This is a genomic window from Streptomyces sp. NPDC001348, assembly GCF_053597535.1.
This window is the reverse complement of the sequence record NZ_JBSFIK010000024.1, coordinates 75,412-130,381: the sequence shown is the minus strand read 5'-3', so window position 1 is coordinate 130,381 and position 54,970 is coordinate 75,412. Positions and strand designations below refer to the sequence as shown.

At 70.8% G+C, this 54,970-nt stretch carries 48 protein-coding genes, 3 tRNA genes and 2 pseudogenes; 30 read left to right on the top strand and 23 right to left on the bottom strand.

Features of this window, described 5'->3' with window-relative positions:
• The first annotated feature begins 218 nt into the window (after positions 1-218).
• The 5 genes from ACWC21_RS24705 to ACWC21_RS24685 all read left to right on the top strand — a co-directional run bounded on the left by ACWC21_RS24705 (position 219) and on the right by ACWC21_RS24685 (position 7,070).
• A complete protein-coding gene (locus ACWC21_RS24705; protein WP_450884983.1) occupies positions 219-1,553 on the top strand; it encodes a deoxyguanosinetriphosphate triphosphohydrolase in 1,335 nt (444 codons plus the stop codon).
• Positions 1,554-1,657: 104 nt separating this feature from the next.
• Positions 1,658-2,923, top strand: a complete 1,266-nt coding sequence (locus ACWC21_RS24700; protein ID WP_450884982.1) for an NAD(P)/FAD-dependent oxidoreductase — start codon at positions 1,658-1,660, stop codon at positions 2,921-2,923.
• 48 nt (positions 2,924-2,971) lie between these two features.
• Positions 2,972-4,876, top strand: a complete 1,905-nt coding sequence (dnaG, locus tag ACWC21_RS24695) for a DNA primase (RefSeq protein ID WP_450884981.1) — start codon at positions 2,972-2,974, stop codon at positions 4,874-4,876.
• A 171-nt stretch (positions 4,877-5,047) separates the two neighbouring features.
• Positions 5,048-5,626, top strand: coding sequence for a hypothetical protein (locus ACWC21_RS24690; RefSeq protein WP_450884980.1), 579 nt, complete (start codon positions 5,048-5,050; stop codon positions 5,624-5,626).
• A gap of 166 nt (positions 5,627-5,792) precedes the next feature.
• Positions 5,793-7,070, top strand: a complete 1,278-nt coding sequence (locus ACWC21_RS24685) for an RNA polymerase sigma factor (RefSeq protein ID WP_450884979.1) — start codon at positions 5,793-5,795, stop codon at positions 7,068-7,070.
• A gap of 36 nt (positions 7,071-7,106) precedes the next feature.
• Here ACWC21_RS24685 and ACWC21_RS24680 read toward each other — a convergent pair whose 3' ends face one another.
• The 4 genes from ACWC21_RS24680 to ACWC21_RS24665 form a co-directional block, all read right to left on the bottom strand.
• The gene (locus ACWC21_RS24680; protein ID WP_450884978.1) at positions 7,107-9,035 is read right to left on the bottom strand and encodes an ABC transporter ATP-binding protein; all 1,929 of its coding nucleotides are present in this window, start codon (positions 9,033-9,035) and stop codon (positions 7,107-7,109) included.
• Complete coding sequence (locus ACWC21_RS24675; RefSeq protein WP_450884977.1) at positions 9,035-10,768, bottom strand: ABC transporter ATP-binding protein; 1,734 nt, start codon at positions 10,766-10,768, stop codon at positions 9,035-9,037. The genes ACWC21_RS24680 and ACWC21_RS24675 overlap by 1 nt, the downstream gene beginning before the upstream one ends.
• Positions 10,769-10,909: 141 nt before the next feature.
• Positions 10,910-12,364 (bottom strand): xylulokinase, encoded by a 1,455-nt coding sequence (locus ACWC21_RS24670; protein WP_450884976.1) that lies wholly within the window; start codon positions 12,362-12,364, stop codon positions 10,910-10,912.
• Positions 12,365-12,451: 87 nt separating this feature from the next.
• Entirely contained in the window at positions 12,452-12,757 is a 306-nt protein-coding gene (locus ACWC21_RS24665) for a YtxH domain-containing protein (RefSeq protein WP_450884987.1), read from the bottom strand.
• 157 nt (positions 12,758-12,914) lie between these two features.
• Between ACWC21_RS24665 and ACWC21_RS24660 the strand changes: the two genes are divergently transcribed.
• From ACWC21_RS24660 to ACWC21_RS24650, 3 genes are all read left to right on the top strand, one after another.
• Positions 12,915-12,987, top strand: a tRNA-Asn gene (locus tag ACWC21_RS24660).
• 5 nt (positions 12,988-12,992) lie between these two features.
• Positions 12,993-13,065, top strand: a tRNA-Asn gene (locus tag ACWC21_RS24655).
• A 178-nt stretch (positions 13,066-13,243) separates the two neighbouring features.
• A tRNA-Ile gene (locus tag ACWC21_RS24650) sits at positions 13,244-13,320 on the top strand.
• Positions 13,321-13,551: 231 nt separating this feature from the next.
• On the opposite strand, the gene ACWC21_RS24645 is transcribed toward ACWC21_RS24650, so the two are convergent.
• Entirely contained in the window at positions 13,552-14,085 is a 534-nt protein-coding gene (locus tag ACWC21_RS24645) for a hypothetical protein (RefSeq protein WP_450884975.1), read from the bottom strand.
• Between the two features lie 310 nt (positions 14,086-14,395).
• On the bottom strand, positions 14,396-14,725 hold the full coding sequence (locus ACWC21_RS24640; protein ID WP_450884974.1) for a hypothetical protein: 330 nt from the start codon (positions 14,723-14,725) through the stop codon (positions 14,396-14,398).
• A gap of 20 nt (positions 14,726-14,745) precedes the next feature.
• On the opposite strand from ACWC21_RS24640, the gene ACWC21_RS24635 reads away from it, so the two are divergent.
• The 3 genes from ACWC21_RS24635 to ACWC21_RS24625 all read left to right on the top strand — a co-directional run bounded on the left by ACWC21_RS24635 (position 14,746) and on the right by ACWC21_RS24625 (position 15,986).
• Positions 14,746-15,594 (top strand): hypothetical protein, encoded by an 849-nt coding sequence (locus ACWC21_RS24635; RefSeq protein WP_450884973.1) that lies wholly within the window; start codon positions 14,746-14,748, stop codon positions 15,592-15,594.
• A 3-nt stretch (positions 15,595-15,597) separates the two neighbouring features.
• Positions 15,598-15,756 carry a hypothetical protein gene (locus ACWC21_RS24630; protein ID WP_450884972.1) on the top strand — a complete coding sequence of 53 codons (159 nt, stop codon included), beginning with the start codon at positions 15,598-15,600 and terminating at the stop codon, positions 15,754-15,756.
• A gap of 71 nt (positions 15,757-15,827) precedes the next feature.
• Positions 15,828-15,986 carry a hypothetical protein gene (locus tag ACWC21_RS24625; RefSeq protein WP_450884971.1) on the top strand — a complete coding sequence of 53 codons (159 nt, stop codon included), beginning with the start codon at positions 15,828-15,830 and terminating at the stop codon, positions 15,984-15,986.
• Between the two features lie 205 nt (positions 15,987-16,191).
• Here ACWC21_RS24625 and ACWC21_RS24620 read toward each other — a convergent pair whose 3' ends face one another.
• Positions 16,192-16,560 carry a beta/gamma crystallin domain-containing protein gene (locus ACWC21_RS24620; RefSeq protein ID WP_450884970.1) on the bottom strand — a complete coding sequence of 123 codons (369 nt, stop codon included), beginning with the start codon at positions 16,558-16,560 and terminating at the stop codon, positions 16,192-16,194.
• Positions 16,561-17,277: 717 nt separating this feature from the next.
• On the opposite strand from ACWC21_RS24620, the gene ACWC21_RS24615 reads away from it, so the two are divergent.
• The 10 genes and pseudogenes from ACWC21_RS24615 (at position 17,278) to ACWC21_RS24570 (ending at position 26,694) form a co-directional block, all read left to right on the top strand.
• Positions 17,278-18,687 carry a glycosyltransferase family 4 protein gene (locus tag ACWC21_RS24615; RefSeq protein ID WP_450884969.1) on the top strand — a complete coding sequence of 470 codons (1,410 nt, stop codon included), beginning with the start codon at positions 17,278-17,280 and terminating at the stop codon, positions 18,685-18,687.
• Between the two features lie 471 nt (positions 18,688-19,158).
• Positions 19,159-20,031, top strand: a complete 873-nt coding sequence (locus tag ACWC21_RS24610) for a pentapeptide repeat-containing protein (protein WP_450884968.1) — start codon at positions 19,159-19,161, stop codon at positions 20,029-20,031.
• A 168-nt stretch (positions 20,032-20,199) separates the two neighbouring features.
• Positions 20,200-20,892, top strand: a complete 693-nt coding sequence (locus tag ACWC21_RS24605; RefSeq protein ID WP_450884967.1) for a hypothetical protein — start codon at positions 20,200-20,202, stop codon at positions 20,890-20,892.
• On the top strand, positions 20,892-21,599 hold the full coding sequence (locus ACWC21_RS24600; protein WP_450884986.1) for a hypothetical protein: 708 nt from the start codon (positions 20,892-20,894) through the stop codon (positions 21,597-21,599). The genes ACWC21_RS24605 and ACWC21_RS24600 overlap by 1 nt, the downstream gene beginning before the upstream one ends.
• A 338-nt stretch (positions 21,600-21,937) precedes the next feature.
• Positions 21,938-22,405, top strand: a complete 468-nt coding sequence (locus tag ACWC21_RS24595) for a hypothetical protein (RefSeq protein WP_450884966.1) — start codon at positions 21,938-21,940, stop codon at positions 22,403-22,405.
• Positions 22,406-22,415: 10 nt separating this feature from the next.
• Complete coding sequence (locus ACWC21_RS24590) at positions 22,416-23,009, top strand: hypothetical protein (protein WP_450884965.1); 594 nt, start codon at positions 22,416-22,418, stop codon at positions 23,007-23,009.
• On the top strand, positions 23,006-23,386 hold the full coding sequence (locus tag ACWC21_RS24585) for a hypothetical protein (RefSeq protein WP_450884964.1): 381 nt from the start codon (positions 23,006-23,008) through the stop codon (positions 23,384-23,386). Before ACWC21_RS24590 ends, ACWC21_RS24585 begins: the two co-directional genes overlap by 4 nt.
• A gap of 231 nt (positions 23,387-23,617) precedes the next feature.
• Positions 23,618-24,127: a hypothetical protein gene (locus ACWC21_RS24580; protein ID WP_450884963.1), complete on the top strand. Its 510-nt coding sequence runs from the start codon at positions 23,618-23,620 to the stop codon at positions 24,125-24,127.
• 97 nt (positions 24,128-24,224) lie between these two features.
• Positions 24,225-24,533 (top strand): annotated as a pseudogene (locus ACWC21_RS24575) (site-specific integrase); the annotation flags it as partial.
• Between the two features lie 478 nt (positions 24,534-25,011).
• Positions 25,012-26,694, top strand: coding sequence for an SWIM zinc finger family protein (locus ACWC21_RS24570; RefSeq protein WP_450884962.1), 1,683 nt, complete (start codon positions 25,012-25,014; stop codon positions 26,692-26,694).
• 42 nt (positions 26,695-26,736) lie between these two features.
• Here the strand turns inward: ACWC21_RS24570 and ACWC21_RS24565 are convergent, their stop codons facing one another.
• Positions 26,737-27,150 carry a PIN domain-containing protein gene (locus tag ACWC21_RS24565; RefSeq protein ID WP_450884961.1) on the bottom strand — a complete coding sequence of 138 codons (414 nt, stop codon included), beginning with the start codon at positions 27,148-27,150 and terminating at the stop codon, positions 26,737-26,739.
• Positions 27,147-27,404: a type II toxin-antitoxin system VapB family antitoxin gene (locus tag ACWC21_RS24560; protein ID WP_345056183.1), complete on the bottom strand. Its 258-nt coding sequence runs from the start codon at positions 27,402-27,404 to the stop codon at positions 27,147-27,149. Before ACWC21_RS24560 ends, ACWC21_RS24565 begins: the two co-directional genes overlap by 4 nt.
• Positions 27,405-27,561: 157 nt before the next feature.
• Between ACWC21_RS24560 and ACWC21_RS24555 the strand changes: the two genes are divergently transcribed.
• The 4 genes from ACWC21_RS24555 to ACWC21_RS24540 are packed head-to-tail and all read left to right on the top strand — an operon-like array spanning position 27,562 to position 35,760.
• Positions 27,562-29,181 carry a TIGR02677 family protein gene (locus ACWC21_RS24555; RefSeq protein ID WP_450884960.1) on the top strand — a complete coding sequence of 540 codons (1,620 nt, stop codon included), beginning with the start codon at positions 27,562-27,564 and terminating at the stop codon, positions 29,179-29,181.
• Positions 29,178-30,416: a TIGR02678 family protein gene (locus ACWC21_RS24550; protein WP_450884959.1), complete on the top strand. Its 1,239-nt coding sequence runs from the start codon at positions 29,178-29,180 to the stop codon at positions 30,414-30,416. The genes ACWC21_RS24555 and ACWC21_RS24550 overlap by 4 nt, the downstream gene beginning before the upstream one ends.
• Positions 30,413-34,516, top strand: a complete 4,104-nt coding sequence (locus ACWC21_RS24545) for a TIGR02680 family protein (RefSeq protein WP_450884958.1) — start codon at positions 30,413-30,415, stop codon at positions 34,514-34,516. The genes ACWC21_RS24550 and ACWC21_RS24545 overlap by 4 nt, the downstream gene beginning before the upstream one ends.
• Positions 34,507-35,760, top strand: a complete 1,254-nt coding sequence (locus tag ACWC21_RS24540; protein WP_450884957.1) for a TIGR02679 family protein — start codon at positions 34,507-34,509, stop codon at positions 35,758-35,760. The genes ACWC21_RS24545 and ACWC21_RS24540 overlap by 10 nt, the downstream gene beginning before the upstream one ends.
• Before the next feature lie 158 nt (positions 35,761-35,918).
• Here ACWC21_RS24540 and ACWC21_RS24535 read toward each other — a convergent pair.
• The 12 genes and pseudogenes from ACWC21_RS24535 to ACWC21_RS24480 all read right to left on the bottom strand — a co-directional run.
• Positions 35,919-36,263 (bottom strand): annotated as a pseudogene (locus tag ACWC21_RS24535) ((2Fe-2S)-binding protein); the annotation flags it as partial.
• Positions 36,264-36,370: 107 nt separating this feature from the next.
• On the bottom strand, positions 36,371-37,069 hold the full coding sequence (locus tag ACWC21_RS24530) for an SDR family oxidoreductase (protein ID WP_450884956.1): 699 nt from the start codon (positions 37,067-37,069) through the stop codon (positions 36,371-36,373).
• 33 nt (positions 37,070-37,102) lie between these two features.
• On the bottom strand, positions 37,103-37,663 hold the full coding sequence (locus tag ACWC21_RS24525; RefSeq protein ID WP_450884955.1) for a PaaI family thioesterase: 561 nt from the start codon (positions 37,661-37,663) through the stop codon (positions 37,103-37,105).
• On the bottom strand, positions 37,660-39,303 hold the full coding sequence (locus ACWC21_RS24520) for an MFS transporter (protein WP_450884954.1): 1,644 nt from the start codon (positions 39,301-39,303) through the stop codon (positions 37,660-37,662). The genes ACWC21_RS24525 and ACWC21_RS24520 overlap by 4 nt, the downstream gene beginning before the upstream one ends.
• Before the next feature lie 271 nt (positions 39,304-39,574).
• The gene (locus ACWC21_RS24515; RefSeq protein ID WP_450884953.1) at positions 39,575-39,988 is read right to left on the bottom strand and encodes a nuclear transport factor 2 family protein; all 414 of its coding nucleotides are present in this window, start codon (positions 39,986-39,988) and stop codon (positions 39,575-39,577) included.
• A gap of 83 nt (positions 39,989-40,071) precedes the next feature.
• On the bottom strand, positions 40,072-40,905 hold the full coding sequence (locus ACWC21_RS24510; RefSeq protein ID WP_450884952.1) for an enoyl-CoA hydratase/isomerase family protein: 834 nt from the start codon (positions 40,903-40,905) through the stop codon (positions 40,072-40,074).
• Between the two features lie 68 nt (positions 40,906-40,973).
• Positions 40,974-41,591: a class I SAM-dependent methyltransferase gene (locus ACWC21_RS24505; protein ID WP_450884951.1), complete on the bottom strand. Its 618-nt coding sequence runs from the start codon at positions 41,589-41,591 to the stop codon at positions 40,974-40,976.
• A gap of 57 nt (positions 41,592-41,648) precedes the next feature.
• Positions 41,649-42,308 (bottom strand): response regulator, encoded by a 660-nt coding sequence (locus ACWC21_RS24500; protein WP_450884950.1) that lies wholly within the window; start codon positions 42,306-42,308, stop codon positions 41,649-41,651.
• Positions 42,309-42,616: 308 nt separating this feature from the next.
• Positions 42,617-43,789 (bottom strand): low temperature requirement protein A, encoded by a 1,173-nt coding sequence (locus ACWC21_RS24495; protein WP_450884949.1) that lies wholly within the window; start codon positions 43,787-43,789, stop codon positions 42,617-42,619.
• A 30-nt stretch (positions 43,790-43,819) separates the two neighbouring features.
• Positions 43,820-44,671, bottom strand: coding sequence for an alpha/beta fold hydrolase (locus ACWC21_RS24490; protein WP_450884948.1), 852 nt, complete (start codon positions 44,669-44,671; stop codon positions 43,820-43,822).
• A 50-nt stretch (positions 44,672-44,721) separates the two neighbouring features.
• The gene (locus ACWC21_RS24485) at positions 44,722-45,540 is read right to left on the bottom strand and encodes an oxidoreductase (RefSeq protein WP_450884947.1); all 819 of its coding nucleotides are present in this window, start codon (positions 45,538-45,540) and stop codon (positions 44,722-44,724) included.
• A 356-nt stretch (positions 45,541-45,896) separates the two neighbouring features.
• Entirely contained in the window at positions 45,897-46,907 is a 1,011-nt protein-coding gene (locus ACWC21_RS24480; RefSeq protein ID WP_450884946.1) for an alpha/beta fold hydrolase, read from the bottom strand.
• A 235-nt stretch (positions 46,908-47,142) separates the two neighbouring features.
• Between ACWC21_RS24480 and ACWC21_RS24475 the strand changes: the two genes are divergently transcribed.
• Positions 47,143-47,721: a TetR/AcrR family transcriptional regulator gene (locus tag ACWC21_RS24475; protein WP_450884945.1), complete on the top strand. Its 579-nt coding sequence runs from the start codon at positions 47,143-47,145 to the stop codon at positions 47,719-47,721.
• A gap of 1,242 nt (positions 47,722-48,963) precedes the next feature.
• Here the strand turns inward: ACWC21_RS24475 and ACWC21_RS24470 are convergent.
• A complete protein-coding gene (locus ACWC21_RS24470; protein ID WP_450884944.1) occupies positions 48,964-49,959 on the bottom strand; it encodes an Lrp/AsnC family transcriptional regulator in 996 nt (331 codons plus the stop codon).
• A gap of 123 nt (positions 49,960-50,082) precedes the next feature.
• Here ACWC21_RS24470 and ACWC21_RS24465 point away from each other — a divergent pair, with 123 nt between their 5' ends.
• From ACWC21_RS24465 to ACWC21_RS24455, 3 genes are all read left to right on the top strand, one after another.
• Positions 50,083-50,337, top strand: coding sequence for a hypothetical protein (locus ACWC21_RS24465; RefSeq protein ID WP_450884943.1), 255 nt, complete (start codon positions 50,083-50,085; stop codon positions 50,335-50,337).
• Positions 50,338-50,467: 130 nt separating this feature from the next.
• The gene (locus ACWC21_RS24460; RefSeq protein ID WP_450884942.1) at positions 50,468-51,787 is read left to right on the top strand and encodes a hypothetical protein; all 1,320 of its coding nucleotides are present in this window, start codon (positions 50,468-50,470) and stop codon (positions 51,785-51,787) included.
• Positions 51,788-51,947: 160 nt separating this feature from the next.
• Positions 51,948-53,627 (top strand): MFS transporter, encoded by a 1,680-nt coding sequence (locus tag ACWC21_RS24455; protein ID WP_450884941.1) that lies wholly within the window; start codon positions 51,948-51,950, stop codon positions 53,625-53,627.
• 191 nt (positions 53,628-53,818) lie between these two features.
• Here ACWC21_RS24455 and ACWC21_RS24450 read toward each other — a convergent pair whose 3' ends face one another.
• Complete coding sequence (locus ACWC21_RS24450) at positions 53,819-54,640, bottom strand: hypothetical protein (protein WP_450884940.1); 822 nt, start codon at positions 54,638-54,640, stop codon at positions 53,819-53,821.
• 18 nt (positions 54,641-54,658) lie between these two features.
• Between ACWC21_RS24450 and ACWC21_RS24445 the strand changes: the two genes are divergently transcribed.
• Positions 54,659-54,970: serine aminopeptidase domain-containing protein (locus tag ACWC21_RS24445; RefSeq protein WP_450884939.1), on the top strand; the 312-nt coding region annotated here is incomplete at its 3' end.

Here is a 54,970-nt window from a genome sequence, read left to right as displayed (position 1 = left end):
AGCGGGGGGACCCCCATCGAGGGCTCTCCGGCGCCTTGCGATGCACGGCACCGGACCACGCGACCTCATCGGGCGCTCATAGTGCAAGGACCCCTGAGGGGCGCGGGGAACTGCGCGACAAGCCACAAGACACCCGCACCCGCCATACAACGAAACTCGGCAGGCAAGTAGGCGCCCCGCAACCCCGGATTGTCACCGCCGCCCCGTACTGTCGAACCATGGAAGGCACCGCAGGTACCCGCACCGCAGGTAAAGGCACCGTACCCGGCTACGACCCGGCGTCAGTGGAACGATGGGCCCCCGAGCCCGACAAACGCCCCGGCCGCACAGCCTTCCAGCGAGACCGCGCCCGCATCCTGCACAGCGCGGCACTGCGTCGCCTGGCCGGCAAGACGCAGGTCGTCACCCCCGGCGAGCCCAACCAGGCCGCCTGGGACGCCAGTCCCCGCACCCGGCTGACCCACTCCCTGGAGTGCGCCCAGGTCGGCCGGGAACTCGGCGCCGCCCTCGGCTGCGACCCCGACCTCGTCGAGGCCGCCTGTCTCTCCCACGACCTCGGCCACCCGCCCTTCGGCCACAACGGCGAACAGGCCCTCAACGAGTTCGCCGAGGACTGCGGCGGTTTCGAGGGCAACGCACAGTCCCTCAGACTCCTCACCCGCATCGAGCCCAAGCGCTTCACCGCCGAGGGCTCCGTCGGCCTCAACCTCACCCGCGCCGCCCTGGACGCCGCCACCAAGTACCCCTGGCCGCGCGGCGCCCACCCCACCGATCCGCGGTCCGGCAAGTTCGGGGTGTACGAGGACGACCGGCCGGTCTTCGACTGGGTGCGGGGGGACGCCCCCGGCACGCGCACCTGCTTCGAGGCCCAGGTCATGGACTGGGCGGACGACGTGGCGTACTCGGTGCACGACGTCGAGGACGGATTGCACGCCGGGCACATCGACCCGGCCTGTCTGCACGCCGGACCGGAACGGCGGGCGGTCTTCGCGGTCGCCGTCGGCCGGTACGTTCCCGCCGGCACCGACCACGCCGAACTCGACGAGGCCCTCGACCGGCTGCTGGCCCAGGAGTGGTGGCCGCACGGATACGACGGCACGGCGGTCGCCCAGGCCCGGCTGAAGGACGCCACCAGCCAGCTCATCGGCCGGTTCTGCCTGGCCGCCGAGGGCGCCACCCGGGACGCATGGGGGTACCACCCAGGCCGTTCGGGCACTGGGGGAGGCGGTGGCCGCCTCACCCGGTACGACGCCGAACTCGTCGTACCGCGCGCCACCCGCATGGAGTGCGCGGTCCTCAAGGCGGTCGCCGACCAGTACGTGATGCGCCGGGCCGAACAGGAGCGCCTCCGCGCCGACCAGCGGATCGTCGTCGCCGAACTGGCCGAGGCGCTCACCGCCCGCGCGCCCGACGGTCTGGACCCGCAGTTCCGCTCGCTGTTCGACGCGGCAGGCGACGACCGTGCCCGCAAGCGGGTGATCGTCGACCAGATCGCATCGCTCACCGACGCCTCCGCCCGCTCGTTGCACGCGAGACTGAAGGGGCAGGGGTGAGAAAAATGTGACCCTCCGTGGCCTGATCGGGTCACTCCCCCTTCCCGCATCACGCTCAGTGCGGGACGCTCCCCTGTGGCGGCATCTTTACGAGGAGGCATCAAGTGGTCGACGCGGACCAGACGTTCGTCATCGTCGGAGGAGGACTGGCCGGCGCCAAGGCGGCGGAGACGCTCCGGGCGGAGGGCTTCACCGGCCGGGTGATACTGATCTGCGACGAACGCGACCACCCGTACGAACGCCCGCCGCTGTCCAAGGGCTACCTGCTGGGCAGAGAGGAACGCGACAGCGTCTTCGTGCACGAACCCGCCTGGTACGCGCAGAACGACATCGAGCTGCACCTCGGCCAGACCGTCGACCGGATCGACCGCGTGGCGAAAACCGTCCGCTTCGGTGACGACGGCACCCTCGTGCACTACGACAAGCTGCTTCTCGCCACCGGCGCGGAGCCTCGCCGCCTTGACATCCCCGGCACCGACCTCGCAGGCGTCCACCACCTGCGCCGGCTCGCCCACGCCGAACGGCTCAAGGGCGTGCTCGCCGCCCTCGGCCGGGACAACGGGCACATCGTGATCGCGGGCGCCGGCTGGATCGGCCTGGAGGTGGCCGCGGCGGCCCGCCAGTACGGCGCCGAGGTCACCGTCATCGAGCACAACCCGACCCCGCTGCACAACGTCCTCGGCCCCGAGCTCGGCAACGTCTTCGCCGAGCTGCACCGCGAGCACGGGGTCCGCTTCCACTTCGGGGCCCGGCTCACCGAGATCGTCGGCCAGGACGGCATGGTGCTGGCCGCCCGTACCGACGACGGCGAGGAGCACCCGGCGCACGACGTCCTCGCGGCGATCGGCGCGGCTCCGCGCACCGGCCTGGCGGAGGCGGCGGGCCTGGAGCTGGCCGACCGGGCGCACGGCGGCGGGGTCGTGGTCGACGAACGGCTGCGCACCTCCGACCCCGACATCTTCGCGGCCGGTGACGTCGCCGCCTTCCCGCTGCCCCTCTTCGACACCAGTCTCCGGGTGGAGCACTGGGCCAACGCCCTGAACGGCGGCCCGGCCGCGGCCCGCGCCATGCTCGGCCAGGACGTCACCTACGAGCGCGTGCCCTACTTCTTCACCGACCAGTACGACCTGGGCATGGAGTACAGCGGATGGGCGCCGCCGGGGACCTACGACCAGGTGGTCATCCGGGGCGACGCCGGCAAGCGGGAGTTCATCGCGTTCTGGGTGAAGGACGGCCGTGTCCTGGCCGGGATGAACGTGAACGTGTGGGATGTCACAGACACCGTCCAGCAGCTGATCCGGTCCAAGGCCCAGGTGGACACCGAGGCCCTGGCCGACCCGCACGTGCCGCTCGCGAGCCTCGCCTCCTGAGCAACGGGACTGTCGGTCCGCCGACACCCGTCCCCGTAGAATCGCCACGTGGCAGGACGGATCAACGACGAGGACGTGAAGGCGGTACGGGACGCCGTCCCGATCGACTCCGTCGTGTCCGAGTACCTCCAGCTGCGGGGCGCGGGGGGCGGGAACCTCAAGGGCCTGTGCCCGTTCCACGACGAGAAGTCGCCGTCCTTCCAGGTCAGCCCCAGCAAGGGACTCTTCCACTGCTTCGGCTGCCAGGAGGGCGGCGACACCATCACGTTCGTGATGAAGGTCGACCACCTCTCCTTCTCGGAGGCGGTGGAGCGGCTCGCCGCCCAGGCCGGCATCACCCTGCGCTACGAGGAGGGCGGCTACAACCCGTCCCACCAGCGCGGCGAGCGGATCCGCCTGGTCGAGGCCCACAAGATCGCCGCCCAGTGGTACGCGGAACAGCTCGCCACCAGCCCCGAGGCCGAGACCGGCCGGGTCTTCCTGGCCGAGCGCGGCTTCGACCAGGCCGCCGCCGTCCACTTCGGCGTCGGCTACAGCCCCCAGGGCTGGGACCACCTCACCCGCCATCTGCGCGGCAAGGGGTTCACCGACAAGGAACTGCTCCTCTCCGGTCTCGCCCAGGAGGGCCGCCGCGGCCCCATCGACCGCTTCCGGGGCCGCCTGATGTGGCCCATCCGGGACATCGGCGGCGAGGTGGTCGGCTTCGGCGCCCGCAAGCTGTACGAGGCCGACAACGGACCCAAGTACCTCAACACGCCCGACACGGCGATCTACAAGAAGTCACAGGTGCTGTACGGCATCGACCTGGCGAAGAAGGAGATCGCCAAGACCTCCCGCGCGGTGGTCGTCGAGGGCTACACCGACGTCATGGCCTGCCACCTGGCCGGGGTGCGGACGGCGATCGCCACGTGCGGCACGGCCTTCGGCGGCGACCACATCAAGATCCTGCGGCGCCTGCTGATGGACAACGGCTCCGCCCGGGTGATCTTCACCTTCGACGGCGACGCGGCCGGGCAGAAGGCGGCCCTGCGAGCCTTCGAGGACGACCAGAAGTTCGCCGCCGAGACCTACATCGCGATCGCACCGGACGGCATGGACCCCTGCGACCTGCGCCTGGCCAAGGGCGACGAGGCGGTGGCGGACCTGGTCGAACCGCGCACCCCGCTCTTCGAGTTCGCGCTGCGCCAGATCGTGACCCGCTATGACCTGAACACCCCGGCGGGGCGGGCCGCCGCACTGGACGAGGCCGCTCCGATCGTCGCCCGCATCAAGAACAGCGGCGCCCAGCACGAGGTCGCCGTGGAGCTCGCCGGGATGCTCGGCATCCTCGACACCCAGTTCGTGGTCAAGCGGGTGGCCCAGCTGGCCCGTTGGGCACGTGACCGCGGCGGCCGGGGCCCGGCGCCGACGCGCGGCCCCCAGCAGCAGTACGCGGCCCAGGCTCCCCGTCCCGCGGTCTCCGGCCCCGCGCTGAACCTGCGCAACCCGGTGTACGCCACGGAGCGCGAGCTGCTGAAACTCGCCCTGCAGCGCCCCGAACTGGTCTCCCCGGCCTTCGACGCGTACGGGATCGACGAGTTCACCGCCCCGCCCTACGCGGCCGTACGCCAGGCGATCATGGAGGCGGGCGGCGCCGAGTACGGCACGCAGGACCCCCAGGAGTACCTGGTCCGCGTCCGCGAGGCGGCCCCCGACGACGCGGTCCGCGCGATGGTCACCGAGCTGGCCGTGGAAGCGATCATGCGGCGCACGGTCGACGAGGCCTACGCCGGCGAGCAGCTGGTCTGGGTCCGTCGCCGCGCCGTGGACCGCCGTATCCAGGACATCCAGAGCACCCTCGCCCGCCTGAGCACGGGCGGCGACCCGGCCCACCTGGCGGCCGTGCAGAACGAGTTGTGGGTGCTGCAGCAGTACGGCCAGGCGCTGCGCGTGCAGGGGGCGGCGGCGCTCTGAGAGGGCGGCGTCGCCCGGTTCCCCTGTTACCAAGTGCGGACAGAAACCGGTGAACAACCGCCGTCCGGGCGCCATCTCATGGGGTGCAGGAAACAGCAGGCCCGGCCGTTCGCCCCCGGGGGGGAGCAGGCGGCGGTGCCACATTCCGACATCCGATGGGGGACTTCGATGATGACCACTCACCGTGCTCGCCGTACCGTCCGTTCCGCCGCCCTGGTGGCCGTCGCCGCCGCCGCGGCGTTCGCGTTGACCGCCGGCCAGAGCGGGGGCGGGGCACAGGCCGACGCGCTCGCCGCGTACCACACCACCGCGTCGGCCGCGGCGGCCAAGGCGGCGTCCCCGGTCCGCACCCAGCCCCTGCCGGACGGCAGCACGGCCGAGATCTACAAGCTCGGTCCCCAGCACTACCGCGCCAAGATCGTCAACAGCGGCCAGGTCCTGGCCACGCTGGAGACCGGCCGGTACGACGCCGGGCTCGACGCCAACGACATGTTCGTCGTGCTCACGCTGGGCGGTGAGGTCCACTCCTGGATGGGCGGCGGGCACACCGGACCGGGCACCTTCAGGCTCGCGGGGGGTTGGAAGGCCAAGGTCACCAAAATCGGCGACCTTCGGTACCGCGCGCAGATCCTCGGCTACGACGGCTCGGTGTACGCCACGCTGGAGGCGAACCAGCACGACGCCGGGCTCGACGCCAACGGCGTGTACATCGTGCTCAGCGCCGGCGGTGTGATCAGCGCTCACGAGTAGCGGCCGGCCTGCCCGGCCACGCGGTGGAGCCCCCTCGGGCGGCTCCACCGCGTGGCCACCGGTCGTGGTCGAACGGGCCGAGTAACCATCCAGTCACGCCGCGAAGGCAAAAAGTCACCGCACGCCCCTCGTGGCGGCGATGTGTCTTCCCCCACACTGGGGTGCGGTGCCTGAGTCCTCGGAGCGCGGCCGATCCGTCCCCCCACGGATCGCACCCCACCCGCGGTTCCGCTCAGCAGCGATCACCTGGAGGTCGCCCCCCGTGCAGACCCAGACCCTCACACAGACCGACAGCGCCACGACGGACGAGCCGGACACCGAGAGCGGGGTCTTCGCGATGGTTCCGTCACAGGGCCGTGCCGCGCACCACCCGGAGACGGAGCCGGAGGACGCGGCCGAGCCGGCGGAGCCGCCCGTCGAGGCGCTCACCGGCGACCCCGCCGAGGTCGCCGAGCCCGCCGACCCCGTGGAGGTCGCCGACCCCGCCGACCCCGCCGAAGCCCCGGCGGCAGCCGCCCGCGCCGACACCAGCGGCCCCTCCTCGGACCTGTTCCGTCAGTACCTGCGCGAGATCGGCCGGATCCCGCTGCTCACCGCGGCAGAGGAGGTCGAGCTGGCCCGCCGGGTCGAGGCCGGACTGTTCGCCGAGGAGAAGCTCGCCAGCACCCCCGACCTGGACAGCGAGCTCGCCCTCGACCTGGACAGGCTGGTCGTGATGGGCCGGATGGCCAAGCGCCGGCTCATCGAGGCCAACCTGCGGCTCGTCGTCTCCGTCGCCAAACGGTACGTCGGCCGCGGCCTGACCATGCTGGACCTGGTCCAGGAGGGCAACCTCGGGCTCATCCGGGCCGTCGAGAAGTTCGACTACGCCCGCGGCTACAAGTTCTCCACCTACGCCACCTGGTGGATCCGCCAGGCCATGTCCCGAGCCCTCGCGGACCAGGCCCGGACCATCCGCGTCCCCGTGCACGTCGTCGAGCTCATCAACCGGGTCGTGCGGGTGCAGCGGCGGATACTCCAGGAACGCGGCTACGAGCCGACCTCCGAAGAGGTCGCCGCCCACCTCGACCTGCCGCCCGAGCGGGTCGGCGAGGTGCTCCGGCTCGCCCAGGAGCCGGTCTCCCTGCACGCCCCGGTGGGCGAGGAGGACGACGTGGCGCTCGGTGACCTGATCGAGGACGGCGACGCCGCCAGCCCGGTCGAGTCGGCCGCGTTCCTGCTGCTCAAGGAGCACCTGGAGGCCGTCCTGTCCACGCTCGGCGAGCGCGAGCGCAAGGTCGTACAGCTGCGCTACGGCCTCGCCGACGGCCGCCCCCGCACCCTCGAGGAGATCGGGCGCATCTTCGGGGTGACCCGGGAGCGCATCCGGCAGATCGAGTCCAAGACCCTGAACAAGCTGCGGGACCACGCCTTCGCCGACCAACTGCGGGGCTACCTCGACTGAAGAGGGGGCCGCCCTGGGAAGCGGCCCCCGGCGCGCTCAGTCGACCTCGGCCACCGCCTGCGCGAACTGCGCCTTGTACAGCCGCGCATAGGCACCGTCCGCGGCGAGCAGCTCCGCGTGGGCGCCCTGTTCGACGATCGAGCCGTTCTCCATCACGAGGATCGTGTCCGCGTCCCGGATGGTCGACAGCCGGTGCGCGATCACGAAGGACGTCCTGCCGTGCGCGAGCTTGGCCATGGCCTTCTGGATCAGCACCTCGGTACGGGTGTCGACGGAGCTCGTCGCCTCGTCGAGCACCAGGATCACCGGGTCGGACAGGAACGCCCGCGCGATGGTGATGAGCTGCTTCTCACCGGCGCTGACCCCGCTGCCCTCGTCGTCGATCACGGTGTCGTAGCCGTCGGGGAGGGTGCGGACGAACCGGTCCGCGTGGGCCGCCCGCGCCGCTTCCTCGATCTCCCCGCGGGTGACCTCCCGCGTCGCCCCGTACGCGATGTTCTCCGCGATGGTGCCGCCGAACAGCCAGGTGTCCTGCAGCACCATGCCGATTCCGGCGCGCAGTTCGTCCCGGGACATCTTCCGGATGTCCACGCCGTCGAGTGTGATGCGCCCGCCGGTGACGTCGTAGAACCGCATGAGCAGGTTGACCAGGGTGGTCTTGCCCGCTCCGGTCGGGCCGACGATCGCGACCGTCTGCCCGGGCTCCACCTTCAGGGACAGGTCCTCGATCAGCGGCTTCTCGGGCTCGTACCGGAACGACACGTTCTCCAGCGCCACCCGCCCGCGCAGCTCCGCGGGCTTCTCGGCCGCCACCGGATCCGGCTCCTGCTCCTCCGCGTCCAGGAGTTCGAAGATCCGCTCGGCCGAGGCGACGCCCGACTGCACCAGGTTGGCCATCGAGGCGACCTGGGTCAGCGGCATCGAGAACTGCCGGGAGTACTGGATGAAGGCCTGCACGTCGCCGATGGACAGCGCGCCGGACGCGACCCGCAGCCCGCCGACGACCGCCACCAGCACGTAGTTCAGGTTCGACACGAACATCATCAGCGGCTGCATGACCCCGCTGTTGAACTGCGCCTTGAACGAGGCCTCGTACAGCGCGTCGTTCTGCTCGGCGAACTGCTGGGCCGACTCGTCCTGCCGCCCGAACACCTTCACCAGGGTGTGCCCGGTGTACATCTCCTCGATGTGGGCGTTCAGTTTGCCGGTGGAGCGCCACTGCTGCACGAAGTGCGGCTGCGACCGCTTGCCGACCCGGGTCGCGACGACGAACGACAGCGGCACGGTGACCAGCGCGACCAGGGCGAGCAGCCAGGACACCCAGAACATCATCACGAGTACGCCGATGATGGTCAGCAGCGAGTTGATGAGCTGGCCCATCGACTGCTGGAGCGTCTGGCCGATGTTGTCGATGTCGTTGGTGGCCCGGGAGAGCACCTCGCCGCGCTGCCGCTTGTCGAAGTACGACAGCGGCAGCCGGGACAGCTTCGTCTGCACGTCCTCGCGCATCCGGTACATCGTGCGGTTGACGGCCCGGTTCACCAGCCGGGTCGCCACCGCCATCAGCAGACCGGCGACGAGGAACGTACCGAGCGCGAACAGCAGCACGTTCCCGACGGCGCCGAAGTCGATGCCCTTGCCCGGCGTGAAGTCGGTGCCCTTCAGCATGTCCGCGACGGAGCCCTGCCCCCGCGCGCGCATGGAGTCGAGCACCTGCTCCTTGGTGACCCCGGCCGGCATCTGCCGTCCGATGATGCCCGCGAAGACCAGGTCGGTGGCCCTGCCGAGGATCTTGGGGCCGATCACGCTGAGCCCGACGCTGACGACGACGCACAGCAGCAGTGCGCAGATGGTGAGCCGTTCCGGCCGGAACCGGGCGACGAGCCGTTTGCCCGATCCCTTGAAGTCCATCGAGCGCTGGTCGGGGCCGCCCCCGGCCATCATGCGTCCCATGGGCCCTGCCATCAGGCGGCCTCCGCTTCCGTCAGCTGGGAGAGCACGATCTCCCGGTAGGTGTCGTTGTCCGCCATGAGCTCGTGGTGACGGCCCGTACCGACCACACGGCCCTCGTCCAGGACCACGATCCGGTCGGCGTCCCGGATGGTCGCCACGCGCTGGGCGACGATCACCACGGTCGCCTCGGCCGTCTCCCGGGACAGCGCCTTGCGGAGCGCCGCGTCGGTGGCGTAGTCGAGCGCGGAGAAGGAGTCGTCGAAGAGGTAGATCTCCGGACGCTGCACCAGGGTGCGGGCGATGGCGAGGCGCTGGCGCTGGCCGCCGGAGACGTTCGTGCCGCCCTGCGCGATCGGCGCGTTCAGTCCGCCCTCCAGCTTCGACACGAACTCCTTGGCCTGCGCGACCTCCAGGGCGTGCCACAGTTCCTCGTCGGTGGCGTCCGGATTGCCGTAGCGCAGATTGGTGGCGACCGTGCCCGCGAACAGGTACGGCTTCTGCGGCACCAGGCCCACCGTCCTGGCCAGCAGCTTCGCGTCGAGTTCCTGGACGTTGACTCCGTCCACGAGCACCTCGCCCTCGGTGGCGTCGAACAGCCGCGGAACCAGCCCGAGCAGTGTCGACTTGCCGCTGCCGGTGGAACCGATCACGGCGGTCGTCTCGCCCGGCCGGGCCACCAGCTCGACCGCCTTCAGCACCGGCTCCTCGGCCCCCGGATAGCGGAAGCCCGCCCCACGGATCTCCAGGTGGCCGTGCCGGCGCAGCTCCACGACGGGCGCCGACGGCGGCACCAGGCTGGAGTCGGTGTCCAGGACCTCCTGGATGCGCTCGGCGCACACCTCCGCGCGCGGCACCATCATGAACATGAAGGTGGCCATCATCACGGACATGACGATCTGCATCAGGTAGGCGAGGAACGCCGTCAGGTCGCCGATCGCCATCCCGCCGCTGTTGATGCGGTGCGCGCCGAACCACACGACCGCGATCGACGACACGTTGACCACCGTCATGACGATCGGGAACATCAGGGCGAGCATCCGTCCGGTGGCGAGCTGCATCTCGGTGAGATCGCCGTTCGCCTTCCGGAAACGGCCTTCCTCGTACTCGTCCCGGACGAAGGCGCGGATCACCCGGTTGCCGGTGATCTGCTCGCGCAGCACCCGGTTCACCGTGTCCAGCCGCACCTGCATCGACCGGAACAGCGGGCGCAGCCGCCGCACGATCAGCGTGACGCTGACACCCAGTACCGGAACGACCGCCACCAGCACCCCGGACAGCGGCACGTCCAGCCCGAGCGCGAGCACGATACCGCCGACACACATGATGGGCGCCGACACCATCAGGGTGAACGTCATCAGGGCCAGCATCTGGACCTGCTGTACGTCATTGGTCGTACGGGTGATGAGGGAGGGTGCGCCGAAGTGGCCCACCTCACGCGCGGAGAACGACTGCACCCGGTCGAAGACGGCGGCCCGTACGTCCCGGCCGAGCGCCGCCGCGGTCCGGGCGCCGTAGTACACGGCTCCCATGTTGCACACGACCTGCGCCAGCGAGATGCCGATCATGAGGGCGCCGAAGGAGAGGATGTAACCGGTGTCACCCTTCACGACACCCTTGTCGATGATGTCGGCGTTCAGGGTGGGCAGGTAGAGGGTGGCGCAGGTCTGCAGGAACTGCAGCAGCACCAGTACGGCTATGGGTTTCTTGTAAGGCCTGAGACAGGCCCGAAGAAGTCGTATGAGCACGCTAGGTCTCTCGGAGTCGGCGAAGGGGGCGTTCGGTTGCCCTTGGCCCCTATCGTCGGACACTCCACCCGCGTTACCTCAACCGATTAAGCCAACAGCGGGGCCCTGGCGGCCTGACGGATCTGTCCGCTTTCAGGGTGGTTACGGGCGGAACGCCCCGGGATGGGTCTGCTCTCGCACCGACACGAACTGCTGTCGTACGGCCTGCCCCACCGCCAGCTCGTCACCCGGCTCCAGCACCTGCGCCGCCGCACCCTGCCAGGTCGGCGGGGTGCGCGGGTCGAGGGTGCCCTGCGAGACGCCGAGCGCCCAGGCGGCCTGCCGGGCGGCGCCGATCGCCGCGTAGTCGGCGGGCTGCGGTACGACCACCTGCGCGCCGAACAGCGAGGGCGCGGCGGCCTGCACGGCGGGCAGGTCGGCGGCCGAACCGAGCAGGAAGATCCGCCGTACGTCCACGCCCCGGCCGCGCAGCACGTCCAGCGCGTCCGCCAGCCCGCACAGCATGCCCTCGAACGCGGCCCGCGCCAGGTGCTCGGGCTTCATCGACTCCCGGCGCAGCCCGGCCAGGGTGCCGGCGGTGTGCGGGAGGCTGGGTGTCCGCTCGCCCTCCAGGTAGGGCAGGAGCACCAGCCCGTGGGATCCCGGCGTCGACTTCATCGCCAGATCGGACAGGCTCTCCAGGTCGGGCAGTCCGAGGAGTTCCGCGGTGCCGCGCAGGGTCCGCACCGCGTTCAGCGTGGTGACGACCGGCAGGTGCATGCCGGTGGCGTCGGCGAGGGAGGTGATCATCCCGCTCTGGTCGACGAGCGCCTCCGGGTGCACGGCCATCACCGACCCGGAGGCCCCGAGGGAGACCACGGCGTCCCCGAGACCCAGGCCCAGCCCGAAGGCGGCGGCCATCGTCTCGCCGGTCCCGGCCGAGATCAGCAGCCCCTCCGGTGTCGTACCGGCCGCGGACGACGGGCCGATCACCTCCGGCAGCATCGCCTGATGGCCGAGCGCCAGCTCGACCAGGTCGGGCCGGTAGCCGCCGGTGGCCGCGGACCAGTACCCGGTGCCCGAGGCCCCGCCCCGGTCGGTGGTCCTTCTCACCGGCCGCCCGAGCAGCTGCCACACCAGCCAGTCGTGCGCCTGGAGCAGTACGGCGGTCCGCCGGGCGTTCTCCGGCTCGGTCTTGGCGAGCCAGCGGAGCTTGGTCACGGGCTGCGCGGCCTGCGGAACACATCCCACCGCCTGCGCCCACGCCTCCCGCCCGCCGAGCGCGTCGACCAGGTCGGCCGCCGCGACCTGCGCCCGCTTGTCACCGCCGACCATCGCCGGGCGCACGGTGGCCCCCTGCGCGTCCAGGGGGACCAGCGCGTTCTGCTGGGCGGAGACACCGATGGCCTGCACGCCCTCGAGCAGCCCGCCGCCCGCGGCCTCACCCAGGGACAGCAGCCAGGCCTGCGGATCGACGTCACTCGGCCGGGGCCCGCCTTCCGGGGTGTCCACCGGGTGCGGCGCATAGCCCTGCCTCAGCACGGCCCCCGTGTCCGTGTCGCAGACGACGATGCGAGTGAAATCGGGCGAGCTGTCCAACCCGGCGACTATCCCCATGCCTCAAATTCTGCCGTAGCGCGGCGCCTGCTTTGGCCGTGGGCGCGATCTCGCCGGGGGCGGACGACGGGACTTCGCGGACACGACCTAGGCGTCGCTGGTGCCCCAGTCGTCCTCTCCGCCGCCGTGGCCGTTGTGGTGGCGGAGGGAGCGGACGCGGTGGGCGACCGACTCCGGGACGCGGTCGCCGACCTTGTCGCTCACCGTGTGCATGGCCTTGCCCGCGAACTGCCGCCCCTGCTGTGCGGCGGTCTCGGCGGTGTTGCGGACCGCCGGGTTCTGGGCGATCTGCCGAGCGGACTTCTTCAGCGTCTCGTATCGCTCGCGTCCGGCCCTCGTGCCCAGGACGTAACCGAGGGCGAGTCCGGCGACGAACGTCAGCCGGTAGCGCATGACGACCACCCTTCCCATGCGTAGCTTCCAGTGCGGCTTCGGCGCCGGGGAGTACCGATTGGCGGAGCACCCCCCTGCTTGCGCTAATGTATGTGTCGCAGCGAGCGGGCGCCCCCTGGCGGATACCCAGGGAGGTACGTTCGATGCAACGAGGCATTCCTCCGTAGCTCAATTGGCAGAGCAGCCGGCTGTTAACCGGCAGGTTACTGGTTCGAGTCCAGTCGGGGGAGCTCGGTCCTCCGTAGCTCAATTGGCAGAGCAGCCGGCTGTTAACCGGCAGGTTACTGGTTCGAGTCCAGTCGGGGGAGCATGCTGAACGAGGACCCCGACGGGGTCCTTTTTCATGTCCGGGGGAACCATGGCGCCCGCGCCGGAGTCCTCAAGGTCATGAAGGGCCGCGGCAAGCCGACCAGCCGAAGCGGGAGATCGTATGACCGGCTATGCTGCGGCAGACGGCGCGCACACATGTACGCGACACGCCGCTATGGGGCGGTAGCTCAGCCGGTTAGAGCAGCGGACTCATAATCCGTCGGCCGTGGGTTCGAGTCCCACCCGCCCCACCACTCGCTACGCGAGGAGAATCGATCTGACCTGCGACGGAGCTGAAAGCGCCGCCACGGCGGAGCGACGTCCGAGCGGTTCAAGATCGCCAGCTCGCCCGCTGCTCGCCCGAAGCAGGGCATGAAAAAGCCCGCGGCCTGCTCGCCCAGGCGGTTCCCTCGGGCGACGCTTGTCGCGGGTCTGGTGGTCACGCGGCGGCCCCGCTTCATGAGGCTGCCGCCGTCGATGTCGAGCTACTCCACGAGCGTGAGGTAAGGCTGCGGCAAGCTCGGCGGGGCGCTGTCGATCGGGCCGGTAGTCGGCTGTTCGTCGGGGTACTGCTCGCCCGTCTCGCCTTCGGTGGGCTCGACGCTTGGCTGCTCGGCGGCTGACGGCGTGCTGCTCGTCGAGACCGGCGTGATCGCCTTCCGCTCATACAGCTGCCTCTGTGCCTTGTCGTCGGGTGTCAAGTTGGCCGTGCCGTCCAGCGCCGGGCCGGTGTACGGCTCCAGTTGGACGGTCGCGCCTGTACTGACCGCTGCCCATGACGCAAGGGCGGCCCCTGCGGCGTCACGGTGCGGCCGGGCGACTCGGCGAACGCCTTGCAGAAAACGGGTGGTGAGTCTGCATCGGCCCCGGGGCAGTTGGCTGTCGCTGTCCGGGTCGGACGGGACCGGCGTGGGGCCGGTCCGGGTCCGTCGAATCGCTTCAATCTTCTGTGCGGTGATCTCGGCTTGGAGTTGCGCAGTCAGCGCCCGGTTTCTCCGGTATCCCTGGAACAGCAGCACGACAGCCAGTAGCGCGGCTCCCATCACTCCCGCCAGGACACAGTCGACCACGTCTCCCCCTCCGTGTCAGGTTCAAACAGGAGTTCCCATCGTTGGTCGCCCGCGGCACGGCGTGCCACTTGAGAAAGCGTTGTTGCTCTTTTGTGACGCATAATCAGACAGTCAAGTCCGCGAGAGGGGACCCGCTTGGGGCCCCTCTCGGTCATTCCCGGGAGCGGCTCCGTCAGAGGCAGGGCCAGGGCCATGGGAACGGCCACGGCCAGTGGCAGGGGTTGCAGCCTGGATCGCTGCCACCGTCTGGCGGCTCGGATCATGCAGTGAGGTGGTAGGCCGCGGCAGCAGTCGCTGCGACGGTGACGACGATGGCCGAGGCGGTCGCGATGCTGTGGTGCCGCCACGTGCTGCGCAGCCGGCCACCAAGCCAGGTAAAGGCGGCGCTCAGGCCACCCAGGTATAACGCGAGGTGTCTCTTCCGGCGGACCGGCTCGTCGTCCACGTCCATCTCGTCCGGCTCGGGCTCCGCTACCTGCTGCATGGCTTGCTGAAGCGCGAGGATCTTTGCTGCCGTCACCTCGGCTCGCAGTCGGGTGATCTCTGCCTCGTTCTTCCGGTGACCCCGGTGAATGAAGACGAGTCCCACCACTGTGATGCCGGAAACCGATGGCCGCCGACTGGTTCCGTGAGCCCACCCCCGAGGAACTCCCACCGGGCAGCGGCGGCGTCCACATCGTCGACGGCCGCGCCTACGGCTGGGTTGCGCAGGCCGGCGTACCGCACGCCGCGCACGGCCGGAAGGTCACCATCGAGAAGCTCGCCGCGCGCGGCCTCGACCTGTCCCACTTCCTGCGGGCGACGTTCCGCCTCGACGACGGGACCGAGGTCCGGGCGGGCGCGATGACGATGAACGTCGGCCACCACCGCGACGGCTACGAATGCGAGAGCGCCGTCTGCCAGTTCGACGACACCCGCACCGTCGCCGCGGTGGTCACGGTCGGCATGAATGAGGGCGGCCTGTGGTTCTCCGGTGCCGCCGCCCCGTGGCTGTCCCCGTGGGACCGCACCGTGTTCGCCGCCTGCCAGCCCTCGTACCACATGACGCAGGGCGACGACGGGCGTTGGCAGCTCCGCGCCGTCCTCTCCGTGCCCGTCCCGGGCCATTCCTCGCCGCTCACCGCTGCTGCGGTCGTCGACCGTGCGAACCTCGCCCTCACCGCGGCCACCGCAGTCATCGACGAGACCACTGCCGGCGACCCGCTCGAGACGCCGGTAGAGCCGGAACCCGAGCACGCCTACACCAGCGACGAAGCCCGGCCCGCGAGCGTTGCCGGTGAGGTCACCGCCGCGCTCCTCCAGCCCGCTTTCCTCGACCAGTTCGCCGACGCCCTGAAGGCCCGTGAAGCCGAGCGGGCTGCCGCCGCGCGCGCCGAACTGGACGAATTCACCGCGCGACTCGCACCCGTCCGCGCCGAGATCGCCGCAACCGCTGCCCAGCCCCAGGAAGGGAACTGACCCATGCCGTGCGCCTGTCAGAAGAACAAGAAGCAGTACGAGGTCGTCGACGCCTCCGGGAAGCGGGTGTTCGGGCCCACTCCGTACAGGACGACCGCCGACGCCATGGCCTCGCGCGGCGATGGCCGCGAGGTCCGGGAGATCAGCAAGGGGAGCAACTGATGGGGTGCGGCTGCAACAAGACCCGGCCCCGCACCGCAGCAGGCGCGCCGGCCCCCACCCTGCACTGCGTCGTGCTCGATGGCGGCAAGGGCAAGGTTGCCTTCCAGACCCACAATCCGGTGACGGCGCGGGCTGTCGCCAAGAACTACCCAGGCAGCATCATCGACCCTGACCCCGGCGCGCCTGCCGCCGCGGAAATCTCGGCACCTGGCACTGCCAACGCGTCCTGACACCCGCCGTACAAAGGGCCGGGCTTGCCCCACAAGCCCCGGCCCGCCTCGAAAGAGCCTGTTGCGGGCTGCCCCCTTCTGTGCGCGCGGGAGTGGCGCGAGAGGCATCGTGCTGTCGATTGATCGTCAGCGAGTTGAGGTTCGCGGGCCAGGGGTGACAGGGACGGCGATCGGGCAGGATCGCCGTCCTGATGTCACCGCTGGTTCAGAGAATCCTGATCCAGGTTGCTTTCACCCCGCCGGGGTGGTTCGGGAAGGTCATGACGGTCCACTTGTCGATCCCGCCGGCGGGCTGCCACACCCCATCCCCGAACCACTGGACGCGGTTGTTGCCGGTCGAGATCCGGTCGATCCACGTACTGCCGCCCAGGCCGGTCTCTCCGGCGTTGGCGAAGCACACATCGGGGGAGTAGCCGCCGCCGCCGATGTGCCACGTGACCTGCACGAAGTCGCTCCGGCCGCAGTCGACCTTGTCGATCGCGAATGCGTCTGTCGCCGTGACGGCGGTCAGCGAGGCCGTCAGCGCCAAGGTCGTCGTCGCGGCCAGAGCCGCGCGCTTGGCGATTTGTTTCATGGAAGTTCTCCGCGTTCTGTAAGTCGACAAGATCGAATCGTTCGACTGTTAATACGAGTTGACGGTAAACCAGGTTGCTTCACCGCAGCCGATTTATTCGAGCTCGCCCCTTGGGCAACGTCGACGGCGACCGTGCAGCCGGCGCCCGCCAGGCGCGTGGACTTCGCCAAGTGGGCTGTCCGCCAGACTCCGAAGGTCCGCACCTGCTCGCCCAGCGCGTTCATGGTCCCGCCCCACCTGTTCACGCACATGCCCGAGGAGCTGCTCATCGCTTCGATCGTCGATGGGCACCCCTACCGGTCTCCGTTCGAAGAGGAAGCGCCCGCCGCGGCACCCCAGTGGCGCACAGCAGTCGCTGGTGAGCCGCTACCTGAGGTGCCCGAGACGGCGTACGGGCCTGACGCTGTTCGGGTGCCGGAGCCGGAGCCGGAGCCGGAGCAGGGGCCAGTCCTGGCTGACGCCGCGCCCCCACTGGGGGAGGGCACGGCCATCGTCTGTGACGTCTGCTCCCGGCCCTTCACCACCGTGCGCGGCCGTGACACACACCGCCGACAGGTACACACGGAAGTGGACTGATGGCATCCAGCCTGTTCCGTGGGCCTGTGGTGGCGAAGAAGGAGGCGGTGAGGAGGCGTGTTGCCTGCCGTCGATCACCGCGCTGTGCCGCCCCGATCGCAGTGTCAGAGCATCCCGCGCACCAGAACGGAGACAGATCGCATGCGCATCCTGGCACTTCTACCGGTGCAGGAGCCGCCCGCATACCTGCGCGCTATGGCGGCGGCCGGACATGAGATGCACGTCGTCACCACACTCCGCCGCTGGGAGGGCACGCGCGAGGTGGACGGCGTGCGGGTGTGGCCGCTCGGCTACTGCTGGAGGGCCAAGCAGGCGGCACTTCCCGATGTGGTGGTGACCGTGGCTGGCGACCGGCAGGCGGAGCGCCTGGCACCGAACCTGAAGCGGGTGCCGCGGCTGGTGCTGCCACAGGGCGATGCGGATTTCGGTGAGTTCGAGGAGGCATGTATCCGGCGGCTGCCCGCATACCGGCAAGCGGAGGCCCGGGTCACGGTGCCCGAAGATCCGCTCGTCGGGGAGCGTACGAAGGTGGTGGCGTGGATCCACTACGGGGTGCCGTACCGGCGTGCGGGCTCGGAGACGATGCTTCAGACGATGATGCGCGCCGTCCGCGACGCGGGCATGGGCGTGCTGGTGGTGTGCTCGTCGATGCCGGAGGCGCCGCCATCGTGGGAGGTGGACGGCGTTCCCCACATGCACCTTGCGCCGCATGCGGCCGAGCTGCTGTTCCGTTCGATACGACCGCAGGTGATGGTGACGCACCACAACTACGCGTCCCGCGCGACCGGACTGGCGCGGGAGATCGGGGCGCGGTCGGTGCTGCTGATGCACTCCGACCACGACTTCTCGGCCCGCTCCCTGTGGGCCGGGCCTGACCTGGTCGTCTACAACACGGAGTGGGTGAGGGCCTCCCTCGCCACCCGGTACCTGGAAGTCGACCGGACGCCGTCCCTGATCGTGCACCCGCCCGTCATCCCCGACGAGCACCGGGCGCCGCCCACGGGGGACCGGGTCAGCCTCGTCAACCTCAACTCGGACAAGGGCGTCTACACGTGGCGGGCTGTCGCCCGCGCGCTGCCGGAACTGCCGTTCCTCGGCGTGACCGGCGCGCACGGCCAGCAGGTGACCGGGCCGGTCCTGCCGAACATGCGCGTCCTGCCGCAGACCTCCGACATGCGCGGCGAAGTGTGGGCGCACACGCGGCTGCTGCTCGTGCCGAGCGTGTACGAGTCATACGGCATGGCTGCCGTCGAAGCTCTCGCCTCTGGCATCCCTGTCATCGCTCACCCCACGCCGGGTCTGCGTGAAGCCCTCGGCGAGGCGGCGACGTTCATCGACCGTGACGATCACCGGGCGTGGGCGGACGCCATCACAGGCCTGTACGCGGACGGCCTACGCCGCGCGAAGGCGGCAGCCGCAGCGCTGGCCCGGAGCGCGTTCCTCGCCGACCAGGCGCGCACCGAGCTGACGGCGTGGGTGGGCGCCGTCGACGGCCTGGCCGGGAGCGTGACAGGGCAGCGTGGAGCCCTTGCTGCGGTGGCGGCTGGCTAGATGTCCTGGCGCGCAACCTTAGTGCCACGCCGCGAACAATAGGGGCCTGTTGGCCCGAATTCCGGCTTGCCCCCAGCGTGACTGGATCGACTCGGTACGGTCCTTGTATGACGTGGTGGCACGCAGCCCTCTGGGGTTTGGCCGGCGGGGGCGCGGCCTCGGTACTGTCCCTCATGATGGCCGTGAAGGCGGCCGGGTACTCATGGCCTTGGAGCAGGAAGGACAAGGCCGGGGAGTTGGCGCCGCGGCTGTTCGTCCTGACTGCCGGGGCCGCGCTCGGCGCCGTGGTGGCGGCTGCCGCGCACGATCAGATCAGTGGCCCCTGGCCGGCGTTCATCTTCGGCGTCGGCGCCCCTGCCACAATCCGCGGCGTGCTTTCCGGCGTAGAGGTCGCACCCCGCACCGCCCCTCCATCAGCGCCTGCAACTCCGCGGCGCAAGTCCCTCCCCGCCCCCGCCCCGGGAGAGGTCCGTGAAGACGCATCCTGACACTTCGCTCGGCCGCCTGGCGCTGGCGGCCCGCCCCTCCCGGCCGTGGCTACGCATTCACGCCTCAAGCTGGTGGCGTCGCGTTCTGCTCGCGGCCGGTGCCCAGCAAGCGCCGTGGTCCCGGGACCTGTGCAACGCGGACCTGACGAAAACGAACTTGCAGGGGGCCGACTTGACCCGTGCTGACCTGCGTGAAGCAAACCTGGTCGCCGCGCGCCTGACCGGCGCGAACCTGGCCAGCGCGGACATGACCAACGCGGACCTGACCGGCGCGGACCTGCGCAAGGCGAACTTGCGCCTCACGAACCTGACCCGTGCGAAGGCCCGTGCGGCCCGCCTGTCCGGCGCGTACCTGCGCATGGCGAACCTCATCGGTGTGGACCTGACCAATGCGTATCTGAACGCGGCGAATTTGTCCCGCGCGGATCTAACCGGCGCCTGTCTGTACGGCGCGAACTTGAACCACGTATACCTGCGTGCCGCATTTCTGCACGTCGCCTCCCTGCGCTACGCGACCTTGTACAACGCGAACCTGACGAGCGCGTTCCTGCACCAGGCGGACCTGCGGGACACAATCCTGAGCGGTGCGGACCTGACCGGCGCGGACCTAACGGGTGCGAACCTGCGTGGTGCGGACCTGACCGGCGCGGACCTGACCGGAGCATGGCTCCGCCAGGCGGACCTCACCGGCGCGCACCTCGTGGGTGTGACTTGGTCAGAACAGACAATTTGGCCCGCCGCCCTGGGTACGCAAATGCGGGCGCGTTCCGTTCCGCTCGGTCGGGGCAAGTGGCGTGTCGAGGGCGCCAACGGCAGCGGGGCCGACCTGGAAGTATCACCGATGCCCACGCGCTGACGGCGGCCCCACCGGTCGTCAGCAAGAGCAGCGACCGGCGATAACCCCATCCCAGGTCCGGGCCACTATGCCGGCCAAGACGTCACCAGCTTCATGAGATGGCACAGCTAGACTTTCAGCGCCGATGGTTCAGGGCCTGGCTCTTCTGCAATGAGGGAGCTACGGCCCATGTCCTGTCCCCTGATCGCGAACGCCGACGTCATCCGGATCACCCGCGTCGACCAGTGCGGTAACCCGGTCTGCGGTGACGACAACGCGTTCGTCGCTGAGTGCTTCAGCTCCGTCGCGATGAACAACAACGTCGACGACGGCGACGACATCGAGTACAAGGCCGCCAACGGGAAGGTCTGCGGCTTCCGCAAAGGGTGCCCGACGTTCCGCGGCTTCGACCTGGAGCTCAACATCTACAGCGTCTCCCCGGAGATCCTGGAGCTGCTCACGGGCCAGCCGGTCGTCCTCGGCTACGACGGGGCCCCGATCGGCGTCGACACCTGCGGCGTGGCCTGCAAGACCGGCTTCGCGCTCGAACTTTGGGCGGAGGTTCTCGGCGAGGAATGCGCGGAGGGCGCCACCGGGCAGTGGCTGTACTTCTTGATGCCGTGGGTCACGAACGGGCTCCTCGGCGACCTGGAGGTCGGCTCGGAGGCGGTGACGCTCCAGGTCACCGGCTCGACCCGTGCGGGCGGCTCGTGGGGCGTCGGCCCGTACGACGTTGTCCCGGTCGACACGGCCGGCACGCCGGGCCCGATGCTCACCCCGCTCGGCTCCGACTGCCACCGCAGGATTTTCCTCACGACCACACCGCCGCCCAGCCCGTCGTGCGACTACCAGCCGGTCCTGTGCGGCTCCATGTCGGCGTGATGGAGGTCTTGGACCTGGTCGTGCCGGTGCGGGAGGGCGCCAACAACGAGCAGCTGCGGTACGCGCTGCGGTCGTGGGCGGCGAACCTCCCGCACCGGCACGTCTGGATCGTCGGCTTCCGACCGTGGTGGGCGGCAGGCGCCCGCCACATCCGGACCTGGCAGCGCGGCAACCCTGGGTACGTCAACACCACGGCGGCGATGCGTGCGGCGTGCGAACACCCCGAGGTGTCGGACCTGTTCATCTGGTGCAACGACGACTTCTTCGTGATGCGGCCGCAACCGGAGCAGCTGCCCGTGTTCCACCGCGGCCCGGTGCGGGAGCTGGAGGCGCAGTTCGGGCCGCGCTCGAACCCCTACCTGGCCGAGATGCGCAAGACGCGGGAGTTCCTCGCCGGGCTCGGGCACGACGACCCGGTCTCGTACGAGCTGCACGTGCCGCTGCCGGTGGAGAAGACCGGGATGCTGCTGGCGTTCGACGCGGCGCCGGGCCACGACGCCCACAAGCGCACCGTGTACGGCGTCCTCAACGGTGTGGGCGGCACCCGCATGGCGGACGTCAAGGTGCAGCGTCGAGGGCCTCAGTTCGACACCGGGTCGGCGTTCCTGTCGACGATGCCGGACGCCTTCGCGAACGGCGCGGCCGGCCGGTTCATCCGGGCGGCGTTCCCCGAGCCGAGCCCGTACGAGGCGGGGAGGAGACGCTGATGCTCCAGCCGTATCCCTGCACGCCGTAGGAGTTCGTCCCGGACTGCTGCCAGCTGCCCGAAGGGACCACCGAGGAGACGATCGACCGATGGCGGCGCGTCGCAACGAACCTGCTGTGGGCCCTGTCCGGCCGGCGCTGGGGCCCGCTATGCCCGTTCACAGTCAGGCCGTGCCGCCGCAGCTGCATGGACGGCTACCCGCTCGGGGTGCGGTGGGGGGCGGCCGGCCCGTGGGTCCCTTACCTGGGTCGGGACGGCCAGTGGCGGAACGCGTCCGTGTGCGGGTGCGCGAGCGACTGCTCGTGTGGGGAGCTGTGCGAAGTACGGCTCGACGGTCCCGTGCACGACATCGTCTCCGTTGAGGTCGACGGCGTGACCCTCGCCCCGTCCGCCTACCGGGTGGATGCGTCGAACCTGCTCGTCCGCACCGATGGTGAATGCTGGCCGGACTGCCAGGACATGGCCGCGCCGTGCGGGGAACCGAACACGTTCTGTGTGACGTACCGGGTGGGTCTGCCGCTCGATGATGCGGCGCTCGCCGCGTTCTCGGCGCTCGTCTGTCACCTGGTCAAGGGCTGCGGCGGCTCATGCGGCTGCAACCTCCAGAAGAACCGGAACCTGACCAGGGTGTCCCGGCAGGGCATCGACCTGGAGTTCGGCGACCCGATCGCCATGTACCCCGACAGGCTCACCGGCCTGCCCGAGGTCGACTCCTGGCTGATGGCGGTCAACCCGTACCGGCAGACGTCGGCCAGCCGCGTGTGGTCCGTGGACTACAAGCGGCCTCGCACCACGACCTACCAGTGAGAGGCCCCGTATGCCGCTGAGCCCGCTCGCGATTCACGAGCTGACCGAGTCGGTACTCGCCTGCGTGTGCGCCGCTCTCGACGAGACGGCACCCCAGGTCGAGAGTCAACCAGGCTGCCCGACCTGCCGGCGCTGCGTCGTGCCGGGCACCGCGGCGTGGGACGGCTGCGAAGACCCGTGCACCGGTGAGGCGTCCGGGCAGCTGACGGTCAACGTCACCCGCATCTACCCGTCAACGACGGCCAACTTCCCCTCGCAGGACCAGACGGTCCGGGACCTGCGGAACTGCCAGCCTCCGCCCGTCACCGCGGTCGAGCTGGTCGTCACACTGCTGCGTTGCGCACCAGGCCCAACCGAGGAAGGCTGCCCGCCGGGCTGCGACGCCCTGTCCGAGGCGGCACGCGTCCTGCACGTCGATGCGCTGACGGTCTACAGCGCCCTGCTCTGCTGCCTGCCGGCCACCGGCGGGGGCCGGAGGGGGCGCCAGTTCGTCCTCGGGCAGCAGCGCATCATCGGCCCGCAGGGCGGCTGCGTTGGGCTTGAACAGACCGTCACGGTGGCGCTGCCAGCGTGCCCGCCGTGCACGACGAAGGAGGGGCCGTGAGCGTTGACGTTCGGGTCGAGCCCGGCCGGATCGCGCGGCTGCTGCGCATGCGCGGCGGCCGGGTTGAGCGGAAGCTGCGGGAGCGCACGGCGCGGGTGGCGCGGATCGCCGAGGCGGAGGCGCCCGGGTCGATGGGCCGCTACATCAGCTGGGACATCACGCAGGGGCCGCGCGGCCTGGAGGGCGTCATCACCTGCGACCACCCCGCCGTGAACTACGTCTTGAACGGCACCAGGCCCCACCTCATCCGGCCGCGAAGGCGCAACGGTGTGCTCAGGTTCGAAGTCGACGGGAGCGTGGTGTTCACCAGGCTGGTACGGCACCCGGGCACGCGGGCGAACCCGTTCCTTCAGCGGGCGCTGCGGCTGGGCCGCTGAGTCGCGGCCAGCTGTCAGAGCGCTGCGTCAGAAGGGTGGCCTCGGTGACGAGATCAATGAAAACGGCTAACCCGGTAACCGGCCGCACCCAGCGCCTGGCCGGTGAGGAAGGCGGTGGTCTCGGCAGTGTGGCTAAAACTTCCCTGGAAACACTTGACAATGCGTGTCACATTGATCAGCAAGTGCGGACATCACAAAGGGAGCAATTTGCAACACCGAGAAGGGAGATTTATGCGCGTCGGACGACTGCTTCGCGGGGCGACCGTATCGAGTGCTGTCGCAGGGTTGATGGTGCTGAGCCTCACCTCCAGTACCGCCCACGCTGATGCGATCAACAACTCCTGTGGCGGCACCGATGGGAACGGCTACAACCCCAACAGTTCCAGTGTGACGAACGTGACCGTTTATGAGCAGGAGGTGGGGGTCGGTAACGATAGCGATGCTGTTCTGCAAGTCAAGGGAGGGGTCCTGAACGGTGTTGACATCGTTTGGGCCAAGTTGTACAACGCGAGCGTCGGCGATGCCGTCTCGCTGCGCTGGTCAGATGACCTTGGGGCCAATTACCACCGCTGTGGTCGTCCCGCAAGCGCGGGATATGCGTTCATCACCTCCGGCAGCGACCAGTACACACTCGCGAATAATTCGCTGCGGGGCGAACGTGGGTTCAAAGCCTGCGCATACGACGCCAGCGCAGACATCTACGACTGCACTCCCAATGGTTCCATGTGGATCTACCCCTGACTTGACGGCAGAGTCATCCTGAGCAGGTTCAGTGCGGCGCAGCTCATCGCCCCTGACGCAAGGATCAACCGAGGAAATTGTTCGACCGGGTCCCCGGGTGTTCCGCCGGATCGTGACGCGGGCCGGGCTGCCGCCGATCAACCTCCGCGACCTGCGCCACCTCGCGGCGACGCTGGTGCACGCCGGCGGCGGCGACATCTTCGCGGTGCAGAAGACGCTGCGGCACGCGTCGGGTCAGCTCACGTCGGACACGTACACGGAGCTGCTGGAGGACGTCGACCGGGACATCGCGGAGAAGGCCACCGGTCTGGTGCCGCGTGCCCGGCGCAGTGCCGAGATCGAGCCCGTCGAGCAGGACCAGGACGACCCCGGCGAGGGCGGCGACGAGCAGGGTGAAGCGGCGTAGGCTGCCGGGCGAGCAGAATTCGAAGGGCGCCGTCGATGCAGGTCGCGGGGCCCTTCTGCTCGCCCCGTGCTCGCCCGAACGCCCCGTAACGCGACGGTAGTCTGCGTCACGAGCCATCACGAGCCCAGTAAGGTGGGTGCGTCGGTAGGGATGCTGACCTGCACTGTTCGACAGCGTGCGGCATGAGGCGTCATTTGGCGTCACGAGCGGCGGCGATCGCACAGCGGACTCATAATCCGTCGGCCGTGGGTTCGAGTCCCACCCGCCCCACCAGAGGCAAGTTGACCGGGACTGCGGTGCGGCTTCGCGGTGCATTTCTTGCTTGGGCTCTCTCGCCGTCGCGACCAGCTCCGCGCGGACGCCCGCGGCAGGGCTGCGTCCTTCGGCTCGGGTACCCCGCCGCACGCGGCCGCGCACGAGTGGACGGCAGGAGTCGCCGGGCCTCCGCGAGCCCCCCATCCGCGGTTGAATATGCGGTGTGGCACGGAAAGTTGTGGGGTTCGGCGAGGACGATCTGCGGGCGCTGGCCGGGGTTCGGTCCTTCGAGCGGGGGCTGGGCTATCTGGACGCGGTGAGCGGTCTGGAGGTGGGGGAGAGCTCGGTCACCGCCGTGGTGCACGGTACGGATGTCTACGAGGTGGAGCTCACCCTGGCCGGGGAGGACGGGCTCTCGGGGTGGTGCGACTGCCCGTACGGGCAGGAGGGCAACTTCTGTAAGCACTGTGTGGCGGTGGGGCTGACCGTGCTGCGGCGGGCCAGGACGATCCCGCGTCAGCGGGCCGCGGCACAGGCACGGGCCTCCGGCTTGGAAGCGTGGCTGACTGCGCTGTCCCGGGACGAACTCCTGACGCTGGTGCGGGAGCAGACCGCCGAGGACCGCGGGCTGCGTCGGCGCCTGGAGCTGCGGGCCGCCGCGGCTCGTTCCGACCTCGGTACGGTCCGGGAGCGGATCCTGGTGCTGATCGATCCGCGGCCCTTCGCCCGGTACGGGTACGTCGAGTACGCCGATGCCCCCGGGTATGCGCAGCAGGTGGCAGAGGCGGCGGCCGCGGTGCGCGCCCTGACCGCCGACGGTCGGGCGGCGCAGGCGGTCGGTCTGGCCGAGGAGGCGATCCGGGTGCTGGGGGAGGCGTACGGGGAGATCGACGACTCCGACGGTGTGGTGGGGCAGGCCGCCGCCGCGGTGGCCGAGGCCCATGTGGAAGCGTGCGGAGCCGCGCGCACCGATCCGGAGCGGCTGGCCGAGTGGCTGGTCGGCCAGGTGCTCGGCGACGGCGGCGGGCTGACGGATCTGGACCCGCTGGACTATGCCGAGGTGCTGGGGCCGAGTGGGCTTGCCCGCGTGCGGCAGTTGGCGGCGGAGGCACTCAGGCGCAGGCCGTCCGGGTGGGCGGCGCGGTATCTGATGGAGCGTCTGGTCAAGGCGGAGGGCGACATCGACGCGCTGGTCGCCCTGTACGCACAGGACCTCGACCCGTCAGGTGCCACCCATCTGCGCATCGCCGAGGAGCTGGAGTCCGCGGGCCGCGCTGACGAGGCGCTCACATGGGCGGAGCGCGGACTTCGGGACTGTGCCGCCGAGACGTACATCGAGGGCCGTCTGGTCGACTACGTGTGTGCCCGTTACGCGAAGGCGGGGCGGTCGGCGGACGTGGTCGGCGTGCGCCGGGACCGGTTCCGCATCGAGCGGTCCCTGGCCGCCTACCAGCAGCTGCGCTCTGCCGCTCAGGCCGCAGAGTGCTGGGGGGCCGAGCGCGTGGCCGCGCTGGCCGCGCTGAAGGAAGACGCCCGCCGTGAGCGCGGCGGCCGGTACGGCGGGCCCGTGCTGATCGACGCGCTGCTCGATGACGGCGATGCGGACGCCGCCTGGCGCGAGGCCGAGGGCGTCGCCGACGACCGGCAGTGGGAACACCTCGCCGACCTGTCGCGCGAGACGCACCCGGCCGAGGCGCTCGCGGTCTACCTGCGGCTGGTCGAGCGGCTGAAGGAGCCGACCGGTGACCGGGTCTACGAGCATCTGGCCCGGCTGCTGCAGGGTGCCCGTGACTGCCATCGTGTGCTGGGGACGCAGGAGGCGTTCACCGGCTATCTCGCCGGCCTGCGGGCGGAACTGAAACGCCGGCGCAAGCTGATGAGCATCCTCGACCGGTACGGGCTGTGAAAGGGGCCCGATGCCCGCTCACCGCGTGCCGGACTGTGCTTCTCAGTCCCTGACGTCGATCATGCGTACGGGCTGTCCGGTCGCACGGGCGACCGTCTCGAAGTCGCGGTCGTAGTGCAGCAGGGTCAGCCCCGCCTCTTCCGCGGCGGCGGCGACCAGCAGGTCGACGGGTCCCGCGCTGCGATGCTCGCCCTTGGCGGTGAGCAGTTCCTGGACGACGCGTGCGCGGCGGTAGATGCCGTCGGGCATGGGGCACCAGGTGTAGTGGGCGTTCAGCGTGCGCTTCACGCGTTCTCGGTCTGCCGCCGAGCGTGCGGAGCAGAGGACTTCCAGTTCGGTGATGTCGCAGAGGGCGACGAGTCCCGCGCCGATCCTGTCGTCCCACTCGGCCGTGCTCTGGCCGAGGAGGACGCGGGCGAGGGCGGAGGTGTCGATCAGGTAGTCGGCGACGGTCACGCATCCGCTCCCGCGCCGCCGGCACCGTCCGGCTCGCCGGTGGACCGGTACTTGCTCTTGTCGAGGAGGACGTCCATGTCCAGGGCGCCTTCGGCGACCAGTTCGCGGGCCTCTCCGAGAGCGCGCAGTCGCCGGTAGCGGGCGGTGACCTCCCGCAGGGCGGTGTTGATGGTGTCGCGCTTGGTCGTGGTGCCGAGCTCCTTGGCGGCAGCCTCCAGGGCCTCGTCGTCGAGATCGATCACGGTGCGGCTCACGGCGCCCCCTTATATATAGCCTCATATATCAATATACCTGATCGAGTATGCCTGGGCGGGGGTTACTCGTTCCGAGTCGTCTGCGCATGGCAGCCCAGCGCAAGGGTCTGGCCGGAACTGCCGCTGGAGAGGTCTCATCGGGAAGAATGCCAGGACGATGACGTCACGCCCTCCGGAACCGGACCGCATCCGCCCCGACGAGGCCGCCGCATCCGCGGATTCCTCCACCGAGACCTCGTACGCCCCGTTCGCCCACCTCACCGCACCCAACGCCGCCCTCTACCGCCAGGTGATGCGTGTGTTCCTGCTGGCCAAGGAGCGGTTCGCGGTGCATCTGCGGCCCGAGGACGTGCACGCCGCGCTGCCGTCGGAGCACCGCCCCGCCGCCCCGGACCCCGTGGTCAAGGCGCTGGACAGCCTCGTGGGGTGGGGCAATCTGCGGGCCGATCCGGACACCTCCCGGGTCACCGCGGTCGAGGACTTCTACCGCAGGCGCTTCATCTACCAGCTCACCCAGGCCGGCGAGGCCGCGGAACAGGCGCTGTCCGTGTACGACGAGGCGCTGGGGCGGCGCGGCGCGCTGCAGGCGGTGGCGCTGCACGACATCGTCACGCAGCTGCGCGCCCTGCTCGTGATCGCCGCCGAGCACGAGGAAGGCGAACCGGATCCGGCCAAGGCCCACCTGGCGCTGTCCACGCTGACGAACCGGTTCGAGGCGCTGGCGGAGAACGCGCGCGCCTTCATGGGGTCGCTGCAGCGCACCATCGACCTGCACGGCGTCGAGGTCGAGGTGTTCCTCGCCTACAAGGACCGGCTGATCCAGTACCTGGAGCGGTTCATCCAGGACCTGATCACGCTCGGCGGGCGGATCGCACGGCTCATCGGCGAACTGGAGGAGCAGGGCCGGGTCGGCGTGCTGCTGCGGCTGGCGGCGGCACGGGAGGCGGCCGACGCTGCCCCGGACGAGGCCGAGAGCGCCGAGGCGCGGGCGCGGGCGCGGTGGGCGGCGAAGTGGGCGGGCCTGTCCGCCTGGTTCGTGTCCGCCGACGGCCGCGAGTCCCAGGCCCGGCTGCTGCGCGGCCGCGCCCTCGGCGCCATCCCGCAGCTCCTCGCCGTCGTACGGCAGTTGAACGAGCGGCGGGCCGGGCGTTCGGACCGGTCGGCGGACTTCCGCACCCTGGCCCGCTGGTTCGCCGAGGCCCCCGACGCCGAAGCGCGGCACCGGCTGTGGCGCGCCGCGTTCGGTCTGTACCCGGCCCGGCATCTCACCGTCGACGCCGACACCCTCGCCGACCGCGCGGCCCGCCCGGTGGCCGCCTCCACCCCGTGGGCCGAGGCCGAGCCGCTGCGGATCAGCCCGCAGCTGCGCCGCACCGGCAGCTACGAGCGGCGCGGAAAGCCCCGCAAGGTGCAGGACCGCTCCGAACAGCGGCGGCTGCTGGCGGAGATCGCCGCCAAGCAGGCGGAGGAGATCGCCGCGGCCCGCGCCCGGCTCGCGACGGACGGCACCACCCGGCTGTCCGCGCTGGGAGAGCTCGACCCCATGGCCTTCGGCCTGTTCCTGCGGCTGCTCGGCGATGCCCTGGCCACCTGGCGGCCCGGCATGACGACGACCGTCACCACCAGCAACGACGGCACGATGGACATCCGGCTCACCGCGCTCGACGACGGTACGACGGCCGAGGTCCGCACGCCGGGCGGGGTGTTCCGCGGCCCCGACCACCTCGTCGAGATCACCGATCTGACCGCGGGTATCCCCGCACGGGAGGCGCGATGACCACACCCCTGGGTGAGGTGCTGGACGGCCGGCGCACCGCCGAGTTCCAGAAGGCCGCACGTGCCCTGCTCAAGGAGCCGCTGCTGCTCGCGCACGGCCCGGACGCCGACGCGTACCGCCTGGTCAGGCAGTACGCCGGCGAGCTGCGCGACTGGTTCGAGCGCAACACCGGCTGGTCGCTGCGGGTGGACGCGGAGGTCGCCCGGCTGTGCAAGACGCCTGGCACCCTCGCCGACGCCACCCACCCGGCCCGCGAGGCGTCCCGCGCCGGTGCGCCGTTCACCCGCCGCCGCTACGTGCTGCTGTGCCTGGCGCTCGCCGTACTGGAGCGCGGGGAGGCACAGATCGCGCTCGGCCGTCTCGCCGAACAGATGGTGCTGGAGGCCGCCGACCCGCACCTGGCCGCGGCCGGGTTGGAGTTCACGCTGGAGCGGCGCGACGAGCGAGGGGACCTCGCCGCCGTCGTACGGCTGCTGCTGCGCCACGGCGTGCTGCGGCGGGTCGCCGGGGACGAGGACGCCTACGTCAGTGGGACGGGCGATGTGCTCTACGACGTCCAGCGCCGTGTCCTGGCCGGACTGCTCTCCGCCCGCCACGGCCCCTCCACGATCACGGCCGACGGCTTCGAGGAGCGGCTGGACCGGCTCATCGCGGAGAGCGCGCTGGACAGCGACGACCTGCGGTTCCGGGCGATCCGCCAGAAGCTCACCCGCCGCCTCCTGGACGACCCGGTGCTGTACTACGACGAGCTGAGCGACGAGGAACTCGCCTACCTGACCCGCCAGCGCGCCTTCCTCACCGCCCGCGTCGGCGAACTGACCGGCCTGGTGGCGGAGGTGCGCGCCGAGGGCATCGCCATGGTCGACCCCCAGGACGACCTCACCGACGTACGGATGCCGGAGCAGGGCACCCACGGGCACGTCACCCTGCTGCTCGCCGAGCACCTCGCGGCGGCGGGCGGCGAGGTGAGCCGCGAGGAACTTGAGCGCCGGGTGCGGGAACTGGCCGTCGAGCACGGCGGGTTCTGGTCCAAGAGCGCCAAGCAGCCCGGCGCGGAAGGGGAGCTGGTGGAGCAGGCTCTGGCCAAGCTGACCGCACTCGCCCTGGTCACCCGCACGCCCCAGGGCGTGGCTCCGCTACCCGCACTGGCCCGGTACGCGGTCGGCGAGACCGTTGTCGTGGAACCGGGAGTCCGCAGTCCCCGCACCTCTCGACGAAAGGCACCGCAGCCGTGACCGCCCTGCCCCAGCCCGCTCCCGGCCGCTGGCGACCGCTGCGCATCGGCCTGGTCGACCTCTTCCACTACGACACCGAGGAGTTCTGGTTCCGCGACGGACGGCTGCTGCTGCGCGGCAACAACGGCACCGGCAAGTCCAAGGTTCTCGCCCTCACCCTCCCGTTCCTGCTGGACGGCGACCTGTCCGCGCGCCGTGTGGAGCCGGACGCAGACCCGAACAAGCGCATGGAGTGGAACCTGCTGCTGGGCGGGGAGCACCCGCACCCCGAGCGGCTCGGCTACACCTGGATCGAGTTCGGCCGCGTCGACGCCGACACCGGGCAGGCCCGTTTCCGCACGCTCGCCTGCGGGCTGAAGGCGGTCGCGGGCCGCGGCATCGCCCGCCACTGGTACGCCGTCACCGACCAGCGCGTCGGCGAGGACCTGAGCCTGCTGGACGCCACCGGCACCGCGCTGTCCCGGGACCGGCTCGCGGACGCGGTCGCCGGACGCGGCATGGTGTACGACACGGCCACCGCGTACCGCAGGGCGGTCGACGAGGCGCTGTTCGGCCTCGGCGAGCGGCGCTACGCCGCCCTGGTCGACCTGCTGATCCAGCTGCGCCAGCCCCAGCTGTCGAAACGGCCCAACGAGACCGCCCTGTCCCGGGCGCTGACCGAGGCGCTGCCGCCGATGGACCAGGCGGTCGTCGCGGACGTGGCCGAGGCGTTCCGGTCCCTGGACGAGGAGAAGGAGGAGCTGCGGGCCGCCGCCGAGGCGGAGCGGGCCGCCTCCGCGTTCCTGGACCACTACCGCCGCTACGCCCGCGTCGCGACAAGGCGCCGGGCCCGGCTGCCCCGCAGCGAGCACGCCCGCTACGAGCAGCTGCACCGCGACCTGGCCCAGGCCCGTGCCGAGCGGGAGGAGGCCGAGCGGGACCGGGCCGCTGCCGCTGAGCGGATCGCCGAGCTGGAGGAGACCGCCACCCGTCTGAAGGCGCAGGAGGCGGCCCTGCGCGAGGGCCCCGAGATGCGCAGCGCCCGGGAGCTGGAGCAGGCGGCGGCCGATGCCCGCCGCACCGCCGGGGAGCTGGCCCGCGCCGAGGCCGACCGGGACGATGCGGCCCAGGCGCACACCCGGGCGCTCGGCCGCCTGGAGACGGCCCGGCGACGCCTCGACGCGGCCGAGGAGCGGATCGCCGACACGCTCACCCGCGAGCGGGAGGCGGCAGCCGCGGCCCGGCTCGACGGCGGGCTGCGCACCGACGGCGTGCCGGAGAGCGAACTGCGGCGTACGGCCGAGGAGTCCGTGGCGCGCAGGCGCCGCACCGTCGAGCACGTGGAGGAGCTGGCAGCCCGCGCCGACGAGGCCGCCGCCGAACGGCGGGCCGCCGCCCGCCGGCTGGACGAGGCCGAGACCGAGGTCGGCCACACCGCGGGGCGACAGGCCGAGGCCGAGGAGCGGGCCGCCGAGGCGGGCCGGGACCTCGTGGCCCGCGTCCGCACGCATCTGGACGCCTGCCAAGAGCTGGCCGTCGCCGATCCGGCCGGGCTGCTGGACGGCCTCCAGGACTGGGTGACGCACTGTCAGGGCTCTTATCCCGCACGGGAACACGCGGCTCAGGCCCACCGCGAACGGGCGGCGCGTCTGGCCGACCGGACGGCCGCCCTCGGACAGGAACTCGCCGGGCTCCGGGCCCGGTCCGCCGAGGCCGAGCGGGAACTGGCCGAGCTGGAGGCGGGCGGCCAGCGCGGTCCCACCGCACCGCACACCCGGACGCCCGGCGTCCGCGACCAGGCGCCGGGGGCGCCGCTGTGGCGGCTGGTCGACTTCCGCGAGCAGGTGCCGGCCGGTGAACGGGCGTGCCTGGAGGCCGCGTTGGAGGCCTCCGCTCTGTTGGACGCCTGGGTGTACCCGAACGGCACCGCCGTGCACGCGGACGGGCACGACGTTCTGCTGTCGCCGGGTGCCCCCCTGAGCGGGCCGACGCTCGCCGACGTGCTCCGCCCCGCCGTCGACCACGGCGACGCCCGAGCCCTGTCGGTGGGTGAGGAGACCGTCTCCCGGCTGCTGGCGGCCGTGGGTCTCGGCTCCGGCGGATCCGGTGACACCTGGGTGGCGGCCGACGGCCGCTTCCGTATCGGGGCGCTGACCGGCGGTTGGTCGAAACCGGCGGCCGTGTACGTCGGCGAGGGCGCCCGCGAGGAGGCGCGCCGGGCCCGGATCGCCGCCCTGCGTGACGAACTCGGCGCCCTGGCAGGCGAGATGGACCGGCTCGACGCCGAGCGCGCCGACGTGGACCGGCGCCGGGGAACCCTCGACACCGAGCTGGCCGCCCTTCCCGACGACGCCGCCCTGCGCCACGCGCACGCGCTCGCCGCCGCCGCCGACGACGCCGCGCACCGGGCTCGTTCCCGCCGCGACGAACGCTCGGCCGAACTGGCGGCCGTGTCCCGGCGGCAAGCCGGGGCCGCCACCGAACTCGCCGAGACCGCGGCGGCGGTGAACCTGCCCGCGGACCGGGCGGGCCTGGTCGCCGTCCGCCAGGCCCTGGCCGACTACGGTGCCGTCCTCGCCGCCCTGTGGCCCGCCCTGAGCGAGCGCACCGACGCGGCGCGTGCCCTGGCCGACGAACAAACCGAGACCGAGCGGGCCGGCACTCGGGTGGCCGAACTGTGCCTGCGCGCCGAGGAATCGGCGCGTCTCGCCGCCGCAGCAGACGAACGCCACACCACCCTGCGTTCCACCGTCGGCGCCGCCGTCGGGGAACTTCAGCGGCGCCTCGCCGAGACCGCCGACGCGCTGGTCGCCTGCGAGGGCGACCAGCGGCGGGCCCGCGAGGACCACACGGCCGCCGACCGGCGCGCCCATCTCGCCCAGGGGCACATCGAACGCCTGGAGGTGGACGTCCGTGACGCTACCGCGGCCCGCGCCGAGGCCATCGCGGCGCTCCAGCGGTTCGCGGCCACCGGGCTGCTCGCCGTCGCCCTGCCCGAGGCAGCCGTACCCCCGCTCGACGCCGGGCCATGGGCCGCCACCCCGGCCGTCGCCCTCGCCCGCTCCATCGAGGCCGAACTGTCCGGAACCGATGATTCCGAGGGGGCCTGGGAGCGGGTGCAGAAGCGACTCAGCGAGGAGTACAAGAAGCTTCAGGACGCCCTCTCCCGCGGCGGCCACAGCACCTCCGCCCGGATGGCCGAGGAGGGCATGGTCGTCGAGATCGTCTACCAGGGCCGTCAGCGAACCGTCCCCGAGCTCGCCGAGGCCCTCGCCGCGGAGGTCGCCGAGCTGACCCGCATCCTGTCCGCGCACGAACGCGAGATCCTCGAAACCCACCTCCTCACCGAGGTCGCCGGCACGCTGCAGGAGCTGATCGGTGCCGCCGAGCGCCAGGTGCGGGCCATGAACGCCGAACTTGAGGAACGGCCCACCTCCACCGGCATGAGGCTGCGCCTGGTCTGGCGCCCTTCGCGCAAGGCTCCGGCCGGGCTCGCCCAGGCCCGCGAGCGGCTGCGCCAGTCCGCCGACGCCTGGACGCCCGAGGACCGGGCCGCGGTCGGCGAGTTCCTGCAGGCCGAGATCGCCCGCAGGCAGGCCGACGACACCGCGGGCAGCTGGCTGGAGGTCCTCACCGCGGCCCTCGACTACCGCGCCTGGCACGAGTTCGGCATCGAACGCCACCAGCACGGCAAGTGGGTCCCGGCCACCGGGCCCGCCTCCGGCGGCGAACGGGTCCTGGCCGTGAGCGTGCCGCTGTTCGCGGCGGCCTCCTCGCACTACGCCACGGCCGCCCCGCACGCCCCGCGCCTGGTCACCCTGGACGAGGCGTTCGCCGGGGTCGACGACGACTCCCGCGCCAAGTGCCTTGGCCTGCTGCACGCCTTCGACCTGGATGTGGTGATGACCAGCGAACGCGAATGGGCCTGCTACCCGCAGGTTCCCGGCATCGCCATCGCCCAGCTCTCCCGCGTCGAGGAGATCCCGGCGGTCCTGGTGACCCGATGGGAATGGGACGGAGCCGAACGGGTGCGGGGTACGGAGCCGGGCCATGGGCTCGTGTCCCTGCCCGCGCAGGCCGTCGCCTCCACCGCTGAGGGCGAGGACGCCCTGTGGCCGTGAACGACGGGCGGCCCCCGGCGCCCGTCGACCGCGACCGCCTGGCCCGGCTGCTCGGTGGCCCGGACCTCGCCTGGCTGGTCGACCGCGTACGCCGCCGCATGGCACGGGAGGAGCCCCTGACCGGCCCGGTCACCCTGGCCGACCCCACCCCCGCGCAGCGCGCCGCCGCCGAACGGCTGCTGGGCCGTGCCCCCGGCGCCGGACGCTCGCTCAGCGTGCGCCTCGACACGGTGGACGCCGTCCTGCGCCGCTCCGGCGTCAGCCCCGGCGGCCTGGGCTCCGCCGTCACCGCCCTCACCGGACCCGTCGCCCGGGTCGCCGACGTTCGCGAGCGGGAGGAGCAGGCATGGCGGGACGCGTACGCCCCGCTCGACGAGCTCATCCACACCCACAGGCCCCAACTGGCCGGCTGGGCCGAGCGGCTGCGCGCGGACGGCCTCGTACGCCGGCTCGCCCGCACCGCGCAGGCGGCGAAGAGCCTTCTGGGCGGCACGGCCGAGGCCCTGCGCCGGCTGCCCGCAGACCCGGCCGTCTCCCTGTCCGTTTTCGCCGCCGCCACCCTCAACGACGCCCACGCCCTCGACGACGGCACCCCGCTCGCCACTCTCGTCCTGTCCGGTGCCCGCGCCCTGACCGGCTTCCCGGAGGGCAGCGGAGCCGAATGGCGCCGTGAGGCCTGGGCCTCCGCCGGGCTCCTCAAGGACGCCCTGTCCGCCACGGTCCTGACCCTGGGCCTGCACGGCTCCCCTGCCCTCGACTGGGCGGCCGGCGAGGGCGAACCCGCGGTCCTGACGCTACGACAGCTCACCCGGCAGCCGCCACGCACGGCACCTGCTGTCGTCCGCGTCTGCGAGAACCCGGCCGTCCTGGCCGTCGCGGCTGACACCCTGGGCACCGCCTGTCCGCCGCTGGTCTGCCTCCAGGGCCAGCCCTCGGCCGCCGCCCTCACCCTGCTGCGCCACCTGCACGCCAGGGGAACCACGCTGCGCTATCACGGCGACTTCGACTGGGGCGGTCTGCGCATCGCCTCCGCCCTGCTGCGCCGCGTGCCCTGGCACCCCTGGCGCTACACGGCCGTCGACTACCGTGCCGCCGTCGCGGCCACCCCCCTGGCCCCGCCCCTGACCGGCACGCCGACCACCGCCGCGTGGGATCCGGACCTGCCCGCTGCCCTCACGGAACTCGGCGTGCGCATCGAGGAGGAGGCGGTACTCGACGACCTGCTGACCGATCTCGGCCAGTGAGCGGGGCGGCTACGGCGCCGTAGCCGTCTCACCGCGTGTCCCAGGCTCCTCCCACGGGGAGGCTCCCAGGACCGCCAGGGGACACGCAGGGGACGGAAGGACCCGGAAAGATCAGGAAGGCCGACGCGGAGAGAGAGCGGCAAAGTGCTTCTGACCTGCTGCTCCAGCGGATGCAGCTGGCCGCCGTCGGCCAGCCCCTCGATGGTGGTGACCTCGGCACCCTGCAGGCCCACCGCCAGCGTGAGGCAGGAGTTGACGCGCCGCCCGTCGACGTGGACCGTGCAGGCCCCGCAGGCACCGGCGTTGCAGCCCTTCTTCGTGCCGGTCAGGCCGAGTTGCTCGCGCAGCAGGTCCAGCAGCGAGGTCCGGTCGTCGATCACGGCGGTGTGCTGCTCGCCGTTGACGGTCAGCGAGACGCGACCGCTGGGGGGCGCTTCGGCGGCGGTCACGGCGGCTGCCTCCTCGGTGCCGAACGGAAGGGCTCCCGTCAGGCCACCGGCCATGACGGCGCCGCCGACCGCGGTGGTGGTGGCGATGAACGTGCGTCGGGACGGCTCTGACGCGGGCCCTTCAGCGGCGGAAGGCCGGGGGATTCCAGGGCGGCCGCTCGTCAGGGCAGTTCGGGGTAGAGCGCGGCGACGCCTCCGGCCAGCTCGGCCTGCACCTGGCGGCTGATGTCGTCGGCGAGGATCTCGTAGGCGCCGTCGGCTATGCCGTCGACGGCGAGCCGGGCGACGTCGGCGGGGGCGGTCTTGGGTCCGGAGACTTCCCTGATCATGTCGGTGTCCATGGGGCCGACGTGCAGTCCGGCCACCCGGATGTTCTGGTCGGCGAGTTGCGCGCGCAGTGCGTTGGTGAGCGACCACTCGGCGGACTTGGCGGCGCAATAGGCGCCGGACTGCGGGAAGCTGAACCAGCTCAGGACGGACAGGATGTTCAGGATGGTGCCGCCGCCGCCCGCCGCGATCTGGGGTGCGAAGGCGCGGATCACGGAGAGGGTGCCGAGGTAGTGGGTGTCCATCTCCAGGCGGACGTTGTCCAGGTCGCCGGTGAGCAGGTCGGTGGTGGTGCCTATGCCGGCGTTGTTGATCAGGACCGTGACGTCACCCGTGGCCTTGGCGGCTGCTGCGACCGAGGCGGGGTCGGTGATGTCGAGCGCGATGGGCCTGGCGCCCGGCAGGTCGACCTTGTCGGGGTTGCGGGCGCCGGCGTAGACGGTGGCGCCGCGGCTGAGCAGTTCGGCGGCGAGTGCGCGGCCGAGGCCGCGGTTGGCGCCGGTGACGAGGACGGTGCTGGTGGTGAGTTCCATGAGAAGTCCCTGGTGCGGTGAGTGGGGGGAGGGTCAGGCGGTCGGGCCGGTGCCCTGGGCGGCGTGCTGACTGGTGCGTGACGGCTGCTGGGCGTCGGCCTGGAAGATCTGGCAGCTGGTGGTGGCGTGGGCGAGCAGCCTGCCGCCGGCATCCGTGATCGTGGCGGTGGCGTAGGCGGTACGGCGGCCGACGTGCACGGCCGTGCCCTCGCAGCGGATGCGGCCGGTGTCGACGGTGACCGGGCGCAGGAAGGTGACGTTGACGCCCTGCGTCGTGTAGCCGGTTCCGGCGGGGAGGCGGCTGTAGACGGCGGCGCCGAGCGCGTTGTCGGCGAGGGTGGCGAGGATGCCGCCGTGGACGGTGCCCAGCGCGTTGTAGTGCCACTCCGTGGGGGTCAGCTCGAACACGGTGCGGCCGGGTTCGACCTCGCTGAGTTCGATGGCGAGGGTCGCTGTGGCCGGAGGCGGCGGCAGTGTTCCCTTGCCGAAGCCCTGCAGTACCTCCAGGCCACTCAGATGCTGGGCGGCCTCGACGGACGGGCGGGGGTCCTGCCAGGTGTAGGTGCGGTGGCGGGGCATGGGGTGCGTGTTCATGAGGCGGTGGGGGTGGTTGTGGGGGTGAGCATGTGTGTTCCGTTCTGGTGGGGGCGGTTGTGTACGGCGGCCAGGGCCAGCACGGCGGCGCCGAGGAGCACGGCGGCGGTGACGGCCAGGCCGGCGTGTACTCCGGCGGTGAAGGCGCTGTCTATCGCCGCGCGTCCCGCGCTGGACAGCGGTCGGGTTCCGGTGCTCCCGGAGGCGACGGCGGCCTCGACGGACGCCCGCGCGGTGGTGGGGACGCCGTGTGTGGCGAGCTGGTGCGGCAGGTCCGCTGCGACACGGTTGGTGAACAGCGAGCCGAGCAGTGCGGTACCCATGACCGCACCGACCTGCCGGGCGGTGTTGACGGCACCGGAGGCCATGCCCGCACGCTCGGGAGCCACACTGACCAGCGCGGCGGCTGTACTGGGCGCGACGACCAGGCCGCAGGCGGCCCCGAACAGGACGAACAGTGGCCACACCCGGCTGTATTGGGTGTCCGGCCCGATCGTGGTCAGGCCCAGGACAGCGAGAGCGCAGATCAGCAGGCCGAGCGTCAGGGGTGCCTTGAAGCCGGTACGGCGGATCACTCGGCCGGTGAGGTACGCCGAGACGACGTAGACGGCGAACAGGGGCAGCATGCGCCAGCTGGTGTCCAGCGCGTTCAGGTGCTGGACGTTGTTGTAGAACATCACCACGAGGACGGCCACGCCGGTGAAGCCGAACAGCGCCACCGCGGCGATGACCATCACGGCGCTGAACGAGCGCGACGCGAACAGCCGCACGTCGAGCATCGGCGCCGCCACCCGCGGCTCGACGGTGACGAACGCCGCCGCGCCGGCCGCGGCCACGAGCCAGGCGGTGATGACGGGGGCGGCGGTGTATCCGTCCTGGCCGCACTGGATGAGCGCGTAGACGAGACTCGCGATCGTGACGGTCCCGAGCAGGGCGCCGGTGATGTCGAGACGTCCGCCGGGGGCCAGGGACTCCGCGGCGAACGGGACCGCGACCAGCAGCGTGATGACTCCGAGGACGGCGTTGGGCACGAACACCGCCTGCCAGCCGAAGTGGCCGAGCAGGGCCCCGGCGAGCAGCGGTCCGACGGCAAGGCCGATGCCCGACGACGCCGCCCACACGGTGATCACCTCGGTCCGCCGGTGCGGATCGGCGAAGGTCGCGCCCAGGATCGCCAGGCTGTTGGGCAGGACCAGCGCACCGCCGACGCCCGAGACCAGCTGCGCGGCGATCACCATGGCGGTGGTGCCGGCGGACGCGGCCAGCAGACCGCCGCCGATCATGACGACCACGCCGACGCAGAACATCCGTTTGCGGCCCCACAGGTTGCCCAGGGTGCCGGCCGACAGCACCAGACTGGCCACGACCAGCGTGTACGCGCTCGGGATCCAGATGAGCGCGCTCGGGCTGACGTGGAGATCGTCACGGATCGCCGAGAGCGCCGAGATCGTGGCGGTGACGAGCAGGAACGTCATCATCACGCCCAGGCACATCGCCACCAGCGTCAGTGTTTCCCGGCGCTGTACGGCCGTCTCCGGGCGGGCTCCGGCTCTACGACCGCCCCTGCCGACCGGCAGCCGGCCCCCTGCCGACGCGGCGATACCGGCCGAACGCCTGCTGCGGGCGCGGTCCGTGGTCATGGAAAATCCTTCTTCGTTCAGCGAGGACGTGGGGGAATCGGTTTCGGGACGAACCGCTGGAAGGACCGCAGTGGCGCATGCCTGTGCTGCCGTGCGTCACCAGGGCCTTCCCGTACCCGGCAGTCGCGTCCGGGATCGTTGACGGCCTGGCACCGGCGGGAGTTCAGCCGTGCGGATCGTTCACCGTCCTCGCCCGGTGAACCGTGGTCCTCTCACCTGCGGAGGGCGGATTCAGCGACGAAAGGCCCTCGTGCTGGGGCACTTGCCGCGATCAGCCGGCGGCCATGCGCTGGGCCGCCTGCGACGCGAGGATCTGCACCGCGCCGGCGGGGCGCATCATCACCATGAAGTCGGTGATCTTGCCGTTCTCGTCGAACTCGACGAAGTCGGCGCCGACCAGGTGTGCGTCACCTACGCGGGTGCTGAACTCCAGGACATAGCCGGTTCCGCTGCCGAAGTGCCGCAGGTAGGTGAAGTCCTCCATGATGCCGAACACGACACGCAGGATCGCCACCATCGTGTCCTTGCCCTGATACGGCTCGAAGTCCGCAGGGGAACGGTAGGCGACGTTCTCCGTGAGCAGCTCGGGGAGCCGGTCCCAGTCCCGCTCCGCGACGATGCGTCGCCACTCCGTGATTCCGGCCTGCGCCGCCTCGGGCGGCTGGGCCGTCTGCATGTCAGCCATGGTGTCGTGTCTTTCGATTCGGTTGGTCGGAGGAGTGATCGACGTACTTCTCGCCGATGGGCGTCATCGCGAGGGAACGGCGCTCATGCCTGTTCGTTGATGAGGCCGGCGTAGTGGCCCAGGTTTCGCTCGATCTCCTCAAGGCCGATCTCCGCGATGGCCTTTCCGAGCTGCGGCACGCGTGCCTGGAATCCCGGCCAGTTGACCGATTCCGCGAACTCCGCCCAGGACGCGCGCAGATCGGCTGCCGGCGGCAGGGTCGACCGGTTGATCTGTGCCTTGGCGCCCAGGACCGACTGCTTGTCGAACGACGCGATGCGCGCTGCCACGCCGCTCACGAGGTCGTCGAGTTCGGCGTCGGGGACGGCCCGGGTCACCCACCCGTACCGCTCGGCCGTGTCGGCGTCGAAGTCCTGGCTGGTGAGGATCGCTTCCAGCGCGCGGTCCCGCCCCAGCAGCCGGGCCAGGCGGTCGCTGCCGCCACCGCCGGGGACTATGCCGATCGCGACCTCGGGCTGGCAGAAGAACGCCTCCTCGCGGCTGGCGTAGCGCAGGTCGAAGGCCAGGGTGATCTCGTCCCCGCCGCCCCGGGTGCGCCCGCGGATGGAGGCGATGCTGATGAACGGGGCACTGGTCAGGCTGGTGACCAGGTCGACCCACGTGGGAGTCCCGTCGGCACTGTTCAGCGCCAGGAGTTCGGGCACCTGGCCGAGATCGGCGTGATTGAAGAAGTATCCGGGCGTACCGCTGTCGAAGATGACGACCTGGACCTGCTCGTCCCGGCTCAGCTCGTCGACGACGTCGACGAGCTGGGTGACGGTGTCCGCGCCGACGACGTTCACCGGCGGATTCGAGAAGGTGACCTTGCGGATCTTCGGCGCCACTGTCTCGATGCTGAACATGCTGTGCTGCGTCATGGTGTGCTCCAGTGCTGAAGTTCTGAAAGTGCTCAAGTGGCTAGGGGGCGAGGGGACGAAGGGACCGATCACGGAGGTGCTGTCAACGCGTTTTCGGAGGCTGTCGTCGGCGGCCAGATGTGACTGGGCAGGGCGGCGCGGTGTACGTACGCCGGGGGGACGTTCGGCCACACCACCCGACTGCGTTCGACGGTGGCGAACCGCGCGGCCAGCTCGGCGGCGAACCGCCGGGCCGGCGGTGTCCACGCCGCGTGCACGTACGCGAAGGTGCTGAACCGGCCGCTCGGCCCGAGTGCGCCGGTCACCGCGTCGAGGATCCGGCGCTGCCCCTCGTGCGGCATGACCGTCCACGGCAGACCGGACACGATCACGTCGACCGGATACGGGACCAGCGTCGCCAGGTCTTCGGCCGAACCCTGGACCACCTCGACGGGGCCGCCCCGGTAGCGGTCCGCGAGCCGGTCGGCGAACACCGGGTTCAGCTCGATGGCCACCATCCGGGCCCCCGGCGCCAGTTGCCGCACGATCGCCTCGGTGATCGCGCCGGTGCCGGGCCCCAGCTCCACGACGACTTCGGCGCCATCCAGGCCGAGTCCGCAGGTCATGGCCTTTGCGAGGGTGGGAGAACTGGGAGCGACCGCGCCGGTGAGACGGGGGCGGCGAAGGAACTCCCGCATGATCGACATGCCCCGAACCTAGGTACCGGCTGTGTCGTCCGGCGTCCTCCCGAGCGCCCGACCGGGTCATCCGCCAGGACGAACCAGTCCGCTCTCGTAGGCGACGACGACGGCCTGTATGCGGTCGCGGATGTGCAGTTTGGTGAGGATCCGGGCCACGTGGGTCTTGACCGTGGTCTCGCCGAGGAACAGCTTCTCGGCGATCTCGGCGTTGTTCAGTCCTCGGCCGACGAGACACAGCACCTCCCGCTCACGGTCGGTCAGTGTGTCCAGGCGTGCGTCGGAGAGTGGGGCGACGGCGCCGGTGATGTACCGGTCGACCAGCCGCCGCGCCACCGATGGGGCGATCATCGTGTCGCCCCGCAGTACGCCGCGGAGGGCAACGAGGATCTCGGCGGCCGAGGTGTCCTTGACCAGGAAGCCGCTGGCTCCGGCACGCAGCGCCGCGTACGCGTATTCGTCGCGGTCACAGGCGCTGAGCACCAGGACGTGGGTGCCGGGCAGCTCGGCGCGCACTTGCGCGGTCGCCGAGATGCCGTCCAGACACGGCATCCGCACCCCCATGACGACGAGGTCCGGGCGCAGTGCGAGTGCCTGTGCCACGGCCGTCTCACCGTCCCCGGCCTCACCGACGACCGTGAGGTCCGCCTGGCTGTCCACCACCCCGCGCAGGCCGGCGCGCAGCAACTCCTGGGCGTCGCAGATCAGTACGCCGGCCTTGGTCATGGCGCCCCGCTCCCTGACACGGCCACCCGCCTGAGCGCGCCGCTCGGCTCGTGCCCGGACATCGGATGCGGATGGTCCACAGCGCGGGCACCGGCGTGTCCAGCGTCGCCAGGGCCGAACGGCTCGATGGCAGGCGTTCGGGCAGGGCCTCGGTTGGTTACTGCGGCAGGTGTGGTGCTGGTGGACAGGGCCATGGAAACCTCCTGGTGAAATGGGGTGAGGGAGTTCAAGCAAGAAGTACCGGCCTCGCCTGACGGCCGTCGATGTGCTGCGCCGTCAGGTCACATGGGACGCGGACGGTGATCGGATCAGTTGTGTGGGTGGCCCGAGGGGGAGGGGGCCTGCTTCGGACGTGCGTCGCCGGTCGGACGGTGTTCTTCGAATGCGGCCAATGCGACGACGATCACGGCGGCGACGACCGCGGCCAGGTATGCCGGGGCCATCGGCGTGGCCAGGCCTGCGACGACCAGGGCGGACAACGCGAGCAGCCGCGACCAGTGCAGGTCGTCGAACAGGGTTGCCCCGTGCCAGGTCTGCGTCGCGATGAAGAGGATCGGCCCGCCGAACAGCAGCAGGCTCGTGGTCGCGCCGGTGTGCTCCACGGGGTGTGCGATGACGCGTTCATCGGCCACGGCGACGGCGATCAGCCCGGCGACGGAGATCATGAGGCTGATGACGCCGCTGCGCCCGGCCCGCATCGGGTCCTCCGTCCGCTCGTAGTGGCGTACGACGCGTTCGGAACGGCTGAAGAACAGCCAGAACAAGGCGATCGTGCCGGTGAGGGCCACCCCTGCGGTCAGCAGGGTCATCGGCTCGTACGGTGCCGCGGTGAGCGCGGTGCCGGTGGTCATGACCGTCTCACCCAGCGCGATGATCATGAACAGGCGCCCGCGTTCCAGCAGGTGCCCGCCGGCGAAGCCGACCTGCCGGGACTCCAGCCTGCGGCCGGGCAACGCATGCGCCGTCCAGGTACCCGCCAACTCCACCAGGGTCGCCGCGGCCCACCACGCCAGCCGCGCCCGGCCGTGGACTGCCGCACCGGTCAGCCACAGGGGCGCGGCCGCGACGAACCAGACCAGAACCCGGACGAAATGCTCCTGGTTGACCTCATCGAGGCCCACCCTGAGCAGCCATACCGTACGGCCGAGGTGAATCAGCAGGAACGTGGCGACGAAGACCCACCCGGCGTCGCCGAAGGCTCGTGGGATCGCGGCGTTCATGAACAGCCCGGTGAGCATGACCGCCAGCAGCATCCGCCGGGTCCGCGGGTCCTCGGCGGGCACGAGGGTGACGGCCCAGGTGGTGTACGCCCACGCCGCGTAGACCGCGAGGTAGAGCACGAGCGTCTGGGCGGCGCCGGTCCACGTCGGGTGCGCCAGCAGCTGATGCGACAGCTGGCCGATCGCGAAGACGTAGACCAGATCGAAGAACAGCTCCAGCGGCGTGACCTCCCGGCGTTCCGCCTGCCTGGTCGACTCCACGACGGATCTCCTTGGTTGCGCGGCGATTGGTCAGTCGGCGAGGAAGGCTGTCACCTGGGCGGCGAAGTCCCTGGCGTGCTGGAAGAGGAAGGCGTGGCCGGCGTCGCTGTAGGCGACGAGGGTGGCGTCGGCGAGGTGCTGCACGGCGGTGAAGGCCGCCAGTGCGGGGATCATCACGTCCTGCACGCCGGTCGCGTACAGGACGGGCTGCCGGATGCTCTCCAGGTCCGCGCGGACCTGCTCGAAGGGAATCGCCGCGTCCTTCGCGATCGCGGAGAGCTGCCCCATGGCGGCGGCCTCCGACACCTCGGGCACTCCGGTGGCCAGCCGCGTGGCCACCCTGGCGAGGTGCGCGTACCCGGCGGCGCGCCCGGTGTCCGTCTCCGGGAAGAACAGGAACACCAGGTCGTCCCCGGTGACCTCGGGCTTGCTCATGGTGGCCCGCACCTTCGGGTTCGGCTCGGGTGCGCCGGGCACCGTGCCGCCGGGATTGGCGGCCGCCACGATCAGCCTGCGCACCAGGTCGGGCCGTCGGCGGGCGATGTCCTGGGCGACGGTGCCGCCCAGCGTCCAGCCGAGCAGGTCGACCTGCGTCAGGCCGAGAGCCTCGATGAACTCGACGGCGCCGTCGGCGAGTGACTCGACGGAGTCGCGCGGAGTGCCGGTGGAGTAGCCGGTGCCGACGTTGTCGAACACGATCACGTCGTGCTCGGCGGCCAGGTGGTCCAGGAGTTCCGGGTCCCACCAGTCGAGGGTTCCCCGGACCCGGTTCAGCAGGACCAGTGGGGTGCCGCCGGTCGGGCCGAGGCGCCGGTAGGTGAACGTCGCGGAGGGACCGTCGACGGTGAGGTCCTCGGCAGCGTCTGCCAGATAGGTGCTCATGGCGAGCTTCGCTTTCCTGTCGTGTTGTCTGGAGGCGGGGGGTCCGACCGTCAGGCGGCGGGCAGGCGGTTGAGCTTGCGCAGCTGCTGGTCGAACATGCGGGAGGGGACCATACGGCGCATCGTGCGGACGCGTCCGGTGATGGCGCCGGCGGTGTAGCGCAGCTTGGGCTTCGCGTCGGTCGCGGCGGCGACGATCTCCTTGGCGACGACGGAAGGGTCGTCGCCGTCCCTGACCGCCTGGGCCATGTACTCCTCGAAGACGTGCCGCTGGTGGGCGTAGACGTCCAGGGGCTGGTCGGGGCGGACGCTGGCGGCGTCGAACGCGGTGCTGGTCCAGGCGGGTTCGACGAGCAGGACGCGCACGCCGTGCTCGCGGACCTCGTGGTCGACGGACTCGGAGTAGCCCTCGACGGCGTGCTTGGAGGCGGCGTAGACGGCCATGTAGGGCTGCGGCATGAAGCCGACGATGGACGAGATGTTGATGATGCGTCCGCTGCGCTGAGCCCGCATGTGGGGCAGGACGGCGTTGGTCATGCGGATGACGCCGAGGACGTTGATGTCGAAGAGGCCCTGCGCCTGCGCGGCGGAGCTCTCCTCGGCGGCGCCCGCCGAGCCGATACCGGCGTTGTTGACCAGGACGTCGATGCGCCCGAACCGGTCGATCACCTCGCCGACCGCGGCGGTGACCGAAGCGTCGCTGGTGACGTCGAGGTCGAGGAAGGTCACGCCCTTGAGCGGAGTGACGTGCGCGGTGTTGCGGCTGGTGCCGACCACTTCGTGGCCTGCAGCGGCCAGGGCGAGGGCGGCGGCCTTGCCGATGCCGGAGGATGCGCCCGTCACGAGGGCTACCGGTCGTGTCGTCGCCATTGTGGGCTCCTTGCTCATGGGGTTGAGGTCGTGCTTACGGGGATTGAGGGATCGCGGTGCCGGTGGCGACCGACCCTCAATCGGTTTCACCAATGTATCAACTTTGCGCCTAATGGCAACAGTGGAGAATCAATTAATGCGGCAACCGTAGCGCCTGCGTATCTCCTACAGGCGGTGAGGGGGTGAGAGGAGGCTCCCCGTCGCGCGCCGACGCCTCGCGTCGGCGTGGGGCACCACTGAACGGCCGTACCCCGCCGGGCTCAGCTCCGGCGGGGTACGGGTGCCGGCCTGCGGTCGGCGCGCTCATGGGCGTCGATGACCGCAGGCCGGCGGCGGGGGCGGTGGCTGGACGAGCGTCAGCGGTCGAGGAAGGCGTTCACCTCGGTGCCGAACGTGACGGGGTACTGGAACAGGAACCCGTGGCCGGAGTTCGGATAGATGTGCAGTTGGGCGTTGGGCAGGTGCCTGGCCAGCAGGTGGGAGTTCTTGGGCGGCATCAGGATGTCGCTGTCCCCGTCGGCGACCAGGGTGGGCTGGAAGAGGGCGTTGAGCCGCACCAGCTTGGACTTGTCGGGGATGCCCCAGTCGGACATCGCCGTGAGCTGGGCGTCACGGGTCGCGAGGCTCGCGGGGGCGTCGTGGTCGGTGGTGCGCTGGCCGAGGCGTTGCAGGAACTCGGTTCCCGCCGCCTGGCTGGACGCGGTGTTCTTGAAGAACAGGAAGAGGAAGTCGGCAGGGCCGGGGTTGTCCTTCAGCGCGCTCGCCAGAACCTTGGGGTCGGACGCCCTCTGGTCGACCCCGCCCTGGGGGCCGGTGCCGGCCAGGATGACGCGGCGGACCTGCCAGGGGCGGCGCAGGGCGACCTCCTGGGCGATCTGGCCGCCGAGGGAGAAGCCGAACAGGTCGTAGCGGGGCAGCTTGAGGGCGTCGGTGAAGCCGATGGCGTCCAGGCTCATCTGCTGGATGGTGCTCGGTGTGGCGCCGGTCGAGCCGCCGACGCCGACGTTGTCCACGAGGATGACCTCGCGCTTGGCGGCGATGGTGTCGATGAGCTTGGGGTCCCAGTTGTCGAGGGTGCCGCGGTAGTGCTGGAGGAAGACCAGGGGCACGCTGCCGGCGCTGGGGTTGCCGAAGCGCCGGTACTGGTAGGTGATGCCGTTGGCAGCCGTGACGTGCAGGTTGGGAGCGGTGGCGGCGCTCTGGGTGTTCTGCGTCTGAGTGACCGTGTGACGAGCGACGCTCGAACTGTCCTTCGCCACGGTGGCCACGCTCGGCGCGGCGCTGGCGACGGCGGCGACGACGGACATGGCGGCCAGCGTCATCGTGGTACGCCGTGCGATGCGGCCGCGCAGTTTGGTTGCGGACATGTCAAATCCTTGAGTCGGGGTCGGGCGGCTTCTCCGGTGAGGGGGTATGGCGCCGGTGGTGAGTGACGGGCGTGCAGACGGTGGCCCCGTTTGATGCGGCGCAACCTCCGAACCGTGTCATCAAAGTATCAACTATCTCCAGAGTTGCAACACTGGAGAATCAGTTAATCGGGTACCGGTAGCATTCACGTATCCTCTACAAGGGGCCGGGAAGCGAACCAGACAGGAGACAGACATGGGCCGAGCACTGCGGGCAGATGCCGAGCGCAGTGTGCGCGCGATTCTCGAGGCGGCCGAGCAGGTGTTCGCCCAGGACGCCGGCGCCTCCATGGAACAGGTCGCCGAGGCGGCGGGGCTGACCAGGATCACTGTTCACCGTCGGTTCGCGAACCGGCAGGCCCTGCTGGACGCGCTCGCGGTCTCCGCGAAGCAGCAGCTCATCGACGCCATCGAGGAAGCCCGGCCGGACGCCGCTCCCGCACTCGTGGCGCTGCACCGAGTGACCGCGAACGTCCTGCGGGTCAAGAACACCTGGCGCTTCACCCTCAGTCACGCCACGGCGCACACCCCTGCCGCAGCCGCTCTCTGGGACGAGATCGACACCCACACCGTCGATCTCATGAACCGGGCGCAGCGCGAGGGCCTGCTCGCCCCGGACGCGGACCTGGCCTGGACGCGGCAGGTGTACTACGCCCTCCTCAGCGAAGCCATCAACAGGCCCGGCGCGGAGCAGGACCCTGCTGCACAGGACCCGGACGCACTGGCCACGCTCGTCATCGACACCCTCCTGCACGGCGCGGGGCCACGCGGCTGAGCCCCCGCTATGCCTGGCAGAACTCGGAGCCCCGTGATCGTCTGCCGCGCTGCCGGAGAGAGTCGGCGTCGCCCATGCCAGGTGACACGGCTCCACCTGGGGAGCCGCGCGGATCGGCTGTGAGAGCGCCCCGGCCCTCCGCTCCCCGCGCCGCGATCTCGGTCCCCGCATGGGGCCCACCACTGCGACAGTGTCTCTGCGGTGGGCTGCACAGTGTCGGCGGTGCTTCGGCTCAGGCTGCTGCGGGGACTCCGCCTCCGAGTGGCGGGCAGAGCCGGTGTGCGCTGGAAAGGAAATCCGCTGCGGGGGTCTTCGAGAGGCTCTCCTGAGCTGCTGAGATCGCGCCGTGCGATCTCCAGCCCGATCCTCGACGGCCCCATTGAGGCCGAGTTGAGGCCGCACGGACAGGAACAGACCGACGAGGGCTGAGCAGCACTGACCAAGCTCACCCTGCCTGACCTGCTGAAACGTCATAAACAAGCGTTGATCGGCAAGGACCGCCAAGATCCTCAAAGCACTCATCATCCGTCGGTCGTGGGTTCGAGTCCCACCCGCCCCACCGTACACCCCTGTGACCTGCGAAAACGCCTCATCTGGGGTGCGGATTCAGGACTTTGGGCCAACGGATTGAATCCGCTGCTCGTGAGTTCGAGGGCGTTGTGATCGGCGTTGGTTGGAACCACTCTGACCTGCATGGACGTATCAGCGCACTGTCGGCGCAAGCCGCCGCGGTGGACTCTGCGAGCGGGTGCACGCCGAAGTTGGGACGCTGATGGGACGCAGGTCAGTGGAAGTGGCCGCCTGGGGAGCTGCGCCTACGCTGCTCTGGCCGTGGGCGGAGAGGTCGGGGCCGTGTGTGACGGTCAGTCACCGGGGTGCTGTGCAACGTCTGGAATCGTTGGTCTGCTGCCGCGCGGCCGGAGCTGAGCGCCGGGGGAACGGCCCTTCCCGAAGATGGCCTGAGCGTGTCGCCGCAACTGCTCACCTCGCCGAGACCCGCCGATCGCTCGGCGCAGCAACTTGCGGGCTGGCCGCTGAACAAGCTTGACTCTCGCGCTCCTGCTGTCACGGTCTCCCGGGGCCGCGCGCCCGAGATCCATCACCGCTTGAAAGACGTCAAACGAACCTCGTTCCGGGCTGCCCCTTGGACGGTAGCGGCAACCCCGTGATCATCTTCACGCTGCGCAGAGGCGGCCCGGAGCGCGCGGCCGTCCCGTTGTCGCCGGACCGGAGCCACGGCTGTCATCCGGGTGTCGGATGGACGAGGCGGCCGCGGAAGATGAGTGAGGCGGCCTGTTTCAGGCGGCGGACGCGGATGCTGACCTCGTAGGCGTCGATGCCGTCGATGGCGGCGACGCGGGTGGTGAGGTAGCGGTAGAAGTCCTCGGCGTCGCGGCAGATGACGCTGACCATCAGGTTGTGCTGGCCGCTGATCGCGCCGGCGAAGGCGACTTCGGGGTGCCGGGCGAGTTCTTCCCCGGTCTGTTTGAGCCGGGCGGGGGCGACGCGCAGCCAGAGCGTGGCGTTGAGGGTGTTGCCGAGGCGCTCGGGCAGCAGATCCACGTCGTAGAAGAGCGTGCCCGAGGTCTCCAGAGCCTCCAGGCGGCGGGCGACGCGGGCGTGGGACCAGCCAGTGAGCTCGGCGAGGCGGGTGTGGGTGGTGCGGCCGTCCTCGGCGAGGGCGGCCAACAGCGGGCTGTCCTCGTCCGTAGGGGGCCGGCGGGGGCCGGAGGGGACGGGGGGCCCGTCGCCGGTGAGCTGTCGTACCTGGTCGGGGGTGAGGCCGGCGCCGTAGCCGGTCCATTCGCTGGTCCCGGTCTCGCCGAAGGTGTGCAGGACCAGGTCGATGCCGACATCGAGGACGGAGGCCGAGCGGGGCAGCCGGCGCAGCAGGACGTCGTCGCGTTCGGTCTCCACGGGGGAGCGGATCACGCAGATGATCTCCGAGCCGCCGGAGGCCAGGTTGGCGTAGGCGATGTCCGGACGCTTGGCCAGGGAGTCCGCCAGGGGACCGACCCGGTCGGGGCGGGAACGGATGCGGGCCACCCACTGGGCCTGCCCGTGCACTGCCGGGTCGACCAGACCGACCACCCGCATCACCCCGCTGCGGCGCATCGCGTGGTAACGCCGGGCGGCCGTCTGTTCCGACACCCCGGTCACCTCGCCGATGCGCCGGAAGGGGGCGCGGGGCGCGCACTGCAGCGCGTGGAGGATTTTCCTGTCCACAGCGTCGATCATGGGGGGAGTCTTACATGTATCGCTCGTAGCGTAGAGGTTTTTGTTCACTACGGGCTGCTGGGTTCAGGGTCGAAGACTCCGAGGCGGATGCTGGTCATGTCCTGAAGAAAGGACGTGACTCCCATGAGCACGCGGCCGGCGTCGACAGCGGTCTGCATCGGCACGTTCGTCGTGCTGATGCACCTCACCACGGCGGGCATCGTCAAGCGATTCTTGAGGGCTCTGCCGGACCGTGGCGCAGCCCACCAGGCGGCGCTCCCGCGCACCGGTCTCTCCCGCCCCCATCGGGTGGTCGGCGCGGTGCCCCCGGTCCCCGCGGCGGTGCTCCGGGCAGTCTGCGGGCCGGCCGCCCGGCGGGGTGTCGCTGCCGCTCCCTGACCGGCCCGGAGCGTCTTCCTCGCATCCCCCGCGGGCGCTTCGGGCCTCGGGCCCCGCGTGCGCGGACGAGTCGGCCCACACCATCGCTCACGCGCCGAAACCAAAAATCCCCAGAGAGGCATCCGCCCCCGTGGACTTCACCGTCGACGCCTTCCGCGCGACACCCCCGTTCGACATCCTCGCCAAGCTCTTCGGACAGCCGGAGCACACCGACTGGCTCGACGAGAGCGTGTCCTGGAAGCGGACCTGCTACATCGGTGACTGGTCGTTCCTGCCGCAGACCCGCTTCCGCGGTCCCGACGTGCCCGAGCTGTTCTCGGGGATCTCGGTGAACTCCTTCGGGAAGTTCCCGGTGGGCGCCTCCAAGCACGTCGTGCAGACCGACGCGCACGGTCATGTCATCAGTGAGGGCATCCTGACCCGGCTGGATGAAGAGGACTACGTGTTCCACGGGCCAGGCGGCGACTGGGCCCGGTACAACCTGGAGCAGGGCGACTTCAAGGCCACCGCCGAGGACGAGGACTGGTTCGTCTACCAGGTCTCCGGCCCTGCGTCGATCCCGCTGCTGCTGGAACTGACCAGCGACGAGCGGCTGTTGGACACCCCGTACATGCACGCCGTGCCCACCACCATCGCCGGGCACCGCATCTGGGCGCTGCGACAGGGCATGGCCGGCGAGGTCGGATTCGAACTGCAGGGACCGCGCGAGATCGGCACCGCCGTGTACGACGCGGTCGTGGAGGCCGGACAGAAGTACGGCATCCGCCGTCTGGGCAACCGGGCCGCGCCCCTGAACCACCTGGAGAACGCCGTCCCCACCCGGAACCTCGACTACCTGCCCGCCCTGTACGAGCCCGAGCAGGCCGACTTCCTCGCACACCTGCTCAGCTCACCTTGGCACGTCCCGCGGGCGTACCTCTCCGGCAGCTTCCAGGGCGAGTCGCTGCGCGACTACTACCGCGACCCCGTGGAGCTCGGCTGGACCCGGCAGATCAGCTTCGACCACGCCTTCCTCGGGGACACGGCGCTGCGCGAGAAACTCGCCCGGCGCGCCCGGGTCCTGCGCACCCTGGTCTGGAACAGCGAGGACGTGCTCGACGTGCACCGCTCGCTCTACGGCGACGGCCCGCACCACACCTTCATGGACATGCCCCGCGACCTGCGCGGCCACCTGTGGGTGGACCGGGTCGAGCGCGACGGCGTCCTCGTCGGCACGGCCACCCAACGCGGCTACAGCTACCACGTCCGTCAGATGCTGTCCCTGTCCGTGCTGAACACCGCCGACGCCGAGATCGGCGCACAGGTCGAGGTCGTCTGGGGCAACCCGGGCGACCCGGTCAAGCGGATCCGGGCCATCGTCGCGGAGGCCCCGTACAAGCCTGTGCGCTCCCGTGCCGACCTGCGCCACCATCTGGCCAACTACCGGGCCGAGTCCGGACCGGCCGCGTAAGCCGCGGAGAACCCCACCCACCGACGCCTGCGGGACGCCACCGGCAACATCCCGCAGGTCAGGGCTGCCCGCCCCGGCACGGCAGCCCCCGTGCATCCACCCCTGCCCTCCAACCGACCGCGGCACCACCACGCCGCACGGGAGAAAGCGGAGAATTTCCGTGAACGCCACCACAACGGCGATCAGGCCGACCGACCGGCGGGCGGCCACCATCGTCATGGCCTGCCTCGGCGTGTTCGTCGCCTACCTGCCGATCACGACGGTCGCCGTCAGCCTGCCCGCCATCCAGCGGGCACTGCACACCTCGACCGACCAACTGGCCTGGGTCCAGGACGCATTCGTCCTGCCCATGGCCGCCTTCATCCTCACCGCCGGCGTCTTCGGTGACGTCCACGGCCGCAAGAAAGTCTTCCGGGCGGGCCTGTTCTGCTGCGCGGCGGGCGCGGCGGTCGCCCTGTGCGCGCACAACATCATGACCCTGTGGGCCGGGCAGGCCCTCGCCGGTCTCGGCTCGGCCGCGCTGCTGCCCACCACGCTGGCCCTGATCAGCCACGCGGTTCCCAACCACCGGGAACGCGGCAAGTACATCGGCATGTGGGCCATGGCCCTGCTCGCCGCCCTGGCCGTCGGTCCGGTCATGGCCGGCGTCATCCTCGACCACTTCGCCTGGCGCTGGATCTACCTGCTGTCCGTCCCCCTCCCGCTGCTCGCGATGGCCGTCGCCGCCAAGCTGCTGACCGACTCGCGTGCCCCATGGGAGTCCCCCCGCTCGAGCGGAGCCGAGAGTGGGGGAGGGCGCAAGCTCGACTGGCCCGGCCAGATCACCGCGGCCGTGGGCATCACGGCACTCGTCTACGGCGTGATCGAGGGCGGCGCCGACTCCTTCACCGCGCCTAAGGTGGTCGCCGCCCTCGCGCTGGGCGTCGTCGCGCTGGGCACCTTTGCGCTGGTGGAGAGGCGCAGCGCCAGCCCCATGCTGGACCTCGCGGTCTTCCGCAGCGCGGCCTTCACCGCCACCGCCCTGGTCGCCCTGATCACCTTCCTCGGGCTGATCGGCTTCTTCTTCGTCCTCAGTCTGTACTTCGGCATCGTCCAGCAACTCGGCACCCTGGAAGCCGGCGCCCGACTGCTGATCGTCCCCGTCGCCGCGATCGTGGCCGGCGCCCCGGCCGGACGCCTCATGCACCGCGTCCCGGCCCGCTGGATGATCACCGTCGGCCTGCTCCTGATCGCCGGGCCCCTGCTGGCCATGACCAACCTCGACGTCGACACCTCCTACGGCTCCATCGCCTGGCGACTGAGCCTGCTGGGTGTCGGCATCGGCCTCGTCACCACCCCGATGACGGCCACCGCCGTCGCCGCCGTACCGCACCACCTGGCCGGTATGGCCGCGGCCGCCAACAACGCCTTCCGCCAGGTCGGTGGCGCGCTCGGCCCGGCCGTCCTCGGAGCTCTGCTGTCCACCCGCGCCGTGCACACCCTGCCCGGCCACCTCGCCGACGCCGGAGTGACCGGCGCCCAGGCCCACACCATCGTGTTCACCGCCAAAATGGGGGGCCTGGGCGCGGTCGCCGGGATGAACCTCGGCTCCACAGCCGGTCAGGTCTACGGCGCCCTGGGTGAGTCTCTGCTCGACGGCATGCGGCTGTGCCTCGTGGTGGCCGCCACGCTGGCGGCGCTGGCCGCAGCATGCGCCGTCGTCCTGCTGCGTCACCCGAAGCAGCAGGTCACAGACGGCGCGGCGAATACCGGGAGCGCGGCACGGCATGGTCGCCCGGTCGACGCCGCCGAGAACGCTCAGGCTGGCACGGCCCAGCATCTGGGACACCAGCGCGCCTGACCGGTAGCAGGACGGGCATCGTCCGCGCCGGTCAGGTACCGAGCCGCGGACGACACCCCTCCCTGGCTGGTGGCCGGGCGATCCGCCGTGGACGGGTTTCGAAACCCACCTTTGAGCCTGCGTAATCGCTCGACAGCCCGGTGTCTCTGAGCGTCCGGGGCGGTGTCGGGACGCAGTCGGGACACAAGGCCTCACGGTGCGAGGTCTGGTGGGTTCTGACGCGGTGGGGTACGGGTGTAGAAGGCAGTCAGTGGATCTGTGACTACGTTCCGGCGGACTGCGTCAGAGATCAATGCTTCATCCAGACGCTTTCCCAGATCAGGGCCGGCCGCGGCTGCGGTGATCAGCCGGCGCAGCGTCACGTTCGTGGCAAGCTTCCGGAGACCGTGCAGGTGCTGGACGTCTTCCCTCGTGTCGTCGCCGTGAGCGTACTTCGACCGGCTGTCATAGCTGGTGGACACCATGTCGAGCACTCCTTCGCGGGTCTCGTCGGTCATCCAGAGCATGGCCGCGCGCTGCTTGATCTTCTGGGCGACCCCACTGTTCCCGTCACCGGTCAGCAGCGCCTCCATCGCGATGACGTACTGCAGCGTGATCTCGTCTGCCTCCTCTTCCCAGATGGATCCGTCAACTTGCGTGCGGTGGGAGGCGCGCAGCAGGTGCTTTGCTGCACGCTCCAAGCGTCGTGCCCGCTTCCTGCCGGCTTTCGAGGTGTCCGCCAGGACCATGTCGATAAGCGAATCAACGGCGTTGCAGAAGGTGAGGAATCGGGGCACCTCCTCTTGCGACACCTTGTAGAGACCCTCTTGGCGCCGCTCCACCTCCACTTCCTCGCCGTGCTCATTGACGAAGATGTCCATCGTCCGGGGAACCGCACCGCTGCGGCGATCGATGCGCCGGCCACGCTCGACCACGAACCAGGCATCCATGTGGCACGCCACATCGCTGCGCCACAACAGCAGGATGAACAGCGGTCGCCAGTGATGCAGCTCAGGCCGGGTCAGAAGGTCCATGAGCGGCCAGCGGCTGCCGTGGACCAGTTCCCCGTCCGGATCGTCACGGCAAAAGGCTTCGAACCCGCCCGGACGCAGTTCGACTGGCTCAGCCGCGACCCCGAAGCCGTCGACGCCTACCTCGCTGACCCGCTCTGCGGCTCCAGCCTCGACGCCGAGGGAATGCGGCAGGTCGCCGTCGCCTCCACAGCACTCGCGCAGCCCCGGGACATCCCCGCACACCTGCCTGTCTACGTCCTGGTCGGCGACCGGGACCCGCTCAACGACGGGCTCGCGCTGAGTGACCTGCTCGTCGACCGCTACCGGCAGGCCGGCCTCACCGACATCACC

What these genes read in the sequence shown, in the direction of transcription:
- ACWC21_RS24525 (WP_450884955.1), bottom strand. Translation starts at nt 37,663, where the DNA reads ATGAACACGCACCCCATGCCCCGCCACCGCACCTACACCTGGCAGGAC.
- ACWC21_RS24510 (WP_450884952.1), bottom strand. Translation starts at nt 40,905, where the DNA reads ATGACGCAGCACAGCATGTTCAGCATCGAGACAGTGGCGCCGAAGATC.
- ACWC21_RS24450 (WP_450884940.1), bottom strand. Translation starts at nt 54,640, where the DNA reads ATGGACCTTCTGACCCGGCCTGAGCTGCATCACTGGCGACCGCTGTTC.
- ACWC21_RS24465 (WP_450884943.1), top strand. Translation starts at nt 50,083, where the DNA reads ATGAGCACGCGGCCGGCGTCGACAGCGGTCTGCATCGGCACGTTCGTC.
- ACWC21_RS24635 (WP_450884973.1), top strand. Translation starts at nt 14,746, where the DNA reads ATGGCCGCCGACTGGTTCCGTGAGCCCACCCCCGAGGAACTCCCACCG.
- ACWC21_RS24600 (WP_450884986.1), top strand. Translation starts at nt 20,892, where the DNA reads ATGGAGGTCTTGGACCTGGTCGTGCCGGTGCGGGAGGGCGCCAACAAC.
- ACWC21_RS24670 (WP_450884976.1), bottom strand. Translation starts at nt 12,364, where the DNA reads ATGGGGATAGTCGCCGGGTTGGACAGCTCGCCCGATTTCACTCGCATC.
- ACWC21_RS24590 (WP_450884965.1), top strand. Translation starts at nt 22,416, where the DNA reads ATGCCGCTGAGCCCGCTCGCGATTCACGAGCTGACCGAGTCGGTACTC.
- ACWC21_RS24550 (WP_450884959.1), top strand. Translation starts at nt 29,178, where the DNA reads ATGACCACACCCCTGGGTGAGGTGCTGGACGGCCGGCGCACCGCCGAG.
- ACWC21_RS24520 (WP_450884954.1), bottom strand. Translation starts at nt 39,303, where the DNA reads ATGACCACGGACCGCGCCCGCAGCAGGCGTTCGGCCGGTATCGCCGCG.
- ACWC21_RS24690 (WP_450884980.1), top strand. Translation starts at nt 5,048, where the DNA reads ATGACCACTCACCGTGCTCGCCGTACCGTCCGTTCCGCCGCCCTGGTG.
- ACWC21_RS24475 (WP_450884945.1), top strand. Translation starts at nt 47,143, where the DNA reads ATGGGCCGAGCACTGCGGGCAGATGCCGAGCGCAGTGTGCGCGCGATT.
- ACWC21_RS24470 (WP_450884944.1), bottom strand. Translation starts at nt 49,959, where the DNA reads ATGATCGACGCTGTGGACAGGAAAATCCTCCACGCGCTGCAGTGCGCG.
- ACWC21_RS24490 (WP_450884948.1), bottom strand. Translation starts at nt 44,671, where the DNA reads ATGAGCACCTATCTGGCAGACGCTGCCGAGGACCTCACCGTCGACGGT.
- ACWC21_RS24580 (WP_450884963.1), top strand. Translation starts at nt 23,618, where the DNA reads ATGCGCGTCGGACGACTGCTTCGCGGGGCGACCGTATCGAGTGCTGTC.
- ACWC21_RS24515 (WP_450884953.1), bottom strand. Translation starts at nt 39,988, where the DNA reads ATGGCTGACATGCAGACGGCCCAGCCGCCCGAGGCGGCGCAGGCCGGA.
- ACWC21_RS24630 (WP_450884972.1), top strand. Translation starts at nt 15,598, where the DNA reads ATGCCGTGCGCCTGTCAGAAGAACAAGAAGCAGTACGAGGTCGTCGAC.
- ACWC21_RS24505 (WP_450884951.1), bottom strand. Translation starts at nt 41,591, where the DNA reads ATGTCGATCATGCGGGAGTTCCTTCGCCGCCCCCGTCTCACCGGCGCG.
- ACWC21_RS24680 (WP_450884978.1), bottom strand. Translation starts at nt 9,035, where the DNA reads ATGGCAGGGCCCATGGGACGCATGATGGCCGGGGGCGGCCCCGACCAG.
- ACWC21_RS24485 (WP_450884947.1), bottom strand. Translation starts at nt 45,540, where the DNA reads ATGGCGACGACACGACCGGTAGCCCTCGTGACGGGCGCATCCTCCGGC.
- ACWC21_RS24555 (WP_450884960.1), top strand. Translation starts at nt 27,562, where the DNA reads ATGACGTCACGCCCTCCGGAACCGGACCGCATCCGCCCCGACGAGGCC.
- ACWC21_RS24530 (WP_450884956.1), bottom strand. Translation starts at nt 37,069, where the DNA reads ATGGAACTCACCACCAGCACCGTCCTCGTCACCGGCGCCAACCGCGGC.
- ACWC21_RS24705 (WP_450884983.1), top strand. Translation starts at nt 219, where the DNA reads ATGGAAGGCACCGCAGGTACCCGCACCGCAGGTAAAGGCACCGTACCC.
- ACWC21_RS24615 (WP_450884969.1), top strand. Translation starts at nt 17,278, where the DNA reads ATGCGCATCCTGGCACTTCTACCGGTGCAGGAGCCGCCCGCATACCTG.
- ACWC21_RS24665 (WP_450884987.1), bottom strand. Translation starts at nt 12,757, where the DNA reads ATGCGCTACCGGCTGACGTTCGTCGCCGGACTCGCCCTCGGTTACGTC.
- ACWC21_RS24500 (WP_450884950.1), bottom strand. Translation starts at nt 42,308, where the DNA reads ATGACCAAGGCCGGCGTACTGATCTGCGACGCCCAGGAGTTGCTGCGC.
- ACWC21_RS24480 (WP_450884946.1), bottom strand. Translation starts at nt 46,907, where the DNA reads ATGTCCGCAACCAAACTGCGCGGCCGCATCGCACGGCGTACCACGATG.
- ACWC21_RS24605 (WP_450884967.1), top strand. Translation starts at nt 20,200, where the DNA reads ATGTCCTGTCCCCTGATCGCGAACGCCGACGTCATCCGGATCACCCGC.
- ACWC21_RS24620 (WP_450884970.1), bottom strand. Translation starts at nt 16,560, where the DNA reads ATGAAACAAATCGCCAAGCGCGCGGCTCTGGCCGCGACGACGACCTTG.